General features: G+C 42.8%; 51 protein-coding genes, 1 tRNA gene and 2 riboswitches. Of the genes, 20 read left to right on the top strand and 32 right to left on the bottom strand.

Annotated features, from left to right (window positions below; all coding sequences use genetic code 11):
- From AC13DA_RS01085 to AC13DA_RS01030, 12 genes are all read right to left on the bottom strand, one after another.
- On the bottom strand, window positions 1-818 hold an 818-nt coding region (locus AC13DA_RS01085; RefSeq protein WP_284452315.1), incomplete at its 3' end, for an outer membrane protein assembly factor BamB family protein.
- 174 nt (window positions 819-992) lie between these two features.
- A complete protein-coding gene (locus AC13DA_RS01080; RefSeq protein ID WP_284452314.1) occupies window positions 993-1,631 on the bottom strand; it encodes a response regulator in 639 nt (212 codons plus the stop codon).
- 40 nt (window positions 1,632-1,671) lie between these two features.
- Window positions 1,672-3,447 (bottom strand): methanol/ethanol family PQQ-dependent dehydrogenase, encoded by a 1,776-nt coding sequence (locus AC13DA_RS01075; protein WP_284452313.1) that lies wholly within the window; start codon window positions 3,445-3,447, stop codon window positions 1,672-1,674.
- 224 nt (window positions 3,448-3,671) lie between these two features.
- Window positions 3,672-5,450 (bottom strand): methanol/ethanol family PQQ-dependent dehydrogenase, encoded by a 1,779-nt coding sequence (locus AC13DA_RS01070; protein ID WP_482945780.1) that lies wholly within the window; start codon window positions 5,448-5,450, stop codon window positions 3,672-3,674.
- 184 nt (window positions 5,451-5,634) lie between these two features.
- A complete protein-coding gene (locus tag AC13DA_RS01065) occupies window positions 5,635-6,279 on the bottom strand; it encodes a response regulator (RefSeq protein ID WP_007146860.1) in 645 nt (214 codons plus the stop codon).
- The gene (locus AC13DA_RS01060) at window positions 6,276-7,619 is read right to left on the bottom strand and encodes a sensor histidine kinase (RefSeq protein WP_007146861.1); all 1,344 of its coding nucleotides are present in this window, start codon (window positions 7,617-7,619) and stop codon (window positions 6,276-6,278) included. Before AC13DA_RS01060 ends, AC13DA_RS01065 begins: the two co-directional genes overlap by 4 nt.
- Window positions 7,620-7,763: 144 nt before the next feature.
- Entirely contained in the window at window positions 7,764-7,835 is a 72-nt protein-coding gene (pqqA, locus tag AC13DA_RS01055) for a pyrroloquinoline quinone precursor peptide PqqA (RefSeq protein WP_081443609.1), read from the bottom strand.
- A 138-nt stretch (window positions 7,836-7,973) separates the two neighbouring features.
- Window positions 7,974-8,618, bottom strand: a complete 645-nt coding sequence (locus AC13DA_RS01050) for a response regulator (RefSeq protein ID WP_284452324.1) — start codon at window positions 8,616-8,618, stop codon at window positions 7,974-7,976.
- The gene (locus AC13DA_RS01045; protein ID WP_273178780.1) at window positions 8,615-10,333 is read right to left on the bottom strand and encodes a PAS domain-containing protein; all 1,719 of its coding nucleotides are present in this window, start codon (window positions 10,331-10,333) and stop codon (window positions 8,615-8,617) included. The genes AC13DA_RS01050 and AC13DA_RS01045 overlap by 4 nt, the downstream gene beginning before the upstream one ends.
- Complete coding sequence (gene soxZ, locus AC13DA_RS01040; RefSeq protein WP_007146864.1) at window positions 10,330-10,647, bottom strand: thiosulfate oxidation carrier complex protein SoxZ; 318 nt, start codon at window positions 10,645-10,647, stop codon at window positions 10,330-10,332. The genes AC13DA_RS01045 and soxZ overlap by 4 nt, the downstream gene beginning before the upstream one ends.
- Window positions 10,647-11,135: a thiosulfate oxidation carrier protein SoxY gene (locus tag AC13DA_RS01035; RefSeq protein ID WP_284452323.1), complete on the bottom strand. Its 489-nt coding sequence runs from the start codon at window positions 11,133-11,135 to the stop codon at window positions 10,647-10,649. The genes soxZ and AC13DA_RS01035 overlap by 1 nt, the downstream gene beginning before the upstream one ends.
- 3 nt (window positions 11,136-11,138) lie before the next feature.
- On the bottom strand, window positions 11,139-12,581 hold the full coding sequence (locus AC13DA_RS01030) for a beta-barrel assembly-enhancing protease (protein ID WP_284452322.1): 1,443 nt from the start codon (window positions 12,579-12,581) through the stop codon (window positions 11,139-11,141).
- Window positions 12,582-12,682: 101 nt separating this feature from the next.
- Here AC13DA_RS01030 and AC13DA_RS01025 point away from each other — a divergent pair, with 101 nt between their 5' ends.
- Window positions 12,683-12,913: a sulfurtransferase TusA family protein gene (locus tag AC13DA_RS01025; protein ID WP_284452321.1), complete on the top strand. Its 231-nt coding sequence runs from the start codon at window positions 12,683-12,685 to the stop codon at window positions 12,911-12,913.
- Window positions 12,914-13,147: 234 nt separating this feature from the next.
- Window positions 13,148-14,518, top strand: coding sequence for an acetamidase/formamidase family protein (locus AC13DA_RS01020; RefSeq protein ID WP_284452320.1), 1,371 nt, complete (start codon window positions 13,148-13,150; stop codon window positions 14,516-14,518).
- A 318-nt stretch (window positions 14,519-14,836) separates the two neighbouring features.
- On the opposite strand, the gene AC13DA_RS01015 is transcribed toward AC13DA_RS01020, so the two are convergent.
- Window positions 14,837-14,913 (bottom strand) — tRNA-Arg (locus AC13DA_RS01015).
- A gap of 12 nt (window positions 14,914-14,925) precedes the next feature.
- Window positions 14,926-15,057, bottom strand: a complete 132-nt coding sequence (locus tag AC13DA_RS01010) for a hypothetical protein (protein ID WP_284452319.1) — start codon at window positions 15,055-15,057, stop codon at window positions 14,926-14,928.
- A gap of 132 nt (window positions 15,058-15,189) precedes the next feature.
- Here AC13DA_RS01010 and AC13DA_RS01005 point away from each other — a divergent pair, with 132 nt between their 5' ends.
- On the top strand, window positions 15,190-16,509 hold the full coding sequence (locus AC13DA_RS01005) for a methyl-accepting chemotaxis protein (RefSeq protein WP_284452318.1): 1,320 nt from the start codon (window positions 15,190-15,192) through the stop codon (window positions 16,507-16,509).
- A gap of 60 nt (window positions 16,510-16,569) precedes the next feature.
- On the opposite strand, the gene AC13DA_RS01000 is transcribed toward AC13DA_RS01005, so the two are convergent.
- Entirely contained in the window at window positions 16,570-16,809 is a 240-nt protein-coding gene (locus tag AC13DA_RS01000) for a winged helix-turn-helix domain-containing protein (protein ID WP_284452317.1), read from the bottom strand.
- A 93-nt stretch (window positions 16,810-16,902) separates the two neighbouring features.
- Here AC13DA_RS01000 and AC13DA_RS00995 point away from each other — a divergent pair, with 93 nt between their 5' ends.
- Window positions 16,903-18,129: a tyrosine-type recombinase/integrase gene (locus tag AC13DA_RS00995; protein ID WP_482945779.1), complete on the top strand. Its 1,227-nt coding sequence runs from the start codon at window positions 16,903-16,905 to the stop codon at window positions 18,127-18,129.
- Between the two features lie 516 nt (window positions 18,130-18,645).
- Here AC13DA_RS00995 and AC13DA_RS00990 read toward each other — a convergent pair.
- Window positions 18,646-19,584, bottom strand: coding sequence for a hypothetical protein (locus AC13DA_RS00990; protein ID WP_284452207.1), 939 nt, complete (start codon window positions 19,582-19,584; stop codon window positions 18,646-18,648).
- A gap of 752 nt (window positions 19,585-20,336) precedes the next feature.
- Here AC13DA_RS00990 and AC13DA_RS00985 point away from each other — a divergent pair.
- Window positions 20,337-20,750, top strand: coding sequence for a hypothetical protein (locus AC13DA_RS00985; protein WP_284452206.1), 414 nt, complete (start codon window positions 20,337-20,339; stop codon window positions 20,748-20,750).
- A 328-nt stretch (window positions 20,751-21,078) separates the two neighbouring features.
- Here the strand turns inward: AC13DA_RS00985 and AC13DA_RS00980 are convergent, their stop codons facing one another.
- On the bottom strand, window positions 21,079-21,573 hold the full coding sequence (locus tag AC13DA_RS00980; RefSeq protein WP_284452205.1) for a hypothetical protein: 495 nt from the start codon (window positions 21,571-21,573) through the stop codon (window positions 21,079-21,081).
- Between the two features lie 13 nt (window positions 21,574-21,586).
- Window positions 21,587-21,669, bottom strand: a riboswitch (cyclic di-GMP riboswitch).
- Between the two features lie 316 nt (window positions 21,670-21,985).
- Entirely contained in the window at window positions 21,986-22,666 is a 681-nt protein-coding gene (locus AC13DA_RS00975; RefSeq protein ID WP_284452204.1) for a hypothetical protein, read from the bottom strand.
- 17 nt (window positions 22,667-22,683) lie between these two features.
- A riboswitch (cyclic di-GMP riboswitch) is annotated at window positions 22,684-22,768 on the bottom strand.
- 418 nt (window positions 22,769-23,186) lie between these two features.
- Between AC13DA_RS00975 and AC13DA_RS00970 the strand changes: the two genes are divergently transcribed.
- Window positions 23,187-24,503 (top strand): methyl-accepting chemotaxis protein, encoded by a 1,317-nt coding sequence (locus AC13DA_RS00970; protein WP_284452203.1) that lies wholly within the window; start codon window positions 23,187-23,189, stop codon window positions 24,501-24,503.
- 76 nt (window positions 24,504-24,579) lie between these two features.
- Here AC13DA_RS00970 and AC13DA_RS00965 read toward each other — a convergent pair whose 3' ends face one another.
- Window positions 24,580-25,134, bottom strand: coding sequence for a TMEM165/GDT1 family protein (locus AC13DA_RS00965; RefSeq protein WP_007146872.1), 555 nt, complete (start codon window positions 25,132-25,134; stop codon window positions 24,580-24,582).
- Window positions 25,135-25,469: 335 nt separating this feature from the next.
- Between AC13DA_RS00965 and alkB the strand changes: the two genes are divergently transcribed.
- From alkB to AC13DA_RS00950, 3 genes are all read left to right on the top strand, one after another.
- Window positions 25,470-26,102 (top strand): DNA oxidative demethylase AlkB, encoded by a 633-nt coding sequence (gene alkB, locus AC13DA_RS00960; protein WP_284452202.1) that lies wholly within the window; start codon window positions 25,470-25,472, stop codon window positions 26,100-26,102.
- A 169-nt stretch (window positions 26,103-26,271) separates the two neighbouring features.
- Window positions 26,272-27,405 (top strand): HD domain-containing phosphohydrolase, encoded by a 1,134-nt coding sequence (locus tag AC13DA_RS00955; RefSeq protein WP_284452201.1) that lies wholly within the window; start codon window positions 26,272-26,274, stop codon window positions 27,403-27,405.
- Complete coding sequence (locus AC13DA_RS00950) at window positions 27,389-29,962, top strand: ATP-binding protein (RefSeq protein ID WP_284452200.1); 2,574 nt, start codon at window positions 27,389-27,391, stop codon at window positions 29,960-29,962. The genes AC13DA_RS00955 and AC13DA_RS00950 overlap by 17 nt, the downstream gene beginning before the upstream one ends.
- A gap of 6 nt (window positions 29,963-29,968) precedes the next feature.
- On the opposite strand, the gene AC13DA_RS00945 is transcribed toward AC13DA_RS00950, so the two are convergent.
- From AC13DA_RS00945 to AC13DA_RS00935, 3 genes are all read right to left on the bottom strand, one after another.
- Window positions 29,969-30,859, bottom strand: coding sequence for a crotonase/enoyl-CoA hydratase family protein (locus AC13DA_RS00945; protein ID WP_284452199.1), 891 nt, complete (start codon window positions 30,857-30,859; stop codon window positions 29,969-29,971).
- A 222-nt stretch (window positions 30,860-31,081) separates the two neighbouring features.
- Window positions 31,082-33,475, bottom strand: coding sequence for an EAL domain-containing protein (locus AC13DA_RS00940; protein ID WP_284452198.1), 2,394 nt, complete (start codon window positions 33,473-33,475; stop codon window positions 31,082-31,084).
- Between the two features lie 164 nt (window positions 33,476-33,639).
- Window positions 33,640-34,584, bottom strand: coding sequence for a DUF523 and DUF1722 domain-containing protein (locus AC13DA_RS00935; RefSeq protein WP_284452197.1), 945 nt, complete (start codon window positions 34,582-34,584; stop codon window positions 33,640-33,642).
- A gap of 93 nt (window positions 34,585-34,677) precedes the next feature.
- On the opposite strand from AC13DA_RS00935, the gene AC13DA_RS00930 reads away from it, so the two are divergent.
- Both AC13DA_RS00930 and hemH read left to right on the top strand, forming a co-directional pair.
- A complete protein-coding gene (locus tag AC13DA_RS00930; protein ID WP_284452196.1) occupies window positions 34,678-35,577 on the top strand; it encodes a TIGR01777 family oxidoreductase in 900 nt (299 codons plus the stop codon).
- 9 nt (window positions 35,578-35,586) lie between these two features.
- Window positions 35,587-36,597: a ferrochelatase gene (gene hemH / locus AC13DA_RS00925; protein WP_284452195.1), complete on the top strand. Its 1,011-nt coding sequence runs from the start codon at window positions 35,587-35,589 to the stop codon at window positions 36,595-36,597.
- On the opposite strand, the gene AC13DA_RS00920 is transcribed toward hemH, so the two are convergent.
- The 3 genes from AC13DA_RS00920 to flgA all read right to left on the bottom strand — a co-directional run bounded on the left by AC13DA_RS00920 (window position 36,594) and on the right by flgA (window position 38,162).
- On the bottom strand, window positions 36,594-37,082 hold the full coding sequence (locus AC13DA_RS00920) for a flagella synthesis protein FlgN (RefSeq protein WP_007146881.1): 489 nt from the start codon (window positions 37,080-37,082) through the stop codon (window positions 36,594-36,596). The genes hemH and AC13DA_RS00920 overlap by 4 nt on opposite strands.
- Before the next feature lie 13 nt (window positions 37,083-37,095).
- Entirely contained in the window at window positions 37,096-37,398 is a 303-nt protein-coding gene (gene flgM, locus AC13DA_RS00915) for a flagellar biosynthesis anti-sigma factor FlgM (RefSeq protein WP_284452194.1), read from the bottom strand.
- Between the two features lie 65 nt (window positions 37,399-37,463).
- On the bottom strand, window positions 37,464-38,162 hold the full coding sequence (flgA, locus tag AC13DA_RS00910) for a flagellar basal body P-ring formation chaperone FlgA (RefSeq protein ID WP_284452193.1): 699 nt from the start codon (window positions 38,160-38,162) through the stop codon (window positions 37,464-37,466).
- 134 nt (window positions 38,163-38,296) lie between these two features.
- Between flgA and AC13DA_RS00905 the strand changes: the two genes are divergently transcribed.
- On the top strand, window positions 38,297-39,217 hold the full coding sequence (locus AC13DA_RS00905) for a chemotaxis protein CheV (RefSeq protein WP_007146884.1): 921 nt from the start codon (window positions 38,297-38,299) through the stop codon (window positions 39,215-39,217).
- Window positions 39,218-39,248: 31 nt separating this feature from the next.
- On the opposite strand, the gene AC13DA_RS00900 is transcribed toward AC13DA_RS00905, so the two are convergent.
- The 4 genes from AC13DA_RS00900 to AC13DA_RS00885 are packed head-to-tail and all read right to left on the bottom strand — an operon-like array spanning window position 39,249 to window position 44,037.
- Window positions 39,249-40,382, bottom strand: a complete 1,134-nt coding sequence (locus AC13DA_RS00900) for a DUF4340 domain-containing protein (protein WP_284452192.1) — start codon at window positions 40,380-40,382, stop codon at window positions 39,249-39,251.
- A 38-nt stretch (window positions 40,383-40,420) separates the two neighbouring features.
- A complete protein-coding gene (locus AC13DA_RS00895; RefSeq protein WP_284452191.1) occupies window positions 40,421-42,334 on the bottom strand; it encodes a Gldg family protein in 1,914 nt (637 codons plus the stop codon).
- Window positions 42,335-42,349: 15 nt separating this feature from the next.
- Entirely contained in the window at window positions 42,350-43,090 is a 741-nt protein-coding gene (locus tag AC13DA_RS00890; RefSeq protein WP_007146887.1) for an ABC transporter permease subunit, read from the bottom strand.
- The gene (locus AC13DA_RS00885) at window positions 43,090-44,037 is read right to left on the bottom strand and encodes an ABC transporter ATP-binding protein (RefSeq protein ID WP_284452190.1); all 948 of its coding nucleotides are present in this window, start codon (window positions 44,035-44,037) and stop codon (window positions 43,090-43,092) included. Before AC13DA_RS00885 ends, AC13DA_RS00890 begins: the two co-directional genes overlap by 1 nt.
- Before the next feature lie 168 nt (window positions 44,038-44,205).
- Between AC13DA_RS00885 and AC13DA_RS00880 the strand changes: the two genes are divergently transcribed.
- Together AC13DA_RS00880 and AC13DA_RS00875 are read left to right on the top strand one after the other, a co-directional pair.
- Complete coding sequence (locus tag AC13DA_RS00880; RefSeq protein ID WP_007146889.1) at window positions 44,206-45,261, top strand: DUF2333 family protein; 1,056 nt, start codon at window positions 44,206-44,208, stop codon at window positions 45,259-45,261.
- A gap of 132 nt (window positions 45,262-45,393) precedes the next feature.
- Complete coding sequence (locus AC13DA_RS00875) at window positions 45,394-45,801, top strand: c-type cytochrome (RefSeq protein ID WP_284452188.1); 408 nt, start codon at window positions 45,394-45,396, stop codon at window positions 45,799-45,801.
- 51 nt (window positions 45,802-45,852) lie between these two features.
- On the opposite strand, the gene AC13DA_RS00870 is transcribed toward AC13DA_RS00875, so the two are convergent.
- Window positions 45,853-47,193 carry an OprO/OprP family phosphate-selective porin gene (locus AC13DA_RS00870; protein WP_284452187.1) on the bottom strand — a complete coding sequence of 447 codons (1,341 nt, stop codon included), beginning with the start codon at window positions 47,191-47,193 and terminating at the stop codon, window positions 45,853-45,855.
- A 120-nt stretch (window positions 47,194-47,313) separates the two neighbouring features.
- Between AC13DA_RS00870 and AC13DA_RS00865 the strand changes: the two genes are divergently transcribed.
- Window positions 47,314-48,384, top strand: coding sequence for a substrate-binding domain-containing protein (locus AC13DA_RS00865; protein ID WP_007146892.1), 1,071 nt, complete (start codon window positions 47,314-47,316; stop codon window positions 48,382-48,384).
- Here the strand turns inward: AC13DA_RS00865 and moaC are convergent.
- On the bottom strand, window positions 48,381-48,857 hold the full coding sequence (moaC, locus tag AC13DA_RS00860; protein WP_007146893.1) for a cyclic pyranopterin monophosphate synthase MoaC: 477 nt from the start codon (window positions 48,855-48,857) through the stop codon (window positions 48,381-48,383). The two genes, AC13DA_RS00865 and moaC, sit on opposite strands and share 4 nt — an antisense overlap.
- A gap of 47 nt (window positions 48,858-48,904) precedes the next feature.
- Between moaC and moaD the strand changes: the two genes are divergently transcribed.
- Genes moaD through AC13DA_RS00845 form a run of 3 tightly spaced genes read left to right on the top strand, consistent with a single transcriptional unit; the run spans window position 48,905 to window position 49,985 of the window.
- A complete protein-coding gene (moaD, locus tag AC13DA_RS00855; protein WP_007146894.1) occupies window positions 48,905-49,132 on the top strand; it encodes a molybdopterin converting factor subunit 1 in 228 nt (75 codons plus the stop codon).
- Between the two features lies 1 nt (window position 49,133).
- On the top strand, window positions 49,134-49,571 hold the full coding sequence (locus tag AC13DA_RS00850) for a molybdenum cofactor biosynthesis protein MoaE (RefSeq protein WP_007146895.1): 438 nt from the start codon (window positions 49,134-49,136) through the stop codon (window positions 49,569-49,571).
- Between the two features lie 18 nt (window positions 49,572-49,589).
- Window positions 49,590-49,985 carry an MAPEG family protein gene (locus AC13DA_RS00845; RefSeq protein ID WP_273178740.1) on the top strand — a complete coding sequence of 132 codons (396 nt, stop codon included), beginning with the start codon at window positions 49,590-49,592 and terminating at the stop codon, window positions 49,983-49,985.
- A 2-nt stretch (window positions 49,986-49,987) separates the two neighbouring features.
- Here AC13DA_RS00845 and ubiD read toward each other — a convergent pair whose 3' ends face one another.
- Window positions 49,988-51,460: a 4-hydroxy-3-polyprenylbenzoate decarboxylase gene (ubiD, locus tag AC13DA_RS00840; RefSeq protein ID WP_284452186.1), complete on the bottom strand. Its 1,473-nt coding sequence runs from the start codon at window positions 51,458-51,460 to the stop codon at window positions 49,988-49,990.
- 214 nt (window positions 51,461-51,674) lie between these two features.
- On the opposite strand from ubiD, the gene AC13DA_RS00835 reads away from it, so the two are divergent.
- Window positions 51,675-52,838: a sterol desaturase family protein gene (locus tag AC13DA_RS00835; RefSeq protein ID WP_284452185.1), complete on the top strand. Its 1,164-nt coding sequence runs from the start codon at window positions 51,675-51,677 to the stop codon at window positions 52,836-52,838.
- A 73-nt stretch (window positions 52,839-52,911) separates the two neighbouring features.
- The gene (locus AC13DA_RS00830) at window positions 52,912-53,178 is read left to right on the top strand and encodes a DksA/TraR family C4-type zinc finger protein (RefSeq protein ID WP_007146900.1); all 267 of its coding nucleotides are present in this window, start codon (window positions 52,912-52,914) and stop codon (window positions 53,176-53,178) included.
- Window positions 53,179-53,341 lie beyond the last annotated feature (163 nt).

The raw sequence follows: 53,341 nt of genomic DNA, 5'->3' as shown, positions 1-53,341 counted from the left end.
TTACCGTAGTAGAACATGTTCAGATCTGGATCGTATGAATACCAACCCCATGTTGTACCACCACCAATTTTCCATTGGTCACCTTGCCAAGTTTTCAAAGATGAATCTTTGCCAACTGGTTTCAGCATAGACATGGTTTTGTTAGGATCAACTAACATTTCGTCATCAGGACCCGTGCTGTATGCCGTGTACTGTTCTTTACCATCCAGGCTATAGGCTTTGATATAACCACGTACACCAAACTCACCACCTGAAATACCCACCAGAACTTTATCTTTAAATACGTGAGCCGCTGCAGTGCTGGTCGCACCACGTTTTGCATCATCACGTTTGTCAGACCAAACTACGCTACCGTCAGCGGCATTCAGAGCAACTAATGTTGTATCCGCTTGATTCAGGAAGATTTTGCCATCGCCATAGCTTAAACCACGGTTAACCGTGTCACAGCACATAACAGGCACTGTTTCATCGTAGTTTTGTTTGGGTTCATATTTCCATTTGATCGCACCATCATTATTTAAGTCCAATGCGAATACGATGTTTGGAAATGGTGTGTGAACGTACATAGTACCGTCGATAACCAAAGCGTTACCTTCGTGACCACGTAAAACACCGGTTGAGAAAGACCATGCCATGTTTAAATCTTTGACATTGTCTTTGTTGATTTCAGTTAATGTTGAGTAACGTGTATTTGAATAGTTACCTGCTGGCATTACCCAGTTATTCGGATTTTTTTGCATTTCAAGCAATTCATCAGCTACAGCCAAGCCAGGCGCAGTCAATGACATCATTGCGATTGATAAAGTTTTCAGCTTCATTTTATATACCTCTAGTATTGAAGGTTTGTTTTTATAGGTGGCTAATCTATAAATAACCACTGCTGAATACTTTATTCTTATTTTTCCCCTAGCACATTAGGAGCAACTCCCTATATAAGCAGGAATTAATCATAGTTAACTCGGGATTGACTTGGCGCTAGAAATGAATTCTGATTATTCATTTAGGGTGATAACGTGATGCTTGAGTGCTAAACGAACCAGCTGAATGGGTGTCGCTATATTCAACTTTTGCTTTAACTGCGTTTGATAATTAGCCATTGTTTTGAGGCTGATCTTCAATTCTTTCGCGATGGATTCTACTTCCATACCTTCAGCAAGTAAACGAAAAATCTCAAACTCTCTAGGGGTAAGTATTGTGCTTGGCTCCAGATCATCAGCAACATTTTTTAATGCCAATTTTTCGGCAATATCCACACTCAGATATGTTTTGCCTGCAGCGACACTTCTAATGGCTAGCAGCAATTCTTCAGTTGTACTGGTTTTTCTTATGTAGGCTTTTGCACCAGATTGGATAGCTTCATTAGCAAAAAAAGACTCCGGCAGGTTCGAAAATATCATCACACGGGCGCTTGGGTATGTCATTGTAAGCTCATTAACCCTATTTAAGGTCGAGCCATAAGCCGTATTCATATCAATGATGAATACATCCGGTTGATACTCTTCATACAAGGCTGGCAGTTGATCACTCTGGTTGGTCTCTGCAATCACTAATATGTCACTCTGTTCTTCAATTAGACGTTTAATCCCAGCACGTACAACATGATGCTCATCAACCAGAATGACTGTTATCATTAATATTTACATCACTTTTATCTTAGGAAAGTAAGTTGGCTTAGAGGCTAAAGACACTTAATACACCACCTAGATTTGTCCAGCTGGAAAGTGATTTGTATAAACCTACTGCTCCATCGCCATCAGCATCATTTTTTAGTCCCATCGCCATACCAATACCGGCCCAGCCACCCAGTCCAGATATCACTGAAACGTATTGTTTGCCATTATGTTCATAGGTATTGACGTTACCAATGATTCCCGATGCCGTCTTAAAACGCCAAAGCTCGCGTCCGGTATTGGCATCCACCGCTTTTAAGTAGCCTTCAAGGGTGCCGTAAAAAACAATATCTGACCCAGTTGCCAAAGCACCTGACCAGACAGAAAAACGTTCTGGGTTAGACCAGACAATCTTGCCTTCACGGGCATCCCAGGCAATAAAATTACCTAAGTTGGGATCGTCATCTACCGGGTACATTGACAGGCTGGCTCCAACATATGGCTGACCGGCCACATACTCGACTTCAAATGGTTCATAATCCATACAAACATGATTGGTTGGCACGTAAAACAAACCGGTTCGTGGAGAATAAGCCGCCGGTTGCTGATCTTTTGACCCTAACGCTGCAGGACAAATACCCGTTGTATTCTCATCTTCACCATTAAAATCGGGCGAATATTGTTGAACACGGTCATGCCTTCCGGTGGTTAAATCAACCCCTTTTGACCAGTTCACAGATGGATCAAATTTCTTCGCCAGTAATAACTCACCCGTTTCTCTATCCATGGTGTAGGCAAAACCATTCCTATCAAAGTGAACTGCGGTTTTGCGTAGTTTATTTTTAATTTTCTGATCACTGAGAATAATTTCATTCACACCGTCATAATCCCATTCATCATGAGGTGTCATTTGGTAAATCCACTTTGCCATTCCACTATCCAAATCTCTGGCAAACAATGACATAGTCCACTTATTGTCACCGGGTCGTTGTACGGGATTCCATGTGGAAGGATTTGCTGTCCCGTAATAGAACAGATTTAAGTCAGGATCGTATGAAAACCAACCCCATGTGACACCGCCACCGATTTTCCATTGATCACCCTGCCATGTTTTCAGAGATGAATCTTTACCTACCGGTTTCAACATTGAGGTGGTTTTTACAGGATCTACCAACATCTCATCATCGGGTCCTGTGGTATAGGCTTTATACTTCACATTCCCCTGTAAATCATATGCCTGAACATAACCACGAATACCAAATTCACTGCCAGAAATACCAACTAAAACCGTATCGTTAAAAACAAAAGCGGCGCCAGTACTGGTGGCACCTGTCGTTGGATCATCACGTTTATCAGACCAAACGACTTTACCTGTGTGCATATCCAACGCAACCAAGGTCGTATCTGCCTGATTAAGAAATATTTTTCCATCTGCATAAGCCAGGCCTCGGTTGACCGTATCACAGCACATGACTGGCACAGTTTCGTCATAGCTCTGCTTGGGTTCGTATTTCCATTTAATAGCACCGTCATTATTTAAATCGAGCGCATAAACAATATTAGGGAAAGGTGTATGAATATATAGAGTATCGTCAATGACTAGAGAATTGCCTTCATGACCACGTAAAACACCTGTCGAAAAAGACCAGGCCATGTTCAGCTTGTTAATATTTTTTTTATTGATTTGCTTGAGTGATGAGTATCGTTGGTTATTATAATTTCCGGCTGGCATCACCCAGTTGGCCGGATCATCTTGAAGTTTTTGTAATTCATCAGCTTGGCTGGTGCCAGCATAAATTCCGACTGCAGAAGCAATTAAAAATCTTAGAAATGTCATATTACTCAGTTTATTCATTAAAAATGCGTTTTCAGGGCATGTAGGTCATCACACTCTATGCCTAAAAAACGAATGAATCACCGGCAAATCTTCCCGATCTGACCAGTCTGAGTATTTTCACATGTGACAAGTGAACCTTGGCTGAATAAAAAAAGCCCGACATCAAACGATGCCGGGCCTTTTATTCAGACTAAGATTACGGAGTAATCTATATCATCTAGGTCTTACAGGCTGAATACACTCAGAACACCACCCAGGTTAGTCCAGCTAGACAGTGATTTATATGCACCGACTGCGCCTAGACCATCTGTTTCGTTTTCTAAGCTTGGAATCGCCATACCGATACCAGCCCAACCACCGACACCTGACAGTACAGAAATATACTGTTTACCGTCATGTTTGTAGGTGTTGACGTTACCGATAACGCCTGATGGAGTTTTGAATCTCCACAGCTCACGACCTGTTTGTGCATCAACGGCTTTCAGGTAACCTTCTAATGTACCGTAGAACACGACATCAGTCGCTGTTGCTAAGGCACCCGACCAGACTGAGAAACGTTCTGGGTTTGACCATACGATCTTACCTTCACGGGCATCCCAAGCGATGAAGTTACCCATGTGAGTACCACCTGGTGCAGGGAACATATTCAGCGTTGCACCCACATAAGGTTGACCCGCTACGTATTCCACTTCAAATGGTTCATAGTCCATACAAACGTGATTGGTTGGCACATAGTACAGACCTGTACGAGGCGAAAATGCCGCTGGCTGTTGGTCTTTAGAACCTAAGGCCGCAGGACAAATACCCGTAGTATTAACGTCTTCGCCATTGGCTGCTGTTGAGTATTTTGCAGCACGCTCAGGCAGACCTGTTTTCATATTAATACCAGTTGCCCAGTTAACTGCTGGATCATATTTTTCAGCCACTAACAGTTCACCAGTGACGCGGTCCATGGTGTAACCAAAACCGTTACGGTCAAAGTGGACAGCAGTTTTACGCATTTTGCCTTTCACTTTTTGATCAGCAAGAATGACTTCGTTGATACCGTCATAATCCCACTCATCATGTGGCGTCATTTGGTAAACCCATTTCGCCATACCGGTGTCTAAGTCACGACCCCATAGAGACATTGACCATTTGTTGTCACCAGGACGTTGAACCGGGTTCCAGGTAGATGGATTACCTGAACCATAGTAGAACATGTTCAGATCGGGGTCATAAGAAATCCAGCCCCAAGTGGTACCACCACCAATTTTCCATTGGTCACCTTGCCAGGTTTTCAAAGATGAATCTTTGCCAACCGGCTTCAGCATAGACATGGTTTTGTTAGGATCAACTAACATTTCTTTGTCAGGACCTGTGCTGTATGCCGTGTACTGTTCTTTACCATCCAGGCTATAGGCTTTGATATAACCACGTACACCAAACTCACCACCTGAGATACCGACTAAGACTTTGTCTTTAACAACAAATGCAGCGCCTGTGCTGGTTTCACCTTTTTTAGGATCACCACGTTTGTCAGACCAAACCACTTTGCCGTCTTCAGCATTTAATGCAACAAGTGTTGTATCGGCTTGGTTCAAGAAAATTTTGCCATCGCCATAGCTTAAACCACGGTTAACCGTGTCACAGCACATAACAGGTACTGTTTCATCGTAGTTTTGTTTGGGTTCATATTTCCATTTCATCGCACCATCGTTGTTTAAGTCCAACGCATAAACGATGTTTGGGAAAGGAGTATGGACATACATAGTGTCACCGATAACCAAAGAGTTACCTTCGTGACCACGTAAAACACCGGTTGAGAAAGACCATGCCATGTTTAAATCTTTGACATTGTCTTTGTTGATTTGAGTTAATTCAGAGTAACGTTGGTTGTTGTAGTTACCTGCTGGCATTACCCAGTTATTCGGATTTTTTTGCATTTCAAGCAATTCATCGGCAGCAGCCAAGCCTGGCACTGCCAATGTCATCATTGCTAATGACAAAGTTTTCAGCTTCATTTTTAATCCCTAGTGTTTGATTACAGAACATGTCGAGAGGAATAACAACGACATGGTTCCCACACTTTATGCTCGTTATGCCCAAGAATCATTACCAAAGATTCCCGATTTTAGCGGGAACAAATCGACACAACTTAAGGAAGTAAAACCTAAACTGATGAAATAATTGTCATTTAAGTGAAAATCACTGCTCCGTAATTACACCATATTTCATGGCCAATCTGACCAATTCAACCGGAGAATGAATATCTAGCTTCTGTTTGAGACTTGTTTGGTAATTAGCGACTGTTTTTTGACCGATATTTAATCGTCCCGCAATTTCTTCTACTAACTTTCCTTCCGCCAATAAACGGAAAACTTCAAATTCCCGTGAAGTTAATCTTTGCGTCGGGTTATCATCGCCAGTCAAACTTTGCAAAGCGACTTTTTGTGCCATATCTGCACTCAAAAAGCTTTTGCCTGACGCGACTTCTTTTACTGCCTTAACAAGATCCTCAGCATTACCCGATTTTGCTACGTAACCCATGGCGCCAGCGGTCAGCGACTGAATTGCATAGGTCGCATTTTCATGCATAGAGAACATAATGACTCGTGCATCAGGCCAACGATGAAGAATCCTGCGTAATGCCTCAAGGCCCCCCATGCCAGGCATCGACATATCCATCACTAACACATCCGGACGATTCTCCGGATAAGTTTGATAGGCCTGTTCTCCACTCTCCGCTTCAGCAATCACTTTTATGTCTGAATTTTGTTCGAGTAATCGACATAAACCTGATCTGACTACGGCATGGTCATCAGTCAGCATGACTTTAATTAACTGGCTCACGCATTATCTCCTTGTTTGGGAACCGTCACATCAATCGTGACGCCTTGATTTAAATTAGATGTAATATCAAAAGTGCCGCCCACACTGTCTAAGCGTTCTTTCATTCCTGCGAGACCAAAACGCTGTGTGTGCTGTGATGGTTCAAAGCCTTTGCCGTTATCACTCACGGTCAAATGAATGGCACGCTTTTCCTCTTTTAAAATGATCCATGCCTGCTTGGCTTTTGAGTGGCGGCTGATATTGGTTAGGCATTCCTGTATGACGCGATAAAGTGTTAATTGGGCATTTTCTTCCAGTGACGAGAACTCACCATCAAATTGATATTCCACTTCAATATTCGGATGTCTTTCACGCCAGCTATCCACTAACTCCTGCATTGCTGCAATAAAACCTAATTCATCGAGTCCGCCCGGACGCAAGCGCTGCAGCATGGTTCGCAGAATATCCATCATCAAGCCCACTACTTCATCAATCGCCGAAGCACTTTTTTTAGCAGCCTCAAGATCGTTGGTAGACTTAATCACCGAAGCATCAACATGAATTGCCGTCAGATGCTGACCAATTTCATCATGCAGTTCGTGAGCAAGACTTTTTCGCTCAGCTTCCTGCAAACGAATAATCTGTTGTGTCAGGCGATGGTTATTACGAATACTACTTTGTAAGGTAGAAGCCATCATGTTGAATTTATGGCTGATACTGGCCATTTCGGGTAATTCAAATATAGGTAATCGGCTATCCAGATTCCCAGTTTCAATATCAGTCAGCGCAGAAATTATCTGATCGATAGGTTTTAAGGCGCGAGCCACTACCAGATAAACTAGAATATTCACAAAGACAAAAAATAATGAAATCATGGTCAATAGTGTTTTCGTCTCATCCCAGGCCTCGGCTATTTCATTATCAGGCTTAGGTTTTATGACTAACTCACCAATTTTTTGCGAATTCACATAAACCGGCAGTCGTTCAGGTTTTAAATCATCAAGGGCAGAATACATCTCGCGACCAAACCAGTCGGGATAGGGTTTATGGTCATTACTGGTTTCATCTTCATTACTTTCGATAAGTTGATTATGCATGCCATAAAATTCGATTCTTAAATGCCTGACTCCCGTGAGCTTATTCAGCATAAATGGTGATTCAGGCTGCTCTTTAAGCACTTTGTCTTTGAATTTAAAATGACTTAACTCGGCATTGAGCATGTGTAAGGCGAAGTCCATGGTAGAGGCGACTTCAGCCCTAACATCTTCACGAGCACTATGGATCGCTTTTACAGCGCCAATCACTAAAATAATTAACAAGACAGCTGTGACGATAAGATTGAGTCTATATCTGAGATTCATGCACTAGGACTATGTGAAATAAATAAGCATTCTAGTATTGCAGTGATGTCTTGGAGATAGGAGAAATTCCCTTTTACAAAAGTGACAGACAAAAAAAAGCCCCGATTAACGGGGCTTTTTGAATTTCTTAGAAAGAAAGGCGTTTTAGCGATTACAAATATACATTGTTACTTCAAAGCCAAAACGCATGTCTGAGTATTCTGGTTTAGTCCACATAATCAATTCCTCTTAATTGATTCAGTCACTATTGGCTGAATTCCATGGTTCACAGTCTACGGATTTGTGTAAACAATTCAGAGAGGTTTTTACTCGACATGACTCAGGATTTTTCTGAATAAACTAAACAGGATTTTCTCATGCATCAAGCAAACCACTACGAATCGCCAAGCGCGCTAACTCTGCAGAGTTTGAGACATTCAATTTTTGCTTGATGTTGGTGTGATGAGTGCCCACTGTTTTTGGGCTTAAATTCAAGATATCCGCAATTTCGTTTACCGTTTTACCTTCCGCCAGCAAACGGAAGACTTCAAACTCTCGCTGACTCAAGACATCAATCGGATTCTCTGAACCAGTCAGTTTTTGCATGGCTAGCTGCTGAGCGATTTCAGGCGCAATACAGGTTTTGCCCTGAGCGACCATTTCTACTGCTCGTAGCATTTCTTCCGGAGCACTCCGTTTAGGAATGAAACCTAACGCCCCTGCCTGCATTGCCCTTGTTGTAAAGACACTATCTTCATGCACACTAAGGACAAGAATTTTTGCAGAGGGGTCTCTGGCAGTGATCCTTTCTATGGCACCTACACCTCCGATGCCAGGCATGGATATGTCCATAACAACAATATCAGGATGATATTTACTGAAATCCTGAACAGCCTGCTCACCACTGCCTGCCTCTGCAATCACAGTAAATTTGTCACCATCTTCCAAAAGTCGACGAAATCCTGCTCGCACCAGTTCGTGATCATCAACCAGCAATATTGTTTTTTTATCCAGACTCATAATAATCTGTCCGCTCTTAGAGGAATAACCACGCTGACTTTGACGCCATTGCCTGGCTCACTGGTAAGTTCAAACTCACCCCCGAGGCTGTGAGCACGCTCGCGCATGCCCAACAATCCAAAGTCGACGTCAGAATGTAGGTCTTTAACAACCATACCTTTACCGTTGTCTTTAATCTCGATAGAAAGATTATCTATATCACTATTACTGGCTTTCTGTGTTTTTACAATAACATTGATCTGACTTGCCTCCGCATGTCTGACTGCATTGGTTATGGCTTCCTGCACCACACGGAATACCGTCATATTCATCATTTCATTCAGATTATCTAAACGACCTGACACCCGAATATCAAACTGGATATCAGGCTCACGTGCCTGCCAGCTGGTAATCGCTTGCTCAAGTGTCGGCACCAATCCTAAATCATCCAAAGGACTCGGGCGTAAACGCGTGATCATATTATGAACTACATCATATATATGACTCGTCGTATCAATAATAGCCTGGGCACTGTTGAACACTCGCGGTTCGCTCTGCTCCGTACGATTGCGGATTAATACCGCATCGGTTTTTATCGCTGTCAGGCACTGACCCAACTCATCATGAAGCTCTCTGGCTAAATGACGCCGTTCCGCTTCTTGTACTTCATCCATATGCTGAGTCAGTAAACGCGTCTCCCTGAGTTGCGTTCTAGCGGCCTCAGCCTGTTTTAGCTCGGTGATATCACGCAGTGTACAAATCAGACCAATGACCTGCTGCTCTTTATCAAATAACGGCACCGTTGACATAAGTAAGGCCACTTTTTCGCCATCTGGTCGTAACAGCGTAGTCTCCATATTTTCTGTGGTTTCACAGTTTTCTAAAATGGAAGCTATTTTCTGATGAGACTGTTCAAAGCCCAGGTTAGCAAGTGCTTCACCTTTTAACACCAAGGTTTGTTTGGCAAATAAACGTTCGGCTGTAGAGTTACAAAATGTGATATTACCAGCATGATCCAGTGACAAAATGGCATCGCCGGACTGCCGAACTAACATGGCTAAACGTTGATTTTCTGCCATACTCAGTTCCAGCGCCTGACCCATTCTGTTAAAGGTATGACTGATTTGATTCATTTCAGCCAGGCTGAAATCCGGCAGGCGTAAGTGCAAATCGCCTTTCTCAAACGCAGACAAAACTTGCAATAGTCTCTGCAAAGGCCTTAAAAACCAGTCAACACCCCAGTAAAGGAAAATACTGACAAATACAAAAGCCACCATACCTAAGGCCAGGATGCTCCGTATATCCATCCAACGGTCACTGATTTCTTGCATTGGCGCAGCATAAATCACCATATGGCCGGTGCCAAACCGTTTAGAGAGAGGTGTCACTTCGGGAAACAGCACTTTGACAAACCACTCAGGAGGCTCGACTTTGAGTGTTTCATCCGGCTCTCCTTCGAAAAGAAGCCCCTGCGAATCGAACATCAAAATATGTAAACTTCTTATCTGACTCAGCGCTTTGACCATTTCATGGATTTGCTGGTTGATACCATAATCCCGGTTAAGCGGTTTATCGGCTAAGGTCAGAGTAATAAGACGAGCTGCGGCAGCCATCGTATCTTCAACTTCAATCTGAACAGATTTTCGTGCGTTAGTAATCAGAACACCGGTACTGGCGAGTAATGCCACCAGTAAGAGCACGGTAAAAAACAGATTAACTTTTAACTTAAGACTCATCGTAACTCAGTTTCTGTTACGCCTTTAGCGCCCAGATTATCGACCCAGCGAATCATAATCTTATCGCCAACGGCTCCTCCCGCCAATTGAAAAGAGAAATAAGGATTACGAGCCGTTGCCGTGCCACATTTTATCGCCATCACCTCGTTACCATTTCGCCAGCAACGAATATCCTGAATAAATTGGGCTGGGATCAACTCACCGTTTTCATCCTTACCTCTACCGGTATGCATCGGATGGGCGAGTAATACTCTTACAGTCGTATCGCCTTCTTTTAGTTTGGCACGAATCCGGTCTCGGGCAGTTATGGCCATCAGGCACATCCTCCAATATCAACTGAGATGTCACGTGAGGTTTGATAAAGCTTGCCATCGGCACGAATGACAGCAATGATTTTTGAATCTTCCGCCACTTTTATCATGCTTTTGAATGGCAGTTTTACACCTTCTGTGAGTTCGATACTCATTGCTAATGGATTGGGATTTTTATCCACGAGAATAGCAATCCGTTCTATATTCTCCAAACTGGATATCACCTCAAAAGGCACAGAGGCGCCATTAACGGCGTAGCTAGGTGGTGAGCCCACTTTAAAACTCACTTTATCTTCTGGAATATCTTGTGCCTGTCCTAATAAGGTAAGCAGCGCATCCTCAACCGTATCCGCCGTAAAGGCATCAGAGGGCCAATGTGCCAGTACGCGTTTTGGAGCCAGCAAGCCAGTACTGGCCACCAATGCCAATGTAGATGCTGAAATAGCACTTTTCAAAAACTGTCTGCGTCGCTTGTCGGCATTCTCCGTCATTATTTAATTTTCCATCTCACTCATCGCATTCTCAACTTCCCGCAATCGTGAAGCAATTTTGGAAAGTTGATATTCATCATGACCAGCCGCCTCTGCAGCCAGGTGCAATTGATCTGCAGCGGCCTTCAGTAAGCCTGACTGATAGTAATACTCAGCAAGCCATGCATGCGACTCGCTTTTTTGCCCCATATCACCTTTCGCCTGGGCCATTAGCTTATATATCTGCCGTCCTGTCTCACCCAGCTCAATCTGGGTCTGTAATAGCTTAGCCGCTTTATCGGGTCTGCCTGTTTTTAACAAGGCATGCACCTCATTCAGCGTCAATGCACGATCGTCAGGATATAGACGCTGATTGTCTTCATAAATCGCCAGGGCTGCATCGACACGACCTATTGATAATTCAATATCTGCCAACGCCAATTGATAGGCCAAACGATCAGGCTCTTTCTCAATCAATGGCATCAAACGCTGACGCGCTAGGGTGTATTGTGCACTCTTCATTAATGCCAGCACATAACCATAATTCAGCGGATCTTTATTTTCTGGTTTATCTTCCGTTAATTGCTGTTGATAATACTTAATCAAATCCTGACTATCCTGCGCCGTCATCACACGAAGCTTTTCTCTGACTAAGTAAAACTGCTCATGATCTGAAAGCCTTGGTTTTACCTTATATTGAGATGCACGACCTCTAGCATCGGCTATACGTGATGTGGTGACTGGGTGAGTTCGTAAAAACTCTGGAATCGCATCGCCACCATAAAAGCGACTCGCTTGCTGGAGCTTTTCAAAAAAACTGGGCATCGCATCAGGATTAAACCCTGATTTAACTAATGTCTGCATCCCTATATTGTCAGCTTCTGCCTCATTCGCCCTGGTATAGTCAATCTGACTCTGAATACTCCCTGCCTGCACTGCCATGATCGCCGCCGAACCGGCTTTAGGATCAGCGGCACCCAACAGCGCTGCAGCAATCATGGCAGCTGTTCGGGGAATCGTCATCCGTTTTGAATTTTCAAAGCTTCTCAGTATATGGCGTTGCGTGATATGCGCAATCTCATGCGACATTACCGAAGCCAGCTCATCTTCATTTGCTGCGGTCAGAATCAAGCCTGAATTGACCCCTACATACCCACCTGGCGTAGCAAACGCATTTACAGTAGCGTCAGGAACAACAAAAAAAGTGTAGTTCAAATTAGGTTCGTTACTATTAGAAGCCAATCGGTAACCTAAGGACTGGATATAACTATTCACCTCAGGATCTTCTACCAAGTCAGTACTTTGTTGTAAGCGCCAGAAAAATGCTTGACCAATCTCCTGCTCTTCTCGAGGAGAAATCAATTCACCTGCGCTATCCCCCATTTCAGGTAAGGCAATATCCAGCGCCCAGCCACTACTAAGATGACTGAAAAAAACTAAACTTACGATTTGAAATATTGTTCTCATAAGCCAAATAGACCCGCCAGTAAGGTACACGGTTCCAGTGAGACACTGAATATAAATCCGTTTATCATTGCATCATTCTAAGAAAAAATGGGATAAGTAGTATGTCAGAATTTCAAAAAGAAATTGATACCTCCGGCCTCAATTGCCCTCTTCCTGTGTTAAAAGCCCGGAAAGCACTCGCCGATATGTCACCTGGACAACGGCTTTTATTGATTGCCACCGACAAAGGTGCAAATAAAGATATTCCTACTTTTTGTAAAATGACAGGCAATGCATTAATAGAAATGTCTCAAGTCGACGATAAATATCATTTTGTTGTTGAGAAAGCCTAATTTGACATCGTACTGAATGGTGGCGATTCATCACATTACGCGCCAATATTGATCACTTGCTCAGTTATGATCCGAAACAGCATATCGCCAAATACTGCTTAATAAGCGCTAAACAGAATTTATTGTATAAAAAACAGTAACTAATATCTGTTTTAATGCCAGAGTAAAAGGTGGCACCTTATCTGCTTGTTTTTAAAATGTTTTTTCATTTTAAATAATATGGAGCAGTTATTAATGAACAACATCAGTCCACTCAAACACACAGGATTCATTGCCAGTTCTATCTTTTTCACGATATTAAGCAGCCCGGTATTTGCGGAAATAAGCTGTGATTCAGAATCAACAGAAGCGAAACATCATTACATTCCGGCTAATAATAAAACGGTCCACTGGGGCTACTTCAGTAAAAATAAAGCACCACAGGCAGTTGTTCAATCTGGTGATTTTGTGACTCTGGAAACATTGACACATCATGCTAATGACGACGCAGAAAGAATGGTAAAAGGCGATCCCGGTGCTGAGAGCGTTTTTAAATGGGAAAAAAATGATAAAGGTGTGGATCGACGCGGTGCTGGCCCCATGGATGCGTCAATCTATGGTCGTGGTGCCGGTGAAGGTTTCGGAGTTCATGTTTTAACTGGTCCGGTCTATGTCTGTGGTGCAGAGCCAGGTGACGTTCTTGAAGTACGCATTCTGGATATGTACCCGCGTCCCTCTGGAAACCCCAAGTATGCTGGTAAAACATATGGCGTTAATGCTGCAGCATGGTGGGGATATCACTACAACGATATGATCGAAGATCCTAAACCGCGTGAAGTCATTACTATTTTTGAGCTTGACGCAACAGGTGAGAAAGACTGGGCAAAAGCGGTCTACAACTATCAATGGGTTCCTCAAACCGACCCTAACGGTGTCGTCCATGAGAAAATTGACTATCCAGGCGTCCCCGTTGATCACAGCAAAATCACTAAAAACACAAAAGTCCTCGAGAATATTCGCGTTCCTGTCAGATTACATTTTGGAACAATGGGGGTAGCTCCGGTCGAAACAGATTATGTCGACTCTATTCCACCAGGCTATTTTGGCGGAAACATTGATGACTGGCGTATTGGTAAAGGTGGCACCATGTACTACCCTGTTGCGGTTAAGGGCGCTTTACTCAGTGCCGGCGATCCGCATGCAGCACAAGGTGACTCAGAACTTGCTGGAACCGCTATCGAAACCTCAATGACAGGCGTCGTTCAAGTTATTCTTCACAAACAAAATAAGTTGCAAGATACGGTTTTGGAAGGCCTGGATTACCCTCTACTGGAAACAGACACCGAATGGGTTGTTCACGGCTTTAGTTACCCTAATTATCTTGAAGCACTTGGTGAAAAAGCACAGAGCGAGATTTACGCAAAATCCTCTATCGACAACGCCATGCGCGATGCTTTTAGAAAAATGCGCCACTTCCTGATGACGGCTAAGGGACTCACTGAAGATGAGGCCATTTCATTAATGTCAGTATCCGCTGACTTCGGTATTACACAAGTGGTAGATGGTAATTGGGGCGTTCATGGTGTCATTGAAAAACGCGTCTTTGCTGGCGATTCAATAAACTGATTAGCTTTAATATTTTTATCCATCAGAACACCAAAAAGGCTATCTACAGATAGCCTTTTTAATGGAACACTCCTGCTCGATGACCAGGAATAAAATTGTGATGAGGTATTTTGTTCTTCTATTTCGATTTACTAATGATGCCTGACATTAGCCAGACAGTTTTATCTGGTAAAAATGAGTCTGAAACCATAATGCTGAATCATCCATTATCACGTCAGTATCATTTTGTTAGTGTCCCAAAATTGTCCCAAATGGGCATTTTTAGGATCTGACGCTGAAACCAGATTAATGTAACTTATTGAAAAAATGAAGATTAATTGGCGTCCCCGGCAGGAGTCGAACCTGCGACCTTCCCCTTAGGAGGGGGACGCTCTATCCTGCTGAGCTACGGGGACATTGGTCAGGCATTATAACAGGCGTCCGGCAACACGACGAATGGGTGATAATTGCGGCTGCATGGACGGCGACTGATCGGCGCTTGAGTTGCCAATCAAGACATTCATAAATTTTCCTCTCAGCACACTAGTCTCTAAAACCATTTCCATCCGTGTAGCTCAAGCACTCATCTGCTAATTGCTGGTAACACTTCTTCTAAACATTACTGTATTGTGCACTATACGGTTGCCTGCAATGATGCTTCAGCCAATTACATCCTAAAGAGAGGGAAACCAATGTTTAGCAAGTGTAAAGCACTCAAAGAAGAACTCGCTAATTCACAAAAGCAACTTGATGAACTAAAAGATGTCATGCAGGCACTAGACAAGTCTGTTGCAATGATCGAGTTCACACCTGACGGGAAAATTTTGAGCGCGAATGCAATCTTTTGTGAAGTTGTCGGTTACAGCCCACAGGAACTAATACATCAGCATCATAGAACTTTATGTGATGCTGACTATGTTCTAAGTGCAGAGTATGAAGAGTTCTGGAACAAACTGGCTGCCGGCGAGACATTCAGCGGTCAATTTCAGCGCCGGCACAAAGATGGCTCGACTCTGTGGTTGGAAGCTACCTATTTCCCCGTCAAAAAAGCTGATGGCTCGCTGGAAAGAATACTAAAGACCGCTAATAACATCACTGAACGCGTTGAAGAGTCTCAAAATGCCAACAATCTCATCACAGCACTCAATCGCTCAACAGCAGTGATTGAGTTTAATATGGATGGTACGGTCAGAGGCGCAAATGATAACTTCCTCGAGCTGATGGGATATACCCTGGAAGAAGTTAAAGGTAAGCACCATCGTGTGTTTTGTGAAACAGCATACGCTGAAAGTGATGACTATCGAGAGTTCTGGGAGAAGCTTAATCAAGGTGAATTTTTCGAGAGTAGCTATCGCAGAGTGACGAAGACAGGGCAATTAGTCTGGCTTGGCGCCACTTATAACCCAGTCTTCGATGAGTCAGGACATCCTTATCGAGTCATAAAGTTTGCAACCGACATTACCGAGCAAGTCCAGAAAGCCCAGGATGAAAAAAAGGCTGCTCTAACAGCCTACGAAATCTCCCGTGACACACTCACACACTCCTCCGAGGGTGAAGAAGTCATCCTTGAAACAACAGAAAAAATGCAATCGTTATCAGAGCAGGTTAGAGATTCCTCAGCTCAACTTGGCAACCTTAACGAAGTCACAGAGCAAATCAGCTCTATCGTTAAAACTATCAGTGACATCGCAGAGCAGACAAATCTATTAGCCCTTAATGCAGCTATTGAAGCTGCTCGTGCAGGATCAGAGGGAAGAGGTTTCGCAGTCGTGGCAGATGAAGTGCGTAACCTAGCTCATAGGACACACACTGCAACCTCTGAAATCTCTGAAATGATCTCAAGAGTACAATCCAACACACAAGATGTTATTGGCAGTATGTCTGGGAGTCTGAAGGGAGTCGAGGAAGCAGTAACTCATGCAAATAGTGCTGGTACTTTAATAAAGAGCATCAGAACTGGTGCCGCGCAAGTGGTTGACGTTGTAGAGAGGATGACCCAGAAGCTCGCTTAAACGATTTGAGCTGTGCACATACCCAACTGTATAAGTTATTTATAAACCTGACGTTAGCTTTCAGTATGACTGCTTTGTGTGGTTATAAAGTGACGAGTTAGTGCGATTATAAAGCACCTTCTGTTTGCCGCTTGGCAGCATCTGTTCGCGTTCTTCTTCTGAGAGGGCAAAACGATCCGCGATGACGTCCATGCAACGGCGGATCACGATCTGGTCAGAATCTGCTGCAAGGTCGAGGATGACCGGCATTATCTGTTCGAAGGTTGGCATGGGCATTGAAAACACTCTTTGCTGATCCATTGAGAGCGTAAACCAAAGCTTGTTTCGATGCCATCCTTGGCAACCTACCTCGGCTTGCTAAACTGGCCTTAAAACCAGACCCAGAGCCGTTTGATGGACTACAAACAGAAGCTAACTCCCTCCCTTGCTACCCAGATGAGCAAGACGAAAACTGACAAGCATTACGAAGTCACTGACACTGTCATTTCCGGCTTCAAGCTCAAGCGCTACGTCTCCGGCACAATGACTTTCAGCCTGATGTACACCGCCCCAGATGGTCGTCGCTTGCGTTACACAATGGGCCAGTATCCTGCTCTGTCCGTTCCGGCCGCTCGTAAGATGGCTGAGAAGCTGTATGCCGAAGTGAAGCTCGGCAAAGACATCCAGCGTGAGAAACAAGCCGCCCGGGAAATGAAACCAGTGCCAAAGCTCGGTGACTTCATCAACGACACGTACCTGCCTTGGTTCACTGCCCACCATAAAGCACCAAAAGCCAAACTGCCGTTCAATCAGTTCAAACACCTGTTCAACAAGCGCCTCGACAAAGTCACGGCGTGGGACATCGAAAGCTGGCGGTCGAAGCGACACAAAGAAGGTCTGAGCGCTTCAACGTCAAACCGTTACATCGGCACATTGAAAGCCATGTTCAACCGTGCTGTTGAGTGGGAAATTATTGAGCAGAATACCATCACGAAGGTCAAGAAACAGAAGTCAGACAGCCGCGCTATCATCCGGTATCTATCACCCGATGAAGAAGAGCGTCTGAGAGCTTCCCTGAGATCGCGTGATCGTCGTTTAGCGAAATCTAACCCTTTCTATGCTGGTGGCTGTTTTACGCGCTTAGAAGCGATCCTGGGCGGTTTCCAAGACCACGTTCACCCGATGGTCTTACTGTTGATGAATACCGGCATGCGTCGAGGTGAAATGTTCAACCTTCGCTGGCAGGATGTCGATTTCTTTAATAAACGAATCACGATTGTCGGCAACACGTCCAAGACCGGACAGACTCGTTATATCCCTCTGAATGAAGAAGCATTTAACGTTCTGAGCATATGGCAACGTCAAACTAAGCGTTATTCCGGACTCGTTTTTGTCGGGAAAAACGGTAAGCGTTTCACCAACATCGATAAAGCGTGGAAAGTGCTTCTTCGTGATGCCAAAATTAACGATTTCCGACTCCACGATTTACGTCATCATTTCGCAAGCCGACTGGTTTCAGCCGGTGTTGATTTGAACAGCGTCCGTGAGCTGTTGGGTCATACCGATATTAAGATGACTCTCCGGTATGCTCATCTTGCTCCAGCACATCTATCTGAGGCTGTTGCAGTACTAAATAAGTAAAACATCCATATGATCATTTAAAGCGTCTAAATACTTATAACCTACCCTGATTAGGGTCAACGCTAGAAAGTCGATTAGAACGACATAGAAACCCTCGCAAGACACATCTAACATTATGATGTTGTCTACCCCGCATTCGCGCCGCCGCAATTTTATTCTCTAACGCGAGCAATACATGTCTCCCCCCTCGCGCACGCGTATTGGTTATCAAACCTTTGAAGATGAACGGGGTATATTACTCTCCCCCCTCGCGCACGCGTATTGGTTATATAGTTATTTATTTAATTACTACGGGGTTAGTATTACTGTAGTGTTAACACTTTTACCCGCACTCATTATGTATATGAAAGATAAAGAAAAACCTGCGGTAATAACTTTCGGTTTTTCTATTCTCTACGGTCAACCCTGTTACGCTTTATTGCTCATTCTGGAGAGACCATAACGGCTTCTTACGAAGCCGTCGGACAGTATTGTTTTTGGCTACAGTCTTAATAACTTTAGACTACTAAAACACCCCTAACCATTAACCTCACAGCCTAAATGTACAAACTGGCTGTTAGCTCTCCGCAACGCATTTTTTAACGCTTGAAGCTTAGCTTTATAACTACTGGCGGTAATGGAGCTTCCGGTTATTTTTTTGTATGTCTCATACATAACGGTTTTTGAGTCACTGCGTGATATTTGAGTGCTCATCCATTGATCTAATCTATCGGGAATGACATCTAGCAGTTTCTTACCCATTCTTGGATTACGACTAGCGGCAAGTTTAAGATCCTTTTCAACCTCACTTCGCAGCATGACTACTCTTCGAAACTCTTCCGATAATCTCGGCAGTTTGTATGAAATTAACTCTTTCTGAATCTCTTCGTTAAGGTTTAGAGCAACAAGTCCTGTATTCGTATCAGTTTCTTGTTTTACAAGCTTATACGCCAAATCAAAGTCAAATTTGTCTTTGTTGAACAGCTCCAGATAAATAGGGCTGGTATCCAATGAATATTGCTCATTGATTCTTTTCGAGTGTAACCATTCCAAATCGATAACCCGTAAGTCCAACGGATCTAACAATCTTGATTGAATATTATCGGCCTGAATTGTCACATTATTTCGCCATGCTGGAGCAATACCCAACTCGGTATATTTCATGTTTATTGCTATAGCAGCGAGTCTTAGAGTGATTGGCTTTCTCCGACCGGACTCTTTAAGTTCAGAAAGCATCATCAGAACTCTCTGTAATGGAGCTGGCTTCTGACATGCATCTGCCATAGATAAAAATTTATGGGGTGTAGGAATGATAGCCTCTTCCCCCATGTGCTGAGCGGTGGACTGAGAATAAAGGTTATACGGTGAAGTGTCTTTCGATGTCCCTTTTGAACGCTTTTCTGTTAGCAAGTGCGGAAGTCGAAAACTCGCTTGAACGACTAGAGGGTCGGTATTTTCGTGTGTCTGTGTTTGCATGTGAGCTCCATTAATCGTTTATTTGGAGCTTACTTATATATACATTATTTTTTGGCAATGTTTAGGCAGATTTTCAGAATCAGTCAAAAATGAATCCAACCAATTGTATTTGTTTATGTTTATTGATGCTTGGTGGTTGTATGGATTTTGAGTCTAAACGTAATGATTGCGCAAAATTTCTAACTCATATTTCATCTCGATCTATCGATTCCAACTAGATGGAGTCTAAAATAAGTATAGTCCTAGAAATAATGTAGATAGCTGAAGACCATACCTTCAATAAAAACCGCCTCCCAAAAAAACAGCCTTATAGAGGAGAGTATTTCAACAGTACTTCGGTCAATATGACATTCCGACAGTTCATGAAAGTGTTAGCAGGCCTAACTTTGAGATAGTTCGCATATCCCCACTTGAACTGACTTTTTACCTACATCAAGGAAAACCTTCGTTTTGACATCAACGTGAGATCAACGTGGAATCAATAGAAAATGCAGTTTTTTTGATGTACGTATACACCCCTGCACCAAATAACCCCAAGCCAACCGGAGTGGACATCTCAAGTATGAATTTAGTCATCGATTGTTTGCTTATTGCTAGCCATGTTCATGATAATAGGGTTATCTGAACTGTTGAAAAAAATCAGTTAGGGACAAAACGATATGATCGTCAGTCAGTTTATGGCGAACGGTGAAATGAGAAACCCGCTCATACCCACTATGTTGGAACAAATGCACTTGGAGGCGAGAAAGTAAATGGGGGCTCTTGGTTATGAACAGGCATTTCGCCGTTACAAAGCAAAACTGAAAAATGTAAATTGGTCTGTCTGTGCCGAAACACCTGAAGGTGAGCTCGTCATAAGCTGCTGGCAGCATCGTCTGAAGATGCCCGAACGAAATGGAAAGTGGGTATACACAGATTACTTATCGAGATGGTCAGGAAACGGTAATAGTGAATTGGCGGAAAAGCTCGTCAAAGCCTTTCGAGATACTCAACCTATCAAATTGATTATTGCTGTTCCGAAAAACGGTGACGAAATAAAGAAGGTTGAAAGCGGTATCGATGGCAGCAAGATCAAAAAAGATTTCTTTGTTCGACCAGAAGTGATGGGACAGATTATAGAGTTTGATGGTGAGAACTTTGTCATTGAGTTCCAAAAATCAGTTTGAATAAGCCGGAAGTTAACCGGCGCTAATGTCACAAACTCAATAAAATCATGGGATTGCCTTGCGGTAGAAGGCAACATCGATATTGCTCTGGAGGATTTAGGAGGGGGACGCTCTATCCTGCTGAGCTACGGGGACATTGGGCAGGCATTATAACAGCGATAAGCCTGAAGCCTAAAACTCAATATTGTTTCTGAGTCATCATCACTAAAACGCGATACGCCACTGGTCAAATTAGTCTGGATTATGTGTTTTAGCTCAACGTGATTTTAAACAGACAAAAAAGCCGTCACTCTATGACGGCTTTAAACGTTTGAAATACTGAAATTAATTAGACAGCTAGTTTTGCTTTACGGCGTAAGCCCATAAAACCCAGTAGTGCAGGTGCAAACAGCAAGACAGCTGGTGGTAAAGGAACCGCAGAAACTTCGAAAGAAGTAAAGCGAACTTCACCCAGGATGTTAGTATTTATCGATTGTCCTCTGTCATCCCAAGTTATGTAAGCTAAATCGTCTGCTCCAACCCAGCTTATGCCATTAGCCAACCAAGTTTGTGTGCTAATGACAATATCGCCAGTATCAAACAGGTCAGATAATGTGTATGAGTTATAAGCAGAGCTCCAGTTAAATACGGAAAACTCTCCGAAAGACAATACGCCGTCGTTATTCAGATCTTCTCCCACAAAATTCCCAGAAAACGTAAATTCACCACCGTCATAAGTCGGCCATCCTGCATCAAAATTAGCTTTAACAACAGTCGCAGCAGAAGCTGTCAGAGATAACGTCAATAAACCCAGGCTTAATAGCATCCACACTATTTTTTTCATAAAAATCTCCATTTCATGCAGCCCAGCCCTGATGCCACTAATGCACAGCTGTAGGTTTTCCGTCCCTGACTCACATCAGGTTTGGCGATAATATGTTGAACAAAATTAATAAATTAAAGTTAACTTGCTATGGCGAGTAACAGATGAACACTTATATTCTGTTGTTAACAGGTTACTTAAATTGAATTAGAAAAAAAATCATCCTTAAGTATGATTTTTTTAAAAATTGACTTTAAATTCATAGTAAAAATTGAGTCAAAAAAATGTTCAAAGAGAATATTAACTCACGTCAACATATCTCTAATTAAGTTCAGATTAAGTAAGACTATGTGGAGTTAGGCAAGATATGTTCGATAACCAGCTTGTCATGGCCGGACAATCAGGGACAAAAAAGCCAGTATATATTGATTGATTATGCAGCTTGTTTGGCTTTACGGCGAAGTCCCATAAAACCAAGCAAAGCCGGAGCAAACATAAATGCAGCCGCTGGAATAGGCACTTCCGACACAGGCGCGATGCCTGCGGCACCTACGGTGAAGCCATGCCAGCCTTCACTTGTATGAGTAAAACTGAACGAGTCAAATAACCCTTCAAGAATAATCACTCCATGTAGCTCGGCAAAATTAGAGGTAGTAAATCCAGTACCGTCAGAATACAGGGTGGGTGATCCCGAACCGTACTTCCCTAAACCAGTACTATCAAATTTAATTTTTGTATCACCAAAATCAACATTATTTGCGTTCCAGCTGACAAGGGCAATGTAAGGATTCAGCACTGTTTCTGAAAATTTTATTTCTACTGTACCATCGGTACTCAAACCGATAATTTCACGTGATGATGGAAGATTGCTAACCGTCCCCTTGGTGTAGGCATTACCCCACCAATTATCTGTCGCTCCCGATTCTATGAAATAAGCATCAGAACTTGAGCTAAAACCAACACTGACATTGTCACTACCAAACGCCATGGTTCCAGATGCAGTTTTTTGACTTGTTTTTGTCCAGTCTGTCCAGCCAATATTTGCAGCATGAGCCGATATCGTTAACATCGATGCTGACAGAGCAAGGGTTGTTGCAAAAAATTTTTTATACATGTCCCATATCCCAATAATTTTGCAACCCAGCCCTGTCAAGACTTCAATATACAGCTGTAGGCTTTCCGTCCCTGACTCACATCAGGTTTGGCGTTAATGTGTTGAACACGATGAAATAATAATATAACTATTTAATTTCGCAACAGGTAACCACCAACAATCAGTTGCGCACTATTAACTCGCCTTAATTAATTAAAAATTACATTGTACTTTGGTACTAATTTATTAAAAAAAGACATTCCATTTTTCCTCAACACAATGCTTATAGAGGAAAATTCGATACGTTTTCAGCATAAGTGAAAAATAACTTAATCCTCACTCGGAAGAACACAATTTACCCATATCCACCCACCGTGTTTGAAATGCAAAAGTCAGTACCCCCCATTAAGATCATTAACTTACCAGTAACGTGATAGACATCATGCTTTCGTATAAAAGCAGTTAACTTTTACTTTTCACTGCCGATATAAGATGCATACAATTAAATTGCACACTATTTGCAAAGAGGCGAAAAAAAGACATGTTTGGTAAAACAAAGCAGTTAATCACCGAGAATGCGGTATTAAAAAACGAACTCACTCCCTTGCTGGAGATTTTCACCGCAATGCAGTCATCACTCGCCATTATTGAGTTCACACCTGAAGGTATCATCACTGCAGTAAACGACAATTTTTCTCGGGTAACAGGTTATTCCTCTTCTGAACTGATAGGACAGCATCATCAACTGTTATGCGATAAATCCGAAGTTGAATCTTCCCGATATAAAGATTTTTGGAAGCATCTAAAGAACGGTGAGTATTTTTCAGGGGAAGTATTACGCAAGCATAAAAACGGCCATGATATATGGCTGGAAGCCAATTATTTCCCAATAAAAAATGGTGAAGGCCGTGTCGTTAAAATTTTTAAGATTGCTAACGATGTGACCGAACGTGTAGAACATTCTCGTAGTAATGATAGTTTGCTATCTGCAATCGATCGTTCAATGGCTATCATAGAGTTTGATATGGGAGGTCGTGTCACCAATGCCAATCAAAATTTTCTGAGCCTTATGGGATATAAGCTTGATGAAGTGAAAGGACAGCACCATAGAATTTTTTGTGACTCAGACTATGTAAAAAGTCCTGAATATGCCAAGTTCTGGGAACAATTGAATGAGGGACGTTTTATTGCAGACAATTTTAAACGGATAAATAAATATCAATCTGCTGTTTGGTTGGAAGCCACCTATAACCCTATATTCGATAGTAATGGCAAGCCCTATCGAGTCATTAAATTTGCCACTGACATTACTGAAAAAGTTCGCCGTTCCGAGGAAGAAAAAGCGGCCGCTAACACAGCCTATACAATATCACTGGAGACAGAAAAGTTATCCTCGACAGGTGAAGATATTATTTTTAAAACCATTGATAAACTTGAAGAATTGAAACAACAATTCAGTCATTCATCAACCGAGTTGGAACAGCTAGGTGTAGAAACCGCACAAATATCATTTATCGTTAAAACGATCAGCGATATCACTGAACAAACAAACTTACTCGCCTTAAATGCCGCAATAGAAGCTGCAAGAGCGGGTGATAGTGGGCGTGGTTTTGCTGTTGTGGCTGATGAAGTTCGCTCACTGGCGACACGGACCTCACAATCAACGGCCGAAATAGCGAGCATGATTAATAAAATCCAGTCTAAAAGTGATTCCGTCATAAAAAGTATGTCCGGAAGCATGTCGGGTGTCGAATCAGGCGTTGAGTTTGCTAATACCGCAGGGAATACCATCAGCCAAATCAGAAGCGGTGCAAAAAAAGTCGTGGAAGTGGTAGAAAATTTATCGAATCTTCACTAACACTATTAGTGATAAACCATCGAGCCGCACACAGGTGTGTGGCTCGATAATATTTATTGTGCCCTTGTCACAGGGTTTACCATGGAATAATGGTTAAACCAACAATAACAAATACTAGGGAAGCAGCCCATCTAGCCACATTCAAAGGGATCACTTTCAACATGGCTTCTCCTGCGTATACTACTGGAACATTGGCTAATAACATGCCAATTGTCGTGCCCAGTGTCACCATAAAAATATTTTGGTAGGTTGCAGCAAGCGCAATAGTAGCGACTTGCGTTTTATCACCAATCTCAGCAATGAAAAATAACACGGTGGTAACGACAAACGCCCCGTATCTAGCATATTTAATCGCATCATCATCTTCCTTGTCTGGTATCAATAACCAAGCGGCCATCGCAATAAAACTCAAGCCCAGTATCCACTGACCTGTTGGACCAAGAATAAATTGTCCAAGCCAGGTGCCCAGCCAGGCAGATGCAGCATGATTGAGGAGTGTAGCAACAAGGATTCCAGCCACGATGGCTGATTTATGGCTAAAACGTGCAGCTAGCATTAAAGATAAAAGCTGGGTTTTATCACCAATTTCCGCTAGCGAAACCGTGAGAACAGAAGTAAAGAAAGCATCCATTAAATAAACTCCGGCGGGATAACAATACCAAGACAAACAACGATCTCCCGCCAAGAGGAATCATTATTTGTCTTAGGTCTTGTCAATACCAGCAAGCTGGTACGAAACTGCCATGGACCTTGAGGGTCCAATTATGTTGACAGCTTCAAACACCGGTAGGTGAGTAGACTACTCCCCCAAGACGATGACAATATTGTAGCTGTTATCTAACTATTTGCCTATGGTTAATCTGCATTTTTTATTGGCGGCTTTTATCCAATGAGCGCATTATCCAATCGCAGGTAACAACACTCATCAACTTAATTAATCTGCTATAAACGTATACTGAAAATACAATGTCTGACATGGTTATCAAACTTGCAGAGCAAAGCTACCTTCTTAAAGGAGTAGCAAAACAGATTGCAGAAAACTTGCTCACTGAAATAAATCAGATAAGCGCACTCTCCCCTTTTCGACAAATGTCGACTAAGCGCGGATATTATGTAGGAGCAAAAATGACCAATTGTGGTGACTTAGGCTGGGTAAGTGATAACAAGGGATACCGTTATACAGCTATTGACCCACTGACAAATATGCCGTGGCCATCCATGCCTGAGTTATTTGAATCGCTGGCAGAAGAAAATGCCTCATTGGTAGATTTTCAACATTTCCAGCCTAATGCTTGTCTTATCAATCAGTACACTCCCGGTGTCGGTATGGGCTTGCACCAGGATAAGGACGAAAAAGACTTCACTCAGCCTATTGTTTCCGTCTCTCTCGGCGTACCGGCCATATTTCAATTTGGTGGTAATAATCGCAATGAAAAACCTAATTACCATTTACTTGAGCATGGTGATATCGTCATCTGGGGAGGGGTTGACCGTTTACGCTTTCATGGTATAAAGCCGATCAAACTCGCTCATCATCCTCTAACCGGTCAATTTAGATATAACCTGACATTTCGCAATACAGGGACGACTATCGACTAGACTAAAAAAAACGTTATACGCATAATGATTAGATTTAGAGTCTGAAAGCCAAGTTTAATTGAGGCATTTTGATACTTTTAACTAGCAGCCTACAGGTTTCGTAAGCTGTCTTTAGTGGCTTTATTGCAGGATGCGCGGTCAGAAGTGCCACATAATCAGGTAAACCATCTTGATTCGCGAAGACAAACTAATCACTCAGAGTCCCTATGCAAAAGCCAGGAGGCAAAGCATTCTGAAAAAATCAAAACACGTATTGATCATTGATGACCAATCTACAGGGCGCACAATTCTAGAACGCATTATTCAACAAATTGCTGACAATATTGTTGTTACATCGTTAAGTAGTCCGGGAGAAGGTCTAATATGGCTTAACGATAATGAGCCGGATCTCATCGTCACCGACTATCGTATGCCGAATATGAATGGTGTGGAATTTATTCAAAAAATTCGCGTCATGCCTCATTGTCAGACTGTACCTATTGTGATGATCACTGTTGTTAGTGAAAAATCTGTTCGCTACGATGCTCTTGAAGCAGGTACTACCGCATTCCTAACCCGACCAATAGACCAGATTGAATGCCGAACCACTTGCCGAAATCTACTTCAAATGCAGGAACAGCACCTGATTATTCAAGACCGTGCAGACTGGCTGGCAAGGCAAGTTGAGATTGCCACAAAGAAAGTGGTCGATCGCGAAAAAGAAACCTTATTACGATTAGCTCGCGCTGGCGAATATCGAGATGAAGGCACAGGAAATCATGTTATTCGTATGGCGAAGTATGCACGCGTGATTGCTGAGTCGCTTAATACTTTCAGTCAGAGAGAGTGTGAGGAATTAGAATATACCGCTCCCATGCATGATATTGGGAAAATTGGTATTCCTGACGGTATATTGCTTAAAGCAGGCCCGCTAAATGAACATGAGTGGGGAATCATGCAAACCCATACGACTATTGGACATGCCATTTTATCGGATAGCCAGTCTCGCTACATGCAAACGGGCGCTATCATCGCCTTGAATCATCACGAACGCTTCGATGGAAAAGGTTATCCGAATGGCTTAAAGGGTGATGAAATCCCCCTCATCGCACGTGTTGTTGCTGTAGCCGATGTATTTGATGCCCTTGTCTCTGAAAGACCATACAAAGTGGCATGGCCATTTCAAGACGCCATTGACTATATAAGAAAACAATCTGGCAGCCATTTTGACCCTGAATGTGTTGAAGCGTTTATCGAAAGTCTCGATAAGATAAAAGCAATTCAGGCTGAGTATGCGGATGAACCTAATGAACGATTCAGATAACGCCAAGCCCAAACGTAAACACCGTTTTTTAGCTCGCTTAGAACACTTTCGTTCCATCCTAAATAACACCGGTGACAGTGAGCCTGAGCAAGCCATCAAAGTACGCTTAACTATTGGTCTTGGTATTCTTTTCTATTTCGCCTTGCCATGGAATGATGGAGAGCAGCTACAAGATACGTTGCTTTCTCATCCCACCTTAGTCACTTTAATTTATTATGCTGGTGCTATGGCCATTGCCATAGCGATATTGCGCCATCCTCATCCCTCTCCTTTCAGACGCTTTGCCGGTATCCTCTTAGATCTGGGCTCTTTGTCGATTCTGATGTTTTATTCAGGCGATGAGAGTGTGTTTCTGTTTATTCTCTATCTCTGGGTAATTTTGGGTAATGGCTTCCGCTATGGCACTCGATATCTTTATCTTTCACTTTGCGTGGGATTGATTGGCTTTAGTATCGCGGTGGTTTACGGTCCTTATTGGCAGGATCTCCAGCACAAACCCATTGGGTTTAGCTTACTGTTGTTATTGCTGGTCATCCCTGTCTACTCGGCATTTTTAATCAATAAGCTGCATGTCGCTATAAAAACGGCAAAACTTGCCAATGAAGCTAAAAGCCGTTTTCTAGCGAATATGTCTCATGAATTAAGGACACCTCTAAACGGTGTAATTGGCATTGCAGACTTGCTAGGTGAAACCAAGCTAAGCCCACAACAGTACGAATTCGTTAATATCATGCGTAATTCAGCGCAGACCTTATCGGGTCTAATTGAAAATGTGCTGGATATTTCAAAAATCGAAGCTGGCAAGATACATATTGCTAAAGAGAGTTTTGATTTACATTCTTTGATTAATAACATTATCGAATTACAGGCCGTAATGGGTGAATCTAAGGACCTCCGCGTCAGTTATCATATCGACTCAAATATTGATTATCGACTGATAGGAGATCCACAACATTTACGTCAAGTTCTAATTAATCTATTGGGAAATGCCATTAAATTTACGGACTCTGGTTCGGTAAAATTACTGTTAGAAAAATTAGCGACTGATACAATAAGTCAAAAAATAACGATACGGTTCGAAGTACGTGATACTGGCATCGGCATAGCTGAAGAATATCTGGATAAGATATTTGATAACTTCACGCAAGCCAATATGTCAAACACGTCGAAATACCAGGGTACAGGGCTCGGAACCACGATCTCTAAACAGCTCGTAGAACTCATGGGAGGAGAGATAGGTGTAAAAAGTGAACTCGGCAGAGGAACAACGTTCTGGTTTGAACTGCCTTTTGACACCCACTCTGAATATGAATTGGAATTAAACGAACATAAAGTACTCGTTCTCGCTACAGAAAAAATTACTTCATCTTTATGCCAAAGCTTTGACACATGGAATTTGGAATATCAATGTGTACAGTCTTCAGCTCAGGCAATGTCAGCCTTGATGACCGCAGCAGAAAATGAACAACCTTTTTCTACTTTAGTCATCGATAGTGATTGTATGGCTGGAATCAGCCCCGTTCAATATGCACAACTTTTAACTCAAGAAGACAGTCTTCAACATTTGTCGTTAGTGTTAGTCAATCATAATGAAGATGTGCTTCAGGACGAAGAGCTTAATCAGTTTTATCGTTCTTCAGTAAAAGATGTGTTGGATAAAAGAGCTTTATTTAATGCGCTGCATTCAGCTGAGTCTACATTCTATAACGCTGATAAGGTGGTTAAGCTCAATGAATACTATCAATCCGAAGCTAACTCCCAGACTCAATTAACTATTCTTATCGCAGAAGATAATGTTGTTAATCAGCGGGTATTATCAGGCATCTTGAGTCAAATAGGACACAAGCTTATCTTAGCCAATACCGGTGAAGAAGCGATGAGTCTTATCAGCGAGCATTACGACGAGATTGATTTAATGCTACTGGATATGAATATGCCCGGTTATTCTGGAATTGATATCATCAAAGCAACTCAATTCATGGACACATCAAGAAAAATACCGTCCATAATCCTTACCGCTGATGCCACACCTGAAGCTAGACAAAACAGCATTGACGCCGGTGCTGATATTTTTCTGACAAAACCTATCAATTCAAAAGCACTATTGTCAGAGATAGCAAGTTTCACAAAACAATCAAAACAAAAGCAGTCATCGCCTCCGTTCAGTGAGAGTATTTCAACACCAGACAATGAACAATTACTCGATTACCGCCTCATCTCCGAATTAGAACAACTTGGCGGAGGTGAACAATTTATCAATAGCCTCGTCAGTGGCTTTGAGTACGATGGCCGCAAGCACATTGATATTATCAACAGTGCCGTCTTCGATGACTATTATCAATATCGTGAAAGTTTACATGCCCTTAAGGGCTCTTCCACTGAAATTGGCGCCATCAAACTTGCCGGGTTAACACGTCAGGCTGAACAGATAAAACCCGATCAAATCAACAGTCACGAGCTCAAACAAATCGCCCGAGATATCAGTCAGGTATTTAATGACTCATTAGTTGCCCTCAAAAAAACCATTACCGACCATAGTTATGAAACTAAACATTAGCTGATGCTAAGACATCTGTTTTACTGGATTGACGATTTTACTGGATTGACGATGGACTAGACGTTGCATCATACGCAAATCACGAGGTTGCAATTTCAATGCTGACTCAGCCCAAATTTTAGTGATCGTCAATAATTCGTCATAACTAACCGCACTACAGGCATCTTTAACCTGTCTCATAGCCCGATGGCTATTCGCATTTTTGTTCGATTTTTCAATATAACGATAAACTTCCCATTCGCCTTGTCCAGGCTCAGCGAGAATATCGACAACGCCCATCTCGTAAAGCTCTTCAGCAGAATATAACTTACCGGCCAGAATCATTTTTTCTGCTTTTGATGCGCCAATTTTTCTTGATAAAAGTGAGAATGCACCCATACCAGGGAATAAATTAAATAAGACCTCGGGAAGCCCGAGTTTGGCGCCCTTTTCAGCAATCAATACATTACTTGATAGCGCCGACTCGAAGCCCCCTCCCAGTGCATCACCTTTGACTAAAGCGATAGTGGTCAGATCGCTATCGAGATGGGACATATTGGCATATAAAACGTCAATGCAGCTCACTGCATACGCCAGCAAACCATCGGCATCTTGCTGCTCAATAAGATTTGCAAACAGCCCGAGATCACCTCCCAAATTAAAGATGCCATCAACATCTGAGGCTAGCACCAGGTAATCGTATTTTTGCCCCTGAGATAATCGCATGTCTTGTTTAACACTCGAAAAATAGCTAGCAATTTCACTCAGTAAGGTCGGTGTAAAACAAGGTCTGGGCTCTCCATGCATACGAAACCAGCCTGTACGATATTTTTTATCATAATGTGTAGATAGTTGTGAAAACTGATTTTGCTCCTGTTGTAATTGAGCGGCGTCATCCATTTTTGCCAGGGCATTCATACATCATCTCCTATACAGACTTAATTACCAAAAAAGTAAAACATGCTGGATAGTTAAGCTTTTGCAGGAACCATGCCCAAACAACAAGATAGCAATAAAATATATTTTTACATAATTATCAATAACTTAAATTAAACATAAAGCGATAACAATCGATTATGTAACTGTCAATTATCTGACTAGAAACATCACGCGCAACTCTCTTGCTAGAGTCTTATCAAATTATGCTACAGGCTCAATGGTTTGAGTATGATGAAGAATGCCATCAATAGGTTCAGGTTTTCCTAGATGATATCCCTGACCATAATCAACGCCAATGGCTTTTAACTTTTGCCAGATTTTTTCATCTTCAACAAATTCAGCAATAGTTACCAATCCCATAACATGACCAATATCATTAATCGATTTAACCATTTCATAATCAAGTGGGTCGATGTGCATATCTTTCACAAACATTCCATCAATTTTAATACTTTGTACGGGTAAATTTTTCAGATAGGCAAACGATGACAAGCCACTACCAAAGTCATCCAAAGAGAATTTGCAGCCTAACTCCAATAAGCTTTTAATGAAGTAGTGAGCTTGTTTCAAATTACCAATAGCGGCGGTTTCAGTAATTTCAAACTTAATCATTTCCCGACGAAAAGACGCTGAGGATAATTTTGTCTTGATAAAGTCCAACATATCCTCATTACTTAGGCTCGTACCTGAAAGGTTAATAGCTAAGTATTTTAAATGGGGTACGGAAGTGTAATGTTGCTCCAACCATTCAAATACATGGCTTACAACCCATTTATCAATTCGTTCAGACAAATTGTAACGCTCTGCCGAGGAGAGAAATGCGCCCGGTGGGAATAATCGACCCGCTCTGTTTCTCAGTCGGACGAGTACTTCATACATGTCCAGTGAGCCTGTTGCCGTGCTAACAATAGGTTGTGCATACAACTCGAATCTATTTTCGGTCAATGCATCCTTTATCTCATTGACCCATTTAAACTCTCCCTTCTGAATGGTTAACTGCTGATCTTGTTCCTGATAAATGTAAACGCGGTTTCTGCCAGAATTTTTGGCCGCATAGCATGCACTGTCGGCCTGTTTAAGCGCCTCAGTTCTATCTCGAGTGTGGGAGGTCACCATCGTGACACCAATACTGACACCGACAGTAAAAACTTGAGACTCCCAGATAAACTGGAATTGCGATATCAATTCTTTAATTTCATTTGCAATAAACTCGGCTTTTTCCAGCTCACAATCTTCCACAAGAATCGCAAACTCATCACCGCCAAGTCTTGCTAACGTGTCGCTTTTTCGTGTGGAATTACCGAGTAACGAGCCTAACTGCCGAAGCAGTTCATCTCCTGCAATATGACCACAGGTATCGTTAATGACTTTAAATTGGTCCAAATCAAGGAAACATAAGGCATGTTCAGTTCCTATTCGCTGAGCATCATTCACCAGCATCGACAATCGTCGCTCAAATTCAGTACGATTAATCAAACCAGTCAAATCATCATGTGTTGCTTGAAATGACAATTTCTTCGCTAATTTTCTTGACTCGGTGATATCCTCATAAATAGCGACATAGTGACTAATCTGTTGTTTGTCATCATAAACTGCTGCGAGATAAAGCTTAACCCAGTAGAGACTGCCATCTTTCCGGCGGTTTTCGATTTCTCCTGACCATTGCCCATCAGAAGCAACCTGATGCCAGATTTCGTCAAAAAATGCTGAGACCATTTTGTTCGATTTGTAGCTCTCGAGTCTCTGCCCAATCATATCGGTGGCAGAATAACCTGATACCTGTTCGCATTTTTTGTTGACATACTCAATCGTACCCTTTGCATCCATAATCAGAATAGAATTTGGACTTGACTCTACGGCCCGAGATAACTTGAGCATGTGCGCCTGACTGGCTTGTAATTTTTCATTACTCAGTTGTAACGCTTTGGTTCGCTCTTCAATAAGCTCTTCGCGTTTTATCATTTCATCATTAAGTTGATCTACTAAATACTGATTTTTCTTTTGCAGGTTCAAGCTTCTGATCAGATTGTGGTTCGCCCGCTTCGCCATAGAAAACATCAAGGCATAAAAAGCAATAAAACCAAACATTAGGATGTAAACCAATTTATCCGCTGACGTAGTCTCGATCTGATAAATTGACATACTGGTAAGTAATACTAATTGGGGAAGGGTGTACGCCAGAAAAGTAGCGAAATAAGCACTTAGTACAGGCACAGCAGCAGCTATCACAGTGCTGATTAGAATATAGAATAAGGTATTGATTTGAACATCGTCGATAATGACATAAAAAATACTTGCCAACCCCCAAACGATCCCAACACACCCCGTCAGAAAGGTATAGAGAATAATCCATTTTTTTGGCGTAAAACCAAAAATATCATTATGTTTTTTATATAGAAACAGAACTATCAGCCGTATTGAAGACAATAGGCAAATAGTAAGACTCCAGCTAAATAATAGTATTGAGTGGGACTGGACATGATCAAAAAACACGATAAAAACCAGTATGGAGACGCCCATTACTGTGAGATTAGAAAACAACACTTCGTCGTATAAGCGATCAGCTTGTTTTCTTAGTATAACTTGATCATCCATATCTAGCTTATCTATCCGTAACGTTATGAATACATGAGAATATCATTGATTAGAATCTCATTACTAACCCCATGTCACCGGAATAAACTAAGCAGCAGAAGTTTTTGCTAAATTCGCCATCACTAAACGGAACTCACCCTCATCATAATTCATCATTAATAACGTCAAATAGCATTCCTTAAGCTTAAATCATCTGGATAAGGCTGCAAGTATGCCTGTTTGTTTATGTATGGATCTGGATGATTGTTAAAATGATGCCGTAACAGTGTCACAGGCACTATCAAAGGAATTTGCGCAGTTCTGTATTGTTCAATTATCGTCGCCAGCTCTTGTTTTTCAGAGCTCGAAATTTTTTTCTTCAAGTACCCCTGTAAATGCATCAATACATTTGTGTGGGTTTTTCTTGATGCTAATGTTTTCAGTGTCGTCATTAACTCTGCAAAATAACGCTCACCCAATGCATCTGGTTCATGATTACCCGCATCCGCTAACATACGCCCCAACTCGGCATACTTCGATGGAGAATGTGCCATCAAGGTATATTTGTAACGGACATGGAAATCTAAAATGGCTTTTACCGTTAAGCCTTGCTTTTTGAGCTGAAGCCAGTTCGCATAAGCAAAAACACGCGTTACAAAGTTCTCTCTTAGTAAAGGCTCACATAATCGCCCCGACTCTTCCACCGGTAATAAAGGATGTAAATTGGTAAACGCTTTGGCATACAAGCCTCGTCCAGGAGTAGCTGAAGGATAACCATTTTCCTGATAAACCTTTACCCTGAACAAACCACAGCTCGGTGAGTTTTTCATAAAGATATATCCACACAAGTCTTGATGTTCTGCTGCTTTTTTTTCTCCAAAAGCCGTCAGTGCATGACTGTAATTTAACGCCTCATCATGAACGGCAACCGCATCCGGGCTCTCAGGGTTACCCACCAAACGTATTGGTTTGCGTGGAATAGTCATGCCTACTCCCACCTCTGGACACTCAGGTACAAAATCAAAATAACGCGATAAACTCTCTGTAGCCAGACGCAAATGTTTATGCGTACCGTCATAACGTACTTCATGACCTAGCAAACAACTACTGATGCCGACTTTAATTTTCATCTCTTCACGTCCATCTCATCTTGTGTAAATTATATTAGCATTGGGATTACTAAAAAATGTGAAGGTCTGGCGAAGATTATTAAGGACATCAATATGCATTATCTAATTACTGGTGGTACAGGACTCATTGGCTCATCACTCTGCCAGCATCTCTTAACATCGGGTAATGATGTCACTGTTCTAAGCCGAGACAGACAAAAAGTCTACAACCTCTTCAGTGACAAGGTAAAAGCCGTAGAATCTCTTGATGAAATCGATCAGAAACATGCTGTAGATATTGTCATTAATCTTGCCGGTGAACCTATTGCGAATAAGAGATGGAGTGAAAAACAAAAAACAATTTTGGAAAAAAGCCGAATCGACTTGACCAGAAATTTAGTCAACTGGATAAAAAGTCTTCAGCAAAAGCCACATACATTAATCAGCGGCTCAGCCGTTGGCTGGTATGGCGATCAGGGGGCTCAACCGTTGACTGAGGATAGTGGTTACAAAAGTGACTATGCTCACGAACTTTGTGAGAATTGGGAGCAGGCCGCATTAGCCGCTGCGGATGATGTCAGAGTCTGTATCATTCGTACCGGACTCGTTCTGAGCATGGATGGTGGTGTTCTTCAACGTATGCTATTACCCTTTAGACTCGGGTTTGGCTGCACGCTCGGAGATGGACACCAGTTTATGCCATGGATTCATATTACTGACATCGTTCAACTTATTATTTATATCAGCCAGAATCCTTCAGCAACAGGGGTATTCAATGCTACAGCTCCTCATCCGGTCACAAATAAAACGTTTACCCACACTCTGGCCGAGCAGCTACATCGCCCCACATTCCTAAAAGCACCCGAATCAATTTTAAAATTGGCATTAGGTGAAATGTCTCAACTTTTATTAGGGGGGCAAAGAGCGTATCCGGAAAAAGCCAAGGAAATTGGTTATCAATTCCAATATACTGAGCTAGATAATGCTCTCTACAATCTTTTGAATAAACCGTAAACTAATCCTATGACAAAACGTGCCATCTTATTAGCTAACCTTGGTTCTCCTGACGCACCTACGACAACAGCCGTACGCCGATACCTTAATCAGTTTTTAATGGATCCATATGTGATTCAACTGCCCTGGATACTACGCAGGATGATTGTCAGCCTGTTTGTCTTGCCCACTCGGCCAAAGGCATCAGCAGAAGCCTATCAAAGTGTATGGATGCCTGAAGGTTCTCCGCTAATCGTTTTATCAGAAAAGTTGAAAAATGCACTTCAGGCTAGACTAACAATGCCTGTAGAAATGGCAATGCGTTATGGCAATCCTAGTATTGAACAGCAGCTATTAAAAATTACCGCAGATAAATCGATAGAAGAAGTACTCTATATCCCACTTTACCCGCATTACGCAGACAGCACGGTGACCACATCTATAGAGGAAGCTAAGCGTGTTATCAAAAAACATGGATTAGATATTACGCTGACGATCATCCCCCCCTTTTACGATCACCCTCAATACATAGAAGCTTTAGTGACCAGTACTCAGCCTTATCTCGAACAACCTTATGACCACGTGGTATTTAGTTATCATGGGTTGCCCGAGTCACATATCACTAAATTGGATAGTTCGGGTTCACACTGTCTAAAACAGAATAATTGCTGCCAGGGCAGTCATCCCGCTCATAAAACCTGCTATCGACATCAGGTCATGAGAACCACTGAATGTTTCGCCTCGCAAGCCGGTTTAGAAAAACAGCGTTATTCCGTCGCATTCCAGTCTAGATTAGGCCGGGCAAAATGGTTAGGACCAAATACAGAAGACACCTTGCGAGATTTAGCTCAACAAGGTGCAAAACATGTCATGGTTTTATGTCCGGCATTTGTCACCGATTGTCTCGAAACATTAGAAGAAATTGCCATTCGTGGCGAAGAAGTCTTTAAAGAAGCCGGCGGCGAGAAATTGACGCTCATTCCATGTATGAATGATGATCCGGCATGGGTAAATGTGCTAGCAGATTGGTGTCAAAATTAGACGCGACCAATTAAAGGTTGTCTGACAACTTGGCTGGTATATTCACCACCGGGTCCGTAAGCGCCAGTTTCGGGATCGCGTCCACGGAGAATAGATAAAGCCCTGACCAAATATTGCCGGTTTACATTGATAATGCCACCGTTTATTTGATTAAACTCCCGGCAAGTTTTTGCCACTTCACGAAGCCGTGATACCTGCATAGACATACGAGTTGCGTCGGCTTCTTCCTGGTTTGCAATAAAGGCCTCTAAACCAGACTTTCCTGCTGGGAAACCGACAGCAGACAGTAACTGCTCACGCTGTCGGGCAAGTTGCTCCAGCTTTAACAGGTACGGCTGTTTGAGTTTGGTTATTTCAGAGACTTTATCAACATCTGAAATTTTTAACGCATCGCGTTCCTGCTTTAACAGGCTTGCAAGTGCAGTACTATTGCTGATTTCAGATTGTAAAATCGTACTCAGCTGCTGCATGGCATTCATTGACATGAGGATGTCCTTTCTACAGGTTACCCTCAAAATCAATCATTTTTCGTGCCAACTGTTGACTGTCCACCTGATAAGTGCCGTTATCAATTGCCGCTTTAATACTATCGACTTTAGCCTGATTCACAGTAGGGACATCAGCTAAGCTTTTTTCTACCTGTGACAGTGTATCGCTTAAACTCACTTTATCACTTTCCGTGTTTGGGCTTGATGTTGTCACTGACGTTGATTTTTCTGCCGTCTCATTGCGTTCACCTACATTTCGTGACGGGTTATATTCCGTCTGAGATGGTGGTTTAATACTATTAATATCAGACATATAAGCTGTCTCCGTTTATCTTATGTTTGTTGTATCGGCAGCAAAGAAAGAAAGTTGAGAATTTTTTACATTGTCACCTGAACAATGCCTGGCGCCTGTACGACACCTTCTACCACCCGGTTTGAAGAATTATTTTTTACTTTAATTTTATCACCTAAAACGGCATCTTCCATCGCCATGCCATTCATCCTCACTTCCATAGATCCTGCTTGAGCAACAAGTATGACTTGTTCACCTCGCTGAACGACTTTCTGTTGTTTGAGACTACGTGGAGTCAGCGCTGTTCCCATAGCAACGGGATACTTTAACTGTTGACCCAATACCTTGTTAGTTGAAAGTAAAAAACCTTGCCGTAAGTCACTAATATCCTGCATAACAATTTTAACATCGGATGCTTTCAAAGTCTGATTTGCTGCCAACGCTTTCGCTGCCACAACGACAGGGCGCATGACTTTGACTTGAACAGCTACGTATACAGTCCACTCTATTGGCGCAAGACAGCGGATGCCGATAGTTCTTTTTCCAACTGTATTAGCATTGGATGTAGAAAAAGCTTCTAAATCACCAGAACAGGCTTGCAGTCGTAAGCGTTTATCCATAGCATCAACAATCACTTGAGGATTGTCGTAATAGGCTTGTGCATCGTTCATGGCAAAAACGTAAGCAGTTTGCTCAATTCCGGCTAAAGCTTGTAAAGATTCGGCATTTACAGAAGGCGTCAAAAAAACGACACTTAGAAAGCATAAAAAAAATCTACGAATCATGCGAGTTTACCTAATATGTGAGGTTAAAAAACTTCTTGATTTCAATGCTGCAAGTTATATGCCTAGACTCAATCGCAAAAACTCAAGACTTGTTAAGCATTGCCGATAGCATCATTAAGTATAGAGGAGTCAACATGAGCAGCATTATTGATGGTGTAGACCAACGTACCAACCTTGCCGGTACGAATCGTCTGGAGTTATTGTTATTTCGTCTAGGCACCGCTCAGCTTTACGGCATTAACGTTTTTAAAGTTCGTGAAGCGATTGCTTGTCCGGCCTTAACCAAGCTTCCACAATCTCATCCTAATATTAAAGGTATGGCCTCTATACGTGGACAAACAGTCAGCATTGTTGATTTATCACAAAGCATCGGACGTCGACCTATACAAGATATGGCAGAGAGTTTTGTCATCCTCGCCGAATATAACCGTTCTGTTCAAGGATTTTTAGTCACCTCTGTTGAACGTATTATTAATATCAGTTGGTCTGATGTATTACCGCCACCAGCAGCATCAGGTGCCAGCAGTTATCTGACTGCTATTACCAAATTTGAAGACAAGTTAGTCCAGATTATTGATGTTGAGCAAGTTTTAGCCGAGGTGATGGGTATTCAGGCTGACGTATCTTCTGAGTTAGTCAATAATTATTCTGAACATAACCAAGAGATACGACAACATATTCTGGTGGTTGATGACTCCAGTGTGGCCAGAAATCAGATTAAACGCACGCTTGAGCAAATTGGCTTAGAAATTACCTTAGCTAAAAATGGTAAGGAAGCTCTGGATATGCTCAAGGCGTGGAAAGCGAATGGTGAAGATATCTATGAAAAAATCGCCTTAATGATATCCGATATCGAAATGCCAGAGATGGATGGTTATACACTGACATCTGAAGTTAGAAATGACCCGGCAATGAAGAGCTTGCCAATTCTATTACATACCTCAATGAGCGGCACATTTAATCAGGCACTGGTTTCAAAAGTCGGTGCAGATAAATTTATCCCTAAATTTTCTGCTGATGAACTAGCGGCGGCAGTACAGTCAATGCTGAAATAAAAAAAGGCTCTTTTCAGAGCCTTTTTTATGCCTAGCGGAGTGGTCCAAAACCATTTAAATCAGCCGGCATTGGGATAACATTATTTTTTTCTGTAACAATATCCGCTTTCGATCTCATCAGATTTGTCCCTGTAAAACCACTGACACGATATACCCAGTCAGACAGTTTTTTATTTAAGGCTTCAGCTTCAGTTTTGACTTGTTCTTCTGATTTCAGCACATCAAGCGCTTTAATATCATCAGATGCTTCGCTGATCAGTTCCGGCTGATAATCCGCAGATAACGTTGTGTAGTAGAAACCATCAATAAATGACGTTTTGGTGGTTATCACCAAACCGTCAAATGTAATAAACCGCGCAATGACCACGTCCGCGTCGCCCCGATTAAAATCTTTTTTCGGTAACACGTCTTCCATACGCAACTGGTGTAATGATCCCGCTATGTCGTACCCCAACTGAGGATATTTAAATACGGTTTTTTCACCCGACTCAGGTGTGCCAAATTTGTCTTTTTTGCCTAAATTTACCAGCGTAGCAATATCACCATTAGGCTGAATAATTTCCACCCGAGCAATACGTTCACGCGCTAAATCAATAACCTGACTATCAATCCAGTTCAACATCACTGGACTAATCAGCAAGTAGCCTTCGGCTAACCAGCTTTGCTCGTCACCTACACGCCTGACATAAAACTGTTTAGGGCCAGCACTGGCGACAGTCACGTCACGTTGCTTACCTAATAGTAAGCCTGCAATGTCATTATCTCCATGCTTTAACAACACTTTGATCGAATCACCATCAGGCGTTTCAGGCTTAGCGCCATCCACGCCCAGCACAGCATATTGCTCTGGATTAGAGGTCTTTTTCTCCATCAGCTTTGCTTCTGATAGATCAATCAACATACGCTTCACTTCATCAAAGTTTGCTGGATAGTTGTAGTGATCAGGAATAAACCAGTCTTCCCCTTCTCGATGCAGTGAAAACTGATCTTCACCACTGCTGAATTGAATATTATCTACCTGACTCAATTCACTGAATAAATCAGGAAACAACAATCCATAATCATCATCATTATCATCAGTTCGATAAATGGTTACTAACATCAGCAATACCATCACGACTGTAATAATGAAAAGAATAGTCAAACTGTTGAATTTTTTTGTCATGTTATAAACCTATTATCGAGTCGACTAAAACAGCATCGTTATTGCTGGCTACGTGCTTTATTGCGTTTCCGGATACGCATCCAGCCAGTGAAAACCGCTAATAATCCGACTAATATCGGTACCAAACCTATATTGAAAAACTTCAGCTGTGCATCAAGTTTATCAATATCTTTACGCAAGTTAGCCTGTACATCACGAAGTTGTTGCTGAGTCTTATTGGCGGTCAGACGGAATTCAGCAATTTCCTTTTGTTGCTCAGGAGATAATATTTGTTGTCCTGAACCACTACGCTGGACTTGCATACGGGCGATACGTTGCTGCGTTTCTTTCAGCTTGTTCTGTAATTCACGCTCTTTGGTACGGAAGCGTTTTTCGGCATCACGTTGCAGCTCAATTACCTTGTAAAAAGGTCTGGAAAAACCTGCTCGGGAACGGATACTGATTAACCCTTCACTGCCAGTCATATCCTCAATAGCATTAATCAGTAAATCAATGTTATTTGATGTATTAAAGGCTAATTGCTTGCCATAAAAGTCCTGAGTTTCGACCCAAAAACGATCATCCAGCATATCGACATCAGCAATGGCGATAACATCAATATCACTCTTAGCTTTATCTAAATGGCCTGGCATTTTTTTCAACTCACCAGACACCGTTTTCGCGCCATCAGGGAACGCTGTTTTTACCTCGCCTTGGGCGCGGATAGCCATTGGATAACTAATTGTCCCCGGTTGATATTTGGTCAACAGGGCAACAGGATCATTACGGAATTGAACCACCCGCTTATCCACCAGCATCGCTTCGTTGCTTGATGAGAATAAAGGCGTAATTTTTGTGGTATGACCATCCAGAATCTCAAAACGCCCTGGAGTGGCAACATTCAATTGACGTAAAGCTGAGGTGATACGCTCATCTTTATTAAAGTTGCCTTTGGTCAACTTCTGCCAGAGTACATAATCGATGGGCTGATAATCTGTCTTAGCACCGAAATCCACTTTCGTTGCGGTTTTACGATCCGCTACGACATCAGTATTGGAACGCTTAAAGCCCCATGCCTCAAATAATTCATCCATATTTGAGCTGCGAGGCGCCAACATGGCACTCATTGGATTGTCCGGATCCTTTTTCGGCTTATCGACTTCTGCGTAAGGGTCAACAAAGGTAATCAACTTACCACCAGCCAACACGTACTGATCGATCGCATAGAGCGTACTTTCAGACAGCTCTTTGGGATGAATCACCACTAATGCATCCATACTTGAGGGAATACGGCGAACGTCGGTAGGTAGCATAGAGACATTAAACATCTGACGTAACTCAGCCATCATGGCCCAAGGTTTGGCACCATCAGCAGAGGCGACTTCACCTTTTAAAGGATCGTACTGCTCACCATCAACTTCCAGAGAGCTAATCACCCCCACCGTTTTTCTGTTGTTGTTAGACAGTTTGTATATCAATTTTGTCAGATCATATTCCAGCGTATCTTCTTTTTCTGGCTGAAAGAAAGGAATCGTTTCAACACCATCTACTTCATTGGTACCTGCCAAACCAAAATATAATGGATCTGATTCGCCATCAATCGGCACAGACTGCAAACCATATTGATCAGCACGCTGTTCATCGGATGAAAAAGGTTCTGGGTTCATTACAAACAAACGAATCTTGCCATTCGAAGCTCGTTGATATTCAAGCAATAGTTCCTGAACACGTTGTGCATAGGATTTCAAACTAGGCAACGCCTGAGCTGCTTTTTCTGTGTAGTAAAAACGCAGACTAATCGGCTCTTTCATCGATTTGAGAATGTTAACCGTGCCATCGGATAAGGTGTAAAGATTATCCTCAGTCAAATCAACACGTGCTGATTTGAAGTTGCCATTGACCACAATATTGAATGATACAAACAGAATGATGGCCAGAATCAGACCTGTTGCAGATAATAGTTGTTTATTCATCGTCGCAATTCTCTCCTAGTCAGCCTTACGAGCATTGACGATAAGGGCGTTAGCAAACAGCCAGATAACGATTAATGAAATGAAATACATCATATCTCGCATATCAATTACGCCTTTGCTGATAGCGTCAAAATGGGTCAAGAAACTAAACGAGCTCACTGTTTCCACTAATGTCTTAGGTGCCCAGCCGCTGAAAAAGTCAATGACGATACCATAGCCGCTCAGTACAAATACCAAGCTAATAATCAGGCTAATCACAAAGGCAATCACCTGATTTTTGGTAATCGCTGAGATACATGAGCCAATGGCCAGAAAACCGCCCGCCATTAATAAACTGCCTAAGAAACTCGCCACAATGACACCATTATCAGGATTACCCAGATAATTCACGGTAATCCACAATGGAAAATTCAAAAACAACGCTAAGCCAGTAAACGCCCAGGCCGCGAGGAATTTACCAATAACGGCTTCAAAAACAGAAACAGGTAAGGTCATCAATAACTCAATTGAGCCACTCTTACGTTCTTCGGCCCATAAACGCATTGATATGGCCGGAATCAACAAGATGTATAACCATGGATGCATGGAGAAGAAAGGATAAAGGTCGGCTTCACCACGTTCGAAAAAGTTACCAACATAGAATGTTGAAAAGCCGGTTAACAACAAAAAAATGATAATGAAAACATAAGCCACCGGTGTAGCAAAATAGCCATTAAACTCACGTTTCATAATGAACCAGATATTACGCATATTCATCAGTTTTTGGCTCCCGTACTAGGCATGGTAATACTACGGAAAACTTCATCCAGGCGACCTGCTTCCGTATGCAAGGCATCAATGCTCCAGCCATTCTCACGAATTTTCTCTGATAAGTCGGCGGTAATTTGCTGTCCATCTTTTGGATAGACTCTGAAGCCAGCCCCTTCCACAGGTTCAACTTGAGCAACAAACGGCAATGAGTTCAAGAAGGTCTCGAATGCCTTTTGTTCGACATTAGCGACATTGACCACAACGGCATGGTAATAACGTGATTTTGATTCCAGTTGTTGAGGTGTGCCGTCAAACTTCACTTTACCGTTAGCAATAACGACGTTACGCGTACACAGAGCGTGTACTTCTTCGAGAATATGGGTAGAGATGATAATGGCTTTATCTTCCGCCATTTCGTTAATTAATGTTCTGACTTCGTGTTTTTGATTCGGATCGAGACCATCTGTAGGTTCATCAAGAATTAACACGGGCGGATTATGCAAAATAGACTGAGCCAGACCAACACGACGCTTGTACCCTTTCGACAGGGTTTCAATCGGTTGATACATGACATTGGTAATTCTTGCCCGCTCAGCTGCACTGTCGACAGCACGACGTCTGTCAGCCCCTTTAATACCTCGAATTTCAGCAATAAACTTCAGGAAACTATCCGGCGTCATATCCGCGTAAGCCGGTGCCCCCTCAGGAAGATATCCTAAATGTGCTTTCACCGAAATAGGGTCTGTCAGCACGTCATAACCACAAACTCTTACCGTACCTCTTGTCGGTGTCAAAAACCCGGTAATCATTTTCATCGTCGTTGATTTGCCGGCACCATTTGGGCCTAAAAACCCTAGCACTTCGCCTTTACTGACAGAAAATGACACACCATCAACGGCTTTGATCGCACCAAAATATTTGGCCAGATCATCGATCTCAATTCTCAATGTCATAACAAAAGCGTCCCCCGCTTCCTAATCATTTTTGCAAACCTGTCATTATTCTGAGGTGAAGCAATTTAAGTCAAGCTTGAATTGTCTTTCATCAACCCCATTGTCTTAAAGATTCATAGCGCATAAGCTGTCACATAACACTCCCACTTATTCAGATATGAGATGTCAATGAAACGCTTAACACATAAAATCCGTGATTTCGGCTGGTCAGTCAGCGACAGTTTTGCCGATACCACAACTCGTCAACGTATCATTAAGACCACCGGCGTCATCATAGGTGTGATTGCATCCATTATGGTCATTCTGATGGTGTGGTGGAGCATCGCCCCCAGTGAATTTGACCCCACTGAAAATGCCAGAATTATGGCATCTCAACAGCAACAACAACTGGTAACCGGTTATACATCCACAGCGACACTCATCACACTCGCTGAAAAGCTACTGGATAAACCGGGTGGCTACTTGAGCAATGATGTCATGCCACCATCCGTGTGGATGGACAATATCCCTCGCTGGGAGTTCGGCGTGCTGGTGCAGATTCGTGATTTTGCTCGGGTCTTGCGCAATGACATCAGTCGTTCACAATCACAATCACGTGAAGATGAGGATCTGGCGATTGCTGAACCTCAGTTTAACTTTAATTCCAACTCCTGGTTATTCCCGCCCACTGAACGTGAATACCGTGCGGGCATTAAGTCTCTTAAATCCTACTTAGCCAGATTGAGCAGTAATCAGGATGATGCTCAATTTTATGCCAGGGCCGATAACTTAGTCGCCTGGTTATCCGTGGCAGAAAAACGTCTTGGTAGCTTGTCACAGCGCTTAACCGCCAGTGTAGGTCAGGTCCGGATTAATACTGACTTAGCCGGTGATGCTGAGGCGCTGCAATCAACCCCTTTAGCAGATGAAGTGGTGACAAAAACGCCTTGGAATAAAATCGACGACGTATTCTACGAAGCGCGAGGAACAACCTATGCCCTCATCCATTTATTGAAAGCCGTCGAATATGATTTTTCTGATGTCTTAAGGAAGAAAAACGCTCTAGTCAGCCTTCGTCAGATCATTCGCGAACTGGAAGCCACACAGGAGCCGGTGTTAAGTCCGGTCATTTTGAATGGGAATGGGTTTGGCTTATTCGCTAATCATTCATTAGTGATGGCTTCTTACGTGTCTCGGGCCAATGCGGCTTTGATCGATTTAAGAGATCTGTTAAATCGAGGATAAATCCTACAAAAGAAGGGTATTTGACTTATATATCAGGGCAAATCACCCAACCAGGTCAGAAAATAACATCTTATTATTGAATTATCCGGCCCCGGAACAGGGGCTGGAAGTTCAGATTTAATGGAGATGTTCATGTTGTTTCAACTTAAATCAATTAAGCCAGTTTTGCTTTCAGCAACACTGCTGCTTATTTCAGCACCATCAGTTTTTGCTGATGACAAACCTTACACCGTAACGAATGGCAATGAACTTGATGCCTCAAGCTATGCTGGCTTCAAACTGTATAGAAACTTCTGCGCCCGCTGTCATGGCACCTATGGTCAAGGTATGGTTGGGCCTAATCTGGCTGAAAGCCTGAATGTGATTTCGAAAGAGGAATTTTTTAATACGGTAGAGCATGGAAAAACGGGCACTATCGGCAGCATGCCGGCCTGGTCATCAAATGCAAAAGTCATGAAAGGCAGAGAAGACATTTATAACTATCTTAAAGCCAGAGCAGACGGCGCAATTGGCGAAGTAAAACCTAAAAAAGCCAATTAAAACCAGAAATAGCATTGAGGGCTGTAAACAGCCCTCAATAGTTAAGTTATCTTAGAACGCCCATTGGCTTCGAACCTGAAATACGGATGGTTCATCATTATCATTCGGTCCACCATCGACTTCCAGCACGTCCACATAGTTAGCAGAGAAACGTAATGTTGGTGTTGGATACCAGTTCACACCATACGTCATTGCATCCGCTTCCCCACCATCAATACCTGCATCACTTAAATCAAGCGAGCTATAGCGCAAGGCCAGCTCCCAAGCACCATAACCACCTTCACCGACAATCGAGCTTGGTTTCACGCCACCCATCACACCATTTTTGTATTGGCGGGTCTCGCCGGTCAGGATATAACCCGCTTGCAGATACCAGCCATCAAAGTCGGCATCTTTACCGTTATTGCGATTCACCTTTGTGGTGATATATTCACCTTGTACAGAGTATGGCCCGTGACCAGCAGCCAGTTCAGCACCGATATTATAAAAATCTGCGACTGAAGTAATATCTCCGGTATCAATAATGCTTACACCAGATACATGTGATTCGGCCTCACTATCGAAGCCCACTTTTCCACTATCGTCAGTATCACGGTAGTTAAGGCCAAGACCTAAATGCACAAAATGCACACCATCGTTAATGGGAGCCCAGGTACCACGAGCCGTTGCCCCCCAGCCTTCATCATTTTGACCACCTTTATTAGTGATGGAATCACCGAAGATGCCTGTCGCCCATGACCAGTGCGTTGTTTCATTACTCGCCATGATTCCCATCTTTCTTCCTGAAGAAAAAGCGTTAGGCAGCGCGCGTTCCATAAATAATGTGTTATTTGCACTGGTCAGATAATCTAAGCTGAACGGTGTTTTAAAATTACCGACAGTGATATCCATTGGCTCAAAGCCTGTATAGGCCAGGTAAGCATCCGTTATCCCCCTGCCATTTGACCCGGTACTGGCAAAATCATATTCGAGCTTAAAGTCCCACACGTTATACATTGTGCCCGAATAAGAAATCCTGGCACGGCGAAATTCTGAACCATCCCCCATTTCAGGTTGACCACTATAGCTTGCCGCATCGGCTTGTAAGCGACCACCTAACTTACTTTCAAACTTACCGTCACGGGTCTTAACACCAATCCCTCCCTTGACGGTGACTTCAACATCTGAAGGCTTGGTCGCTTCAGCGAGTTTGGCATCGACTTGTTGTTTTTCTTGTTTTGCCTGAGCCTGATTTTGTTTTAATTCTGCCATCAAGCGACCATACTGGTCATCATTGACCATACCGTTTTCATGCAGCATATTAATCAGAGTTTCAATTTCAGATCCCGCATAGGCAGGACCCGATAATGCCGCCAGAACACCGGCAGCCAGCAGGCTTCTCTTTATCGTCATGTTCTTCTCCTTGTCTGAATTTTTAACACTACATAGCTGCAAAACAGCTTGTAATCTTAGTTAGCGGTTAAAAGGCGCTTATCATGACAGTTTTGTTACAACAATTACCCGATGTAAATCATGGAAATTAAAATAGACTTTCACTGGCAACTGACCCAGCACGGAAAACCGCATCACATTGATGACATTCTGTTTCAGATGCTGGAAGCCATTCAGCAAGAAGGATCGTTAAAACAAGCCACCGACAAACTTGGCGTGTCATATCGCTTTGCCTGGGGTTTATTGAATAAATGGGAAGCCCTGCTGGGGCAGCCCTTGGTCATTCTCGAACGAGGTCGTGGCGCCAGATTGGCTGTGGTCGGAGAAAAGCTAATGCATGCGAACCGGCATCTCAGCGCCTCATTTTCTCCGGAATTGGATAACTTTTCCACAGAATTGAAACGTGAATTTGAAGCCATATTAGATCATAGCCCCCGCGATACATTTAAAATTTTTACCAGTCATGGTCTAGCCGTTGGTGCACTGAAAGAATTACTCGATCAGCAATCTGACTTTTTATTGGATTTACATTTTCACGGCAGTCAGGAAAGTCTGAAAGCATTAAAAGCTGGTGATTGTCATATTGCAGGCTTCCATCTTCCGATTGGCGAGTTAAGACGTCACTTAATGAGCGACTATTTAAAACTGCTTGATGAAAAACAACATCAATTGATCTATGTGGTTCGTCGTAATCAAGGTCTGATGGTTACTAGGGACAACCCGAAACACATCAACGATCTCAGCTCGCTGACTCAGGATGGAGTCACTTTTATCAACCGGCAAACGGGGTCGGCCACCCGCACGTTATTTGATCAACTTCTTGTAGCGAATGCTATTTCCAGTGACCATATTAAAGGCTATTCACATGAAGAGTTCACACACATGGCAGTGGCAGCCATGGTGGCTAGTGGTGCTGCCGATATTGGCTTCGGTATCGCTCCCATTGCCGATAAATTCAATCTGGAGTTTATCCCCTTGGTATGGGAACACTACTGCTTGGCAGTACCGCAGCTATTAGTGGATGACCCAAGAGTACAGGCCATTATCAGTTTATTGAAAAGCCCGTCTTTCCATCGAAAAGTGAAAGATTTTAAAGGCTATGACACAACACGTTCTGGTCAGCTTGTGAGCTTTGATGAAATCTTCGCTTAACTACGCTGCCAGTGCCCGCTTTTCCCACCCGCTTTTTCCAATAGACGAATATTGGTCATCGTCATACCTTTATCAACCGCTTTACACATATCGTAAATGGTCAGAAGCGTGACTTGTACCGCGGTAAGCGCTTCCATTTCTACGCCCGTTTGACCACTGGTTCCCACTGTTGCCCGGCAATGTATGGAAGCTGTTTCACTGTCTAAGACAAAATCGACTGACACCTTGGTCAACGCCAATGGATGACATAATGGCACTAAATCCGCTGTTTTTTTCGCCGCCATAATCCCAGCAATCCGGGCAATCCCTAATACATCGCCTTTTTTATGTCCGCCCTGTTCTACTAAATTAAAGGTCTCCGGTAACATAACGATGGTGCCCTCAGCAATGGCAACACGGTCTGTCGTGGCTTTACCGCCGACATCAACCATATGTGCTTCACCTGCTTGATTAAAATGGGTCAAATCCGTCATCGCAAATGTTATCCTCTAACTTTAAATTAGCTGAAACGATCAACCAGATGAGTATTCAAGTCAAATTTTTTGCCAGTCTTCGAGAAAAACTCGGTCAAGCCGATATGGAACTGACTACTGCCAGTACCGCTCTAGATGCATGGAATCAGGCCACCCAAAATAAGCCTGTGCCGGATAATCTGCTTGTCGCTATCAATTTAGACTACGCAAAACTCAACACACCAGTACAAGACGGCGATGAAGTCGCCTTTTTCCCACCGGTAACCGGAGGCTAATATGGCGAGTTGGGTAAGTGACCATCTTATTGAGCCGTGGCAAATCATTGCTGAGCAACAGTCAGCGCAGAACTTAGCAGGTCAGTATGGCGCAACGGCCAGCTTTATCGGTTCTATGCGAGACTTTAGTGATCGTACTGATATAAAAAAGATGGTGCTTGAACATTACCCAGCGATGACCGCCCGCTACCTGGAAAAGTTAGAAGATATGGCAAGGCAAAAATGGCCATTACTCGATTGTCTGATAGTTCATCGTGTCGGGGAAGTCCATCCCGGAGATGCCATTGTCGTCATTGCTTGCTGGTCAGCGCATCGTCGTGCCGCGCTGGATGCTTGTGACTGGTTAATTGAAGAGCTGAAGTACAAAGCACCGTTCTGGAAAAAAGAGTTTACGAATGAAGGTGGACATTGGGTCACAGGGAACACTGATGGCCACTAACAAACAAGGAAAGTCATTATGATTACAGCATTGTATGCCAGCCTCTGCGCCTTACTGATTGTCAAATTATCACTGGGCGTTATCGCCGTCCGTCGCAAGCATAAAATCGGCTTGGGTGACGGTGGTAATGATGAATTACAAGCCGCTATCCGTGCCCAGGGAAATGCTACCGAATATATTCCCATCACCTTAATTTTGATGTTTCTACTGGAAAATATTGTGGTGTATAACTGGATCATTCACCTTGCCGGCATCACATTGCTAACCGGTCGGATCATTCATGCTATTGGCATCAAAAACCAGGATATAAAAAAGCGTGTTCTTGGCATGAAAATCACGCTTTATCTGATTATTGCCTTATCGATATTAAATATCGTCTATTTTGCTTTAGCCTATTTGATGCCGATCAATTGACTTTAATCGCTACTTAAACCGAGCTCATCCCAGATAGCATCAATGCGTTTGACCACTTCAGCATCTCGCACGATCGGCCGTCCCCATTCTCTATCGGTTTCACCCGGCAGTTTATTGGTGGCATCCATACCCATTTTAGAACCCAGTCCTGAGACCGGCGAAGCAAAGTCTAAATAATCAATGGGTGTATTTTCTACCAGCGTGGTATCCCGGGCAGGATCCATCCGCGTGGTGATCGCCCAAATCACATCTTTCCAGTCTCTTACATTGACATCATCATCCACCACAATCACAAACTTGGTGTACATAAACTGACGCAGGAAAGACCATACCCCCATCATCACGCGTTTGGCATGGCCGGGATACTGTTTTTTCATGCTCACCACAGCCATTCGGTAAGAACAGCCTTCTGGTGGTAGATAGAAATCAACAATTTCTGGAAATTGTTTTTGTAATATCGGCACAAACACTTCATTCAAGGCAACACCAAGAATAGCCGGTTCATCTGGTGGACGACCGGTATAGGTACTGTGGTAAATCGGATTCTGCCGTTGTGTTATTCGTTCGATAGTAAAGACAGGAAAGCTATCCACTTCATTGTAATAACCCGTGTGATCGCCATACGGCCCTTCTGGAGCCTTATCATCGGGATAAATAAAGCCTTCCAGTACAATTTCCGCATTAGCCGGTACTTGTAAATCATTACCCATACATTTGACTAATTCGGTTTTACTGCCACGCAGTAACCCTGCAAAAGCATATTCGGACAAAGTATCAGGCACAGGTGTAACAGCACCTAAAATGGTGGCAGGATCGCAACCCAAAACCACGCTAATAGGAAACGGCTCTCCCGGATGGGTCTGTTGCCATTCTTTAAAATCCAGTGCACCACCACGATGTGATAACCAGCGCATAATCACTCGATTTTTGCCGATGACTTGTTGGCGATAAATGCCCAAGTTCTGCCGTTCCTTGTGCGGGCCTTTGGTCACCACCAGCCCCCAGGTAATTAAAGGCGCGGCATCTTCCGGCCAACATAGTTGGATTGGATACTTTGCCAAATCAATATCATCGCCTTGAAGCACCAACTCCTGACACGCTGCCTTTTTGACTAGCTTGGGTGACATGGTCAGCACTTTTTTAAAGATGGGGAGTTTCTCCCACGCATCTTTCATGCCCTTGGGTGGTTCAGGTTCTTTCAGAAAAGCGAGTAACTTACCGATTTCACGTAAAGCCTCGACAGAGTCTTCTCCCATCCCCATCGCCACTCGTTTGGGTGTACCAAACAGATTCACTAACGCAGGAATATTAGATCCTTTCGGATTTTCAAACAGTAATGCCGGACCACCGGCTCGTAATACGCGATCAGCAATTTCCGTCATTTCCAGTGCAGGATCGACTTCGGTTTTAATCCGTTTTAATTCACCCTGCTGTTCCAGGCCATTGATAAAGTCACGTAAATCGGTGTATTTCATTCAGTTACTCAGTTAACTACAGATTCAAGCTCTGATGAGCTTACGTCAGAATCTTACTGGATAACAAAGATCGGCTAAAGCCATAATACAAAGTATCTATCTAAAACACGCCTTTTTGCTACTCAACTCATATTAGAGTCGTCGCCAAGCATATTGAAGAAATTCAGTAATACCGACATTATGTCCGCCAAGTTTAATAATCTCAGCTCAAATCATGACAGAACATTACCAATATCAATCGAGACAAATTGAAAAAAATCCAGCGAAAGAATTCCGTTTTGGCGAGGGTCGAATTAGCTGTTATTTATCGTTTACACTCAGTGTATTAAGCCTTTTGGCCGTACTGGCCTATCTATATCCAGCTTATTTAACAACCGCCGCTCTGCGCGAGGTCTATGATGCTGAACAGTTACAACAAGTTTTGAAATACGCTATGTATTTCTCATTATTTTTTGCTGTATTGACCTTTGTCTTAAACAAGGGCAAATACAAAGCGTATGGTTTAGGCGCTATCACTTTAACCTTAATCGGCTTTGCTTTAGGTGGTTACAGCATCCCTATCGGTAATGTAGAGCCAAAAGAATTATCTTTGGGCATCGATTGGTTAATCCTGGCCTTTTTGGGTTCCGTTGCTATTTTCATGACAATGGAAAAGCTGTTTCCCAAATATCGAGATCAAGTTATCACCCGCCCTGAGTGGGGAATCGATATGTTTTATTTCTGCTTTAACCATCTGGCTATCTCCGCGATTTTGATTTTTGCCAACTATCATGCCAGCCATTTTGATTGGGCCGTGAATCCATCGGTGCAGTCTGCCGTTCAAGCTATGTCCGTTTGGTTGCAAGTCATATTAATTGTCCTGGCAGCAGACTTTGTATTGTATTGGGAGCATCGGGCCTATCATGAAGTTAAAACTCTCTGGCCTATTCATGCGGTTCATCACTCTGTTGAACATCTGGACTGGTTAGCAGGATCCCGTGGTCATTTTGTGCAGGTATTTTCCGAACGCGCCATGGTAATGATCCCACTCTATTTACTGGGTGCGGATGAGTCGGCATTAAATATATATGTCACCTTTGCTGCTCTTCAGGCCATTCTGATTCACTGTAATGTGGATATTCCTTTTGGCCCCCTCAAGTATCTTTTTGTCACACCACAATTCCATCATTGGCATCACAGCTCAGAGAAACCGGCTATTGATACCAACTACTCAGCTCACACAGTGTTGTTTGATCGCTTATTCGGTACCTATCATCTCCCAGGAATTTACTGGCCTGCCGAATACGGCACAACAGTTCGGCTACCACGACATATTCTCGGACAGACTTGGTACCCGATCTATCGCTGGAAACAACGGCTAGGCAAAAAAGTCTCTTGAATAATGACTATTGGGTCTAAGATAACTTAGGCCTATAATGAAAAATAATTAAATCAGTCAGTTGGAGGTTGTTATGGCTGGAGGATGGTCCCGAGATGGGGCAGTACAAGATCAAATAGATGCCAGTGTTGATGACGCGATTCAACAAGCGCGCTCACGTTTACCACAAGGCGAAAGTCTGACGCATTGTGAAGAATGCGATGCTGAAATACCTGAAGGTCGTCGTAAGGCCATTCCTGGCGTTTACCTGTGCGTGAAATGCCAACAGGAAATAGATAACGAAAATAAAGCCGCTAGTATGTTTAACCGGCGAGGCAGTAAAGACAGTCAACTACGCTGAGTAGAAATGTACTCAAATAAAAGGGTATACGGATTTAATGGTTGATGGGGCACCTTCACCCCATCAATCTGATACCACCCTCAGATGGTTGATAGATCGACTCCGTAGTTGAGTTCCTCTGCGAAGTCCGGCAGTCCGTAACCGATGGTTTTCTTGTAGAAAG

It is taken from the genome of Methylophaga sp. F-2, assembly GCF_056859315.1.
Note: the sequence above shows the minus strand (reverse complement) of the source record. Positions and strands in the feature narration are given on the sequence as shown.

Excerpts from the sequence above, each read along its gene's own strand:
- AC13DA_RS01080 (WP_284452314.1), bottom strand. The coding sequence starts at position 1,631 with ATGATAACAGTCATTCTGGTTGATGAGCATCATGTTGTACGTGCTGGG.
- AC13DA_RS01075 (WP_284452313.1), bottom strand. The coding sequence starts at position 3,447 with ATGACATTTCTAAGATTTTTAATTGCTTCTGCAGTCGGAATTTATGCT.
- AC13DA_RS01070 (WP_482945780.1), bottom strand. The coding sequence starts at position 5,450 with ATGAAGCTGAAAACTTTGTCATTAGCAATGATGACATTGGCAGTGCCA.
- AC13DA_RS01060 (WP_007146861.1), bottom strand. The coding sequence starts at position 7,619 with ATGAATCTCAGATATAGACTCAATCTTATCGTCACAGCTGTCTTGTTA.
- AC13DA_RS01050 (WP_284452324.1), bottom strand. The coding sequence starts at position 8,618 with ATGAGTCTGGATAAAAAAACAATATTGCTGGTTGATGATCACGAACTG.
- AC13DA_RS01045 (WP_273178780.1), bottom strand. The coding sequence starts at position 10,333 with ATGAGTCTTAAGTTAAAAGTTAATCTGTTTTTTACCGTGCTCTTACTG.
- soxZ (WP_007146864.1), bottom strand. The coding sequence starts at position 10,647 with ATGGCCATAACTGCCCGAGACCGGATTCGTGCCAAACTAAAAGAAGGC.
- AC13DA_RS01035 (WP_284452323.1), bottom strand. The coding sequence starts at position 11,135 with ATGACGGAGAATGCCGACAAGCGACGCAGACAGTTTTTGAAAAGTGCT.
- AC13DA_RS01030 (WP_284452322.1), bottom strand. The coding sequence starts at position 12,581 with ATGAGAACAATATTTCAAATCGTAAGTTTAGTTTTTTTCAGTCATCTT.
- AC13DA_RS01025 (WP_284452321.1), top strand. The coding sequence starts at position 12,683 with ATGTCAGAATTTCAAAAAGAAATTGATACCTCCGGCCTCAATTGCCCT.
- AC13DA_RS01020 (WP_284452320.1), top strand. The coding sequence starts at position 13,148 with ATGAACAACATCAGTCCACTCAAACACACAGGATTCATTGCCAGTTCT.
- AC13DA_RS01010 (WP_284452319.1), bottom strand. The coding sequence starts at position 15,057 with ATGGTTTTAGAGACTAGTGTGCTGAGAGGAAAATTTATGAATGTCTTG.
- AC13DA_RS01005 (WP_284452318.1), top strand. The coding sequence starts at position 15,190 with ATGTTTAGCAAGTGTAAAGCACTCAAAGAAGAACTCGCTAATTCACAA.
- AC13DA_RS01000 (WP_284452317.1), bottom strand. The coding sequence starts at position 16,809 with ATGGATCAGCAAAGAGTGTTTTCAATGCCCATGCCAACCTTCGAACAG.
- AC13DA_RS00995 (WP_482945779.1), top strand. The coding sequence starts at position 16,903 with ATGGACTACAAACAGAAGCTAACTCCCTCCCTTGCTACCCAGATGAGC.
- AC13DA_RS00990 (WP_284452207.1), bottom strand. The coding sequence starts at position 19,584 with ATGCAAACACAGACACACGAAAATACCGACCCTCTAGTCGTTCAAGCG.
- AC13DA_RS00985 (WP_284452206.1), top strand. The coding sequence starts at position 20,337 with ATGGGGGCTCTTGGTTATGAACAGGCATTTCGCCGTTACAAAGCAAAA.
- AC13DA_RS00980 (WP_284452205.1), bottom strand. The coding sequence starts at position 21,573 with ATGAAAAAAATAGTGTGGATGCTATTAAGCCTGGGTTTATTGACGTTA.
- AC13DA_RS00975 (WP_284452204.1), bottom strand. The coding sequence starts at position 22,666 with ATGTATAAAAAATTTTTTGCAACAACCCTTGCTCTGTCAGCATCGATG.
- AC13DA_RS00970 (WP_284452203.1), top strand. The coding sequence starts at position 23,187 with ATGTTTGGTAAAACAAAGCAGTTAATCACCGAGAATGCGGTATTAAAA.
- AC13DA_RS00965 (WP_007146872.1), bottom strand. The coding sequence starts at position 25,134 with ATGGATGCTTTCTTTACTTCTGTTCTCACGGTTTCGCTAGCGGAAATT.
- alkB (WP_284452202.1), top strand. The coding sequence starts at position 25,470 with ATGTCTGACATGGTTATCAAACTTGCAGAGCAAAGCTACCTTCTTAAA.
- AC13DA_RS00950 (WP_284452200.1), top strand. The coding sequence starts at position 27,389 with ATGAACGATTCAGATAACGCCAAGCCCAAACGTAAACACCGTTTTTTA.
- AC13DA_RS00945 (WP_284452199.1), bottom strand. The coding sequence starts at position 30,859 with ATGAATGCCCTGGCAAAAATGGATGACGCCGCTCAATTACAACAGGAG.
- AC13DA_RS00940 (WP_284452198.1), bottom strand. The coding sequence starts at position 33,475 with ATGGATGATCAAGTTATACTAAGAAAACAAGCTGATCGCTTATACGAC.
- AC13DA_RS00935 (WP_284452197.1), bottom strand. The coding sequence starts at position 34,584 with ATGAAAATTAAAGTCGGCATCAGTAGTTGTTTGCTAGGTCATGAAGTA.
- AC13DA_RS00930 (WP_284452196.1), top strand. The coding sequence starts at position 34,678 with ATGCATTATCTAATTACTGGTGGTACAGGACTCATTGGCTCATCACTC.
- hemH (WP_284452195.1), top strand. The coding sequence starts at position 35,587 with ATGACAAAACGTGCCATCTTATTAGCTAACCTTGGTTCTCCTGACGCA.
- AC13DA_RS00920 (WP_007146881.1), bottom strand. The coding sequence starts at position 37,082 with ATGTCAATGAATGCCATGCAGCAGCTGAGTACGATTTTACAATCTGAA.
- flgM (WP_284452194.1), bottom strand. The coding sequence starts at position 37,398 with ATGTCTGATATTAATAGTATTAAACCACCATCTCAGACGGAATATAAC.
- flgA (WP_284452193.1), bottom strand. The coding sequence starts at position 38,162 with ATGATTCGTAGATTTTTTTTATGCTTTCTAAGTGTCGTTTTTTTGACG.
- AC13DA_RS00905 (WP_007146884.1), top strand. The coding sequence starts at position 38,297 with ATGAGCAGCATTATTGATGGTGTAGACCAACGTACCAACCTTGCCGGT.
- AC13DA_RS00900 (WP_284452192.1), bottom strand. The coding sequence starts at position 40,382 with ATGACAAAAAAATTCAACAGTTTGACTATTCTTTTCATTATTACAGTC.
- AC13DA_RS00895 (WP_284452191.1), bottom strand. The coding sequence starts at position 42,334 with ATGAATAAACAACTATTATCTGCAACAGGTCTGATTCTGGCCATCATT.
- AC13DA_RS00890 (WP_007146887.1), bottom strand. The coding sequence starts at position 43,090 with ATGAATATGCGTAATATCTGGTTCATTATGAAACGTGAGTTTAATGGC.
- AC13DA_RS00885 (WP_284452190.1), bottom strand. The coding sequence starts at position 44,037 with ATGACATTGAGAATTGAGATCGATGATCTGGCCAAATATTTTGGTGCG.
- AC13DA_RS00880 (WP_007146889.1), top strand. The coding sequence starts at position 44,206 with ATGAAACGCTTAACACATAAAATCCGTGATTTCGGCTGGTCAGTCAGC.
- AC13DA_RS00875 (WP_284452188.1), top strand. The coding sequence starts at position 45,394 with ATGTTGTTTCAACTTAAATCAATTAAGCCAGTTTTGCTTTCAGCAACA.
- AC13DA_RS00870 (WP_284452187.1), bottom strand. The coding sequence starts at position 47,193 with ATGACGATAAAGAGAAGCCTGCTGGCTGCCGGTGTTCTGGCGGCATTA.
- AC13DA_RS00865 (WP_007146892.1), top strand. The coding sequence starts at position 47,314 with ATGGAAATTAAAATAGACTTTCACTGGCAACTGACCCAGCACGGAAAA.
- moaC (WP_007146893.1), bottom strand. The coding sequence starts at position 48,857 with ATGACGGATTTGACCCATTTTAATCAAGCAGGTGAAGCACATATGGTT.
- moaD (WP_007146894.1), top strand. The coding sequence starts at position 48,905 with ATGAGTATTCAAGTCAAATTTTTTGCCAGTCTTCGAGAAAAACTCGGT.
- AC13DA_RS00850 (WP_007146895.1), top strand. The coding sequence starts at position 49,134 with ATGGCGAGTTGGGTAAGTGACCATCTTATTGAGCCGTGGCAAATCATT.
- AC13DA_RS00845 (WP_273178740.1), top strand. The coding sequence starts at position 49,590 with ATGATTACAGCATTGTATGCCAGCCTCTGCGCCTTACTGATTGTCAAA.
- ubiD (WP_284452186.1), bottom strand. The coding sequence starts at position 51,460 with ATGAAATACACCGATTTACGTGACTTTATCAATGGCCTGGAACAGCAG.
- AC13DA_RS00835 (WP_284452185.1), top strand. The coding sequence starts at position 51,675 with ATGACAGAACATTACCAATATCAATCGAGACAAATTGAAAAAAATCCA.
- AC13DA_RS00830 (WP_007146900.1), top strand. The coding sequence starts at position 52,912 with ATGGCTGGAGGATGGTCCCGAGATGGGGCAGTACAAGATCAAATAGAT.